Here is a 54,992-nt window from a genome sequence, read left to right on the forward strand (position 1 = left end):
CACTGCTCGATACCCGTCATGAAGGAGCCCATGTACAAGCCCTTCTTGAACCACGCCTTGAAGTTGCGCGACTGACCCAGCTCCTGCGCCAGCCAGCTGCTCGCATAGGCTTCGGGGTAGGCGCCCAGCTCGTCGTGCTGGCGGCCCGACGTGACGGCAGCATAGGCGGCCTCCGCGGCCAGCATGCCGCTCTTGATCGCTGCGTGGCTGCCCTTGATGCGCGCGGCATTGAGGTAACCCGCTTCACAGCCCACCAGTGCGCCGCCGGGGAACACCGTTTTGGGCAGGCTCAATGCGCCCCCGGCCGTGATGGCGCGTGCACCGTAGCTGATGCGCTTGCCGCCTTCCAGGTATTGCCTGATGCTGGGATGCGTTTTCCAGCGCTGCATTTCTTCAAAGGGGCTGAGGTAGGGGTTGGTGTAATCGAGGCCGGTGACCAGGCCCAGCGTGACCTTGTTGTCTTCCAGGTGGTACATGAAGCCGCCGCCATAGGTCCTGCTGTCCATGGGCCAGCCGGCGGTGTGAATGACGAGACCGGGTTTGTGTTTGGCCGGATCAATCTCCCACAGCTCCTTCACGCCCAGCGCATAGGCCTGCGGGTCCTTGCCTTCGTCCAGCTTGAAGCGGCTGATCAGCTGGCGGCCCAGGTGGCCGCGCGCGCCTTCGGCAAACACGGTGTACTTGCCATGCAACTCCATGCCCAGCTGGAAGTTGTCTGTCGGCTCGCCATCCTTGCCAATACCGAGGTTGCCGGTGGCGACCCCCTTCACCGAGCCGTCCTCGTTGTACAGCACCTCGGCGGCCGCGAAGCCAGGGAAAATTTCCACGCCGATGTTCTCGGCCTGCTGCGCCAGCCAGCGCACCACATTGCCCAGGCTGATGACGTAGTTGCCTTCGTTGTGCATGCAGTCGGGCACGAGAAAGGACGGCGTCCGGGTTGCGCCTGTTTCGCTGAGGAACAGGACTTCGTCACCCGTGACCGGCTGATTCAGCGGTGCGCCCAGCGCCTTCCATTCGGGAATCAGCTCGGTGATGGCCCTGGGATCCATCACGGCGCCCGAAAGAATGTGCGCGCCGGGCTCGGAACCTTTCTCGAGGACGACGACGGAAATGTCAGTTCCTTTTTCGGCCGCCAGCTGTTTCAGGCGGATCGCAGTCGCCAGCCCGCCCGGGCCGCCCCCTACAACAACAACGTCATATTCCATCGCTTCACGGGGACCAAACTGCGCCAGAATTTCTTGGGTATTCATCGGGGGACTCGCTGATAATGATTTGGATGATCGTTGCCTGTACCGCGGCAATTTTAAGTCGTGAATTCAGGCGCCCGGACGATCGTTCACTTTTAATCGAGAGGAGCCCCTAATGGCCTACAGCATCGATCTTTCAGGACGTGTCGCGCTGGTTACCGGCGCTTCTGGCGGTCTGGGTGCGCAGTTTGCCAAAACCCTGAGCCGCGCCGGCGCCGCCGTGGTGCTGGCAAGCCGCAGCCTGGACAGGCTCAAGGAGCTGCGCGCACAAATTGAGGCTGACGGCGGTGATGCGCACGTGGTGTCGCTCGATGTGATGGATCACGCCAGTATCAAGGCCGGCGTGGCCCATGCCGAGACCGAGGTGGGCCCCATCGACATCCTCGTCAACAACTCCGGCGTGAGCACCACGCAGCGCCTGCAGGATGTGGACGAGGAAGACTATGACTTCATCTTCAACACCAATGTCAAAGGTGCGTTCTTTGTTGCGCAGGAGGTTGGCAAGCGCATGCTCGCCCGGGCCAGGGGAGAGGCCCCGGGCACCTATGGCGGCGGGCGCATCATCAACATCGCGTCCATGGCCGGGCTGCGCGTGCTGCCGCAGATCGGCGTGTACTGCATGAGCAAGGCGGCCGTGGTGCAGATGACCAAGGCCATGGCGCTGGAGTGGGGCAAGTTCGGCATCAACGTCAATGCCATTTGCCCGGGCTACATCGACACCGAAATCAACCACCACCACTGGGAAACTGAGCAGGGCAAGAAGCTGGTGCAGATGCTGCCGCGCAAGCGCATCGGCAAGCCGGAAGACCTGGACGCGCTGCTGGTGATGCTGGCCAGCCGGGAAAGCCATTTTGTCAACGGTGCGGTGATCGCAGCAGATGACGGCTTTGCGACCTGAGCACTCGCGAATGACGGGCGGCATTTTGGCCGGTCTCCTTGCGGGCGCGCTGTGGGGGTTGGTGTTTGTAGTGCCGCGCATGTTGCCCGTGGGCCCCGGTGCCTACTCGTCGGTGGACCTGACGGCCGGGCGTTTTGCGGCGTATGGCGTGGTGGCCGCCGCGGTGATGCTGCTGGGCCGGCGCAGCCGGCGCCTGCCCACCGTGCGCCAGGCCTGGGCCGCCCTGGCCATGAGCGTGCTGGGGTTCAGTGCCTACTACCTGCTGCTGGTGCTGGCCATTCGCGATGCCGGCACCGAGGTGCCCACGCTGGTCATCGGCACCATTCCTTTATGGGTCATGCTGCTCGGCAAACCACACGGCCTGCGCTGGTCATCGCTGGTGCCCGGGCTGGCACTCACGCTGGCGGGCCTGCTGCTCATGATGGGTTCCACGCACGAGGCGGCGGATCAATCCACTATGCATTTTTGGCGCGGCGTTGTTCTGGTGACCGCCTCGCTGGTGTGCTGGACGGTGTTCGCCATTGTTAATTCCGCATGGCTCAAGCGGCATCCCGAGGTCAATGCCACCGATTGGGCCAACTGGCTGGGTGTGGCCACCGGCCTGGGCGCGGTGCTGATGTGGCTGGTGGCAGGCTCTGATGCGGCGGTGCTGATGGCGCGCGACGACCGCACCCTGTTTGTCCTCCTGTGCGTGGTGGCCGGGTTTGGCTCTACCTGGCTGGCCACCATTTTCTGGAACATCGCCAGCCAGCGGCTCAGCGCCAGCCTGTGCGGCCAGCTCATCGTCAGTGAAACCATTTTTGCCCTGCTGTATTCTTTTGCCTGGGATGGCCGTTGGCCCACAGCGGCACAGTTCATCGCCTGCGTGCTGTTCACGCTGGGCATTCTTGCCTCCATCCGGGCTCACCGCTGAATCACTTTTCCAAATTTTCCAAAATTCCCAACATGAAAATTGAAATTCCCGAGAAGAAAAAGCTGGTGCATGAAATGCGCATCCCGATCCGCTGGGGCGACATGGATGCGATGGGCCACCTCAATAACACCACTTATTTCCGCTACCTGGAAACCATACGCATCGACTGGATGTACGCCATTGGCTGTCAACCTGATCCGCAAGGCGAGGGCCCGGTGATCGTCAATGCTTTCTGCAATTTCTACAAGCAGCTCGAATACCCGGGCGATGTGCTGATCAAAATGTATGTGAGCGATCCGGGCCGGACCACCTTCGAAACCTGGGCCACCCTGGAACGTGTGGACGATCCGGGCGTGATTTGCGCCGCGGGCGGCGCCACCACGATCTGGGTGGACTTTCCCGCGCAGAAGGCTAAAACCCTGCCGGACTGGATGCGTCAGGCGGTTGAGGGCTGAATTTGCGTTAACTGCGGCGCGTTCAGGTTGGTTTGGCGGGTTTGGGAACGCGGCCCATCAGGTAGAACTCCGGGTTGGGTTGCATGCCGCTGAAATTTGCCATGCGGTTTGACAAGCCAAAAAATGCCGTGATGGCCGCGATGTCCCAGGCGTCCTCATCGTCGAAACCATGGGCATGCAGGGCTTTAAAGTCGCTGTCTTCCATCTCGTCGGAACTCAGGCACACCTTCATCGCAAAGTCGAGCATGGCGCGCTGGCGCGGCGTAATGTCGGCCTTGCGGTAGTTCACCGCCACCTGGTCGGCTACCAAAGGTTTCTTTTCATAAATGCGCAGGATGGCGCCGTGCGCCACCACGCAGTACAGGCAGTGGTTGGCCGCGCTGGTCGTCGTCACGATCATCTCGCGCTCGCCCTTGGTCAGCGAGCCCGTGGGGTGGGAGCCTTCCTCTTTCAGCATCAGCGCGTCGTGGTAGGCGAAGAAAGCGCGCCACTCGGCGGGCCGCCGGGCCAGCGCCAGAAACACGTTGGGCACAAAGCCGGCTTTTTCCTGCACCTCCAGCACCTTGGCCTTGATGTCTTCGGGCAGGTTTTTCAGTTCTGGCGCGGGGTAACGGGGCGTGGCAGTCGGGGTAGCGGGTTTTGTCATGAACTTGTCCTTGATCCGGGTTAATGATCCGGGTTGAAACGGCAACACCGCCATAACGTAACTGCAATGAATTTTAAACTTGCCCGCAGATTCCCCGGCCGAGGCTGCTTCACGTCAACCCAGGAGCCCCCGCACGAGCAACAACACCCATCCCGTACAGGTATGGACCATTGGCGTCAGGCATTCCTGTCGCGGACAGCCAGAACTCCATTGCTGCCGGCCCGCACGCCCCTATCCTGCGGTCCGAAGCCTGTCGCGGCGCGCCGCCGGCCCCGCTTGCCCGAGCTCTTGCTGCAAGTGATTGCCCTGCGTGGTGCAGGCCGGTCCGTGCCCGTGCATGGACACGCGCATGGACAGGCCGCAGCATTGCGCGTATGCTTCCAAAAAAATAATTGTCTTTCGGTACGGTGCGGTCTGGCGAGCACAGTGGCATTCAGGACCACGCGGCAGCTTGCGACGCATGCGTATGACGTAAGGAGGAGCGGAATGGCCCATGTGGTCCTCGCAGTCCAGTGAACGGCACATGTCAAGCGCCGCACTGTCGTTTTCCAGCCCGCAGGCACCATCCAGCGCCAGCGTTCTGCGCTGCCGAAATGTGCCTGCGCGTGGCCGCACGAACCGATGGTGTAGCGCCAGGTATTTTCATCGAGGCGCGATAGCGCCCGCGGTTCGTTTGCCAACCCCTGTCTGGAGGAGCCCTCTATGGATGTTCATGCCGGGTCAATGATGGCGCGCAATGATGCGCCAATAACGCCGCAAGGCGAGCAATCGGCCTTCCTGCAAAACATCCTCGAATCATCTACCGAGTACTCGATCATCGGCAAGGATCTCACCGGCAAGATCCAGCTCTGGAACGCCGGTGCACGCCGCTTGTATGGCTACGAGCCGGAAGAGGTCATTGATAAAGCCAACTCGTCCATGCTTCATACGCCGGAGGACATCGCCACCGGCAAGCCGGTCCAGATCATGGCCGCCGCCCTGCAAGCCGGTAAATGGGAGGGCACCATCACGCGGGTCCGCAAAAGCGGTGAGCAATTCACCGCGCGCGTCGTCATCACGCCACGCCGCGACGCAGCGGACAAGCCCGTCGGCTTCCTGCTCATCTCGAAAGACATCTCGGATGAAATCCGCCTGACGGAAGAACTCCAGGCCACGCAGTTCTATGCGCGCAGCCTGATCGAGGCCAGCCTGGACCCACTGGTCACCATCAGCCCGGAAGGCAAGATCACCGACGTCAATGAAGGCTCCATCAAGGTCACCGGCGTGCCGCGCGAGAAGCTGATCGGGACCGATTTCTCGGACTACTTCACCGAGCCGGACAAGGCGCGCCAGGGGTACCGGGAGGCGTTTTCCAAGGGAGCGGTCACCGACTATCCGCTCACCATCCGGCACACGGACGGACGGCTCACGGACGTCCTCTACAACGCTGCGGTCTACAAGGATGTCCGGGGGAGCGTTCTCGGCGTGTTCGCGGCCGCACGCGACGTGACGCAAAGCCGCAAGGCGGAGCAGAGATTCCGGACCCTCATCGAGTCGGCTCCGGATGCAATGGTGCTGGCCAACCAGGAGGGCATCATCCTCCTGGTGAACAACCAGACCGAAAGCTTGTTCGGTTATGAGCGTGACGAGATACTCGGGCAATCCGTTGAGATCTTCGTCCCGAACCGTTATCGAAAGGGCCACCCAGGACACCGGGGGAAATTCTTCGCCGAACCGCGCCTGCGTCCCATGGGGGCGGGCGTCGAACTGTGGGGTGTTCGCAAGGACGGAAGTGAGTTCCCGATCGAGATCAGTCTCAGCCCGATCGAAAGCCCACAGGGTTTGACCGTCGCGGCAACCATTCGGGACGTAACCGTACAGAAAACAGCCTCCCAATATGCCCGGAGCCTGATCGAGTCAAGCCTGGACCCGCTGGTCACCATCAGCGCAGAAGGCAAGATCACCGACGTCAATGCGGCTTCTGCCGAGATCACCGGCTTGCCGCGCGAGAAGCTGATCGGGACCGACTTTTCCGACTACTTCACCGAGCCGGAAAAGGCGCGCGAAGGTTACAAGCAGGTCTTCGAAAAAGAATCGGTCTCCGACTATCCGCTGACCATTCGCCATTGCAACGGCAAGCTCACCGACGTGCTGTACAACGCCTCGGTATACAAGGACACGCGCGGCAATGTGCTGGGCGTGTTCGCCGCCGCGCGCGACGTGACGGCACAGAAGAAGGCCGAGGCCGAGGTCGCCGAGCAGCGAACCAAGGAGCTGGAGCGGCTGGCGGAACTGGAGCGCTTCCAGAGGCTCACCGTCGGGCGTGAACTCAAGATGATCGAGCTCAAAAAGGAGATCGAAGAGCGCAAGCGGGAGATCGAGGAGCTCAAGAAAACCGGGGGCGGGTGACAGACCATGCCAACGAAGACGGCGCAAAGCATGGATGCTGAACAGCAGTTCAGCCAGGCCGACTACGCGAAGGCGGTGGTCAACATCCTGGAGGACGCCGCAGGCGAAAGAGCCCTGCTGGAGCGGACGCAGAAGGCTGTTCTCAACATACTGGAAGATTCCGGTGCCGAAAAGCTGCGCCTCGAGGAGATGCAAAAGGCGGTGCTCAATATCCTTGACGATCTCGCGGGGGAGGTGAGCGAGCGTACGCGCCTGGAGGATCGGTTTCGTGCGCTGCTGGAAACCGCGCCAGACGCGATCGTCATCGTCAACGAGGCGGGATGCATGGTTCTGGTGAACGCGCAAACGGAGAAGCTGTTCGGCTATGCCCGCAGCGAACTGCTGGGCCAGATGGTCGAGATGCTGCTGCCCGAGCGGTTCCGGGGGCTCCATCCCCAGCACCGGATGCGCTTCGGTTCGGAGCCGCGGGTCCGGCCGATGGGCGCCGAACTGGAGCTGCAGGGGCTGCGCAAGGACGGGAGCGAGTTTCCGACTGAAATTCTCCTGAGCCCGGTGAACACGGACGAGGGCATCCTCGTCTCGGCGGCCATCCGCGACGTTTCGCGGACCAAGGACATCGAGCACCAGATCCGGACTTCGCTGAAGGAAAAGGAGGCGCTGCTGCAGGAGATTCACCACCGGGTAAAGAACAATCTGCAGATCATCGCCAGCTTGCTGTCGCTGCAATCGGGCTACATCCGCGATCCGCAGACGCTCATGCAGTTCCAGGAAAGCCAGGGTCGCATCCGCTCCATGGCCCTCATCCACGAAAAGCTTTACCAGTCGGAGACGCTGGCAACGGTGGACCTGGCGGACTACGTGCAGACCCTCGTGAGTATTCTCATGCGCACCTACACCTCCAATGCCAAGGTGAAACTGGAGTTCCGGCTTGAACCGGCGGCGGTTAGCATCGATACCGCGGTGCCTGTGGGCCTGATGCTCAACGAACTCGTGACCAACGCGCTCAAGTATGCGTTCCCCAATGGCCGTCCGGGGCTCCTGCTCGTGATGCTGAATACTGAAGCGGACGGGAAATTCGCCCTGCGCGTGCACGACGACGGCGTCGGGCTGGCGCCGGACTTTCAGCTGGAGCAGGCCAATACACTGGGCCTGCGGCTGGTCAGGATGTTCACCAGGCAATTGCGCGCCGACGTGACGCTGCGCTCAAGGCCCGGCCACACAGCGTTCGACATTCGATTCAAGGAGGCGGCGGTCAAGTCGCCGTGAAGACCATGGAACAGTTGCTGGGCAAAACCCGTGTGCTCGTGGTCGAAGATGAGATCGTCGTCTCGGAAGACCTGCAGCAACGGCTGGTGGGGCTCGGCTTCGAAGTCGCCGGAGCGGCGGACACCGCGGCCGATGCCATCCGGATCGCCACCACCATGCGGCCCGACGTCGCCCTGATGGACATCATGTTGCACGGCCGGCCCGAAGGCATCGACGCCGCCGAACACCTGCGTGGCGAGCTGGACATCCCGGTCATCTACCTCACGGCGCACAGCGATTCGGCTACCTTGCAACGAGCCCGGCTCACCGACCCGGCGGGCTATATCGTCAAGCCGTTTGATGATCTGCAGCTGCGTGTGGCCATCGAGCTGGCGCCGATGCGGCATGAGATGGAGCGCAAGGCGCGCCGGGTCGCGCGGTGGTTGACCGCCACGTTCACGAGCATTGGCGACGCCGTCATCGCCACCAACACCCGTGCCGAGATCCTGCTGCTCAATCCCGCCGCGGAAAAGCTGACCGGCTGGACGCAGGATGAGGCCGCCGGTAAACCATGCGGCGAAGTCGTGCGTCTGATGAAACAGGGCGCCGCCCAGCCCCTGGAAGACCCGGCCGCGCGCGCCCTGCGCCACGGCGTGGTCGTCCGCTTGGACCCAGACACCGTGCTGATCACGCGCACGGGGGAGGAGCGCTACGTGGATGACAGCGCTTCGCCCATTACCGACGAGACCGGCAAGATCATCGGTGCTGTCGTGGTGATGGTCGAAACCACGGACCGGGGCACCGCGAAGAGCCGCGAACAGGCCTTGACGCGCCAGGTGGTGCAGCTGCTAGCCGAGAAGGAGCAGCAGGAGGTGCTCGGTGCCCAGCTGGAAACCTTCGCCGCTGCCGTGAGCCACGACTTGCGCGCGCCGCTGCTGGCAATTTCCGGCTTCTCCGAGCTGCTCGCCAATAAGCATCGTGACCAGCTCGACTCGTCAGGACAATTGTTCCTCGATCGCGTTCAGGCAGGCGCGCTCCAGATGAAACGCATGATGGAGGACTATCTGCTTTTTCTGAAGTCGAACCGCGCGCCATCGCTTCGTCTGGCGGCGGTGGACCTGAAGCGCATGGCGCAGGAAGTTTTCGACGACCTTGCCTCCGTGCCTGGCCAGAAACCGGTGCAGTTCGTGTGCGAAACGCTACCGCAGGCCTGGGCTGACGAGACCATACTCCGGCATGCGCTGGTCAACCTGCTCGGCAACGCGCTCAAGTATTCGTCGCAATGCGAACAACCGGTGGTGGAAGTCGGCGCCACAGCAGACGGTGAAGCAGGCGAAAACTTTCATACCTACTTTGTCCGTGACAACGGTGCGGGCCTGGATCTGGCGAGCGCAGCGAAGCTCTTTGAGCCGTTCCAACGCTTCCATAGCGCGGCCGAATTCCCCGGTACCGGGGTGGGGCTGGCCATTGTCAAGCGCATCGTTGAGAGCCATGGCGGAGGGATCCGGGCAGAGAGCCGGCCAGGCGCCGGCGCTACATTTTTTTTCACCCTGCCGGCGAGAGCTCCCAGCGAGCCGAAGCCAGCGTGATGCGAGCCCTGCGATGAATTCAGCCACGCTTCTCCTCGCCGAAGATCAGGCGGCGGTCACCACCGATCTTGGGGCCCGGCTCGCGCACAATGGCTACAAGGTCTGCGGCATCGCAGCCTCGGGCGAGGAGGCACTCGCCCTGGCGCGCCTGCATCGGCCAAGACTCGCGTTGATGGACATTGGAATCCGGGGCGAGATGAACAGCATCCAGACCGCCGAGATCCTGCGCCACGAACTGGACGTGCCGGTGATCTTCCTCTCCGCGCACTCCGACGAGGCAACGCTGCAGCTTGCCAAGCTCACTTTCCCCTACGGCTTCCTCGTGAAACCTTTCGGCGAGCGCGAACTGCAACTCAGCATCGAAGCGGCCCTCCACAAGCACGAGTGTGAACGCCAGCTCGCCGCCGCGCATCTGGAAATCCGTCGCCTCAACGCCAGCATCGAACAAGGTGTGAGCGAGCGAACGGCGGAACTGGAAGCGGCGCTGACGGAGATCGAGGGCTTCGTGCATGCCGTCGCACATCACCTGCGTTCACCGCTGCGTGCCATGGAAGGCTATTCGCATCTGCTGCTGACCCGGTACGCCGCCAACCTTCCGGATCCGGCCTTGCGATTTCCAGGGGTGATTGCCAGCAGTGCCAAGCACATGGCGCGCCTGGTGGATGACCTGCTTTCGTTCGTCAACCTGCGGCAACAGACCTTGTCTCCCACACGTGTGGATGTCGCAGCCGCCGCGCGCGAAGTCATGGGCGAGTTGATGGCTGCGGAACCCGGCCGCCTCGTGGATGCCCACATCGAGGAACTACCCGACTGTCAGGCCGACCCCGCACTACTGCGGCGGCTCCTGGTCGCGCTGCTCTCCAACGCGCTCAAGTTCAGCCGCGACCGCCAGCCGGCGGTCATCACGGTGGGTGCCCAGCTGAACCAGCATGTCTATTTCGTTCGCGACAACGGCATCGGCTTCGACCCTCGCTACGCCGACAAGCTGTTCAAACTGTTCAGCCAGCTGAATCTGCCCGAGGCTTACGAAGGCACCGGCGCAGGCCTGGCGATGGCCCTGCGCATCGCCGAACGCATGGGCGGCCGTATCTGGGTGGAGTCATCCCCCGGGTGTGGCGCCACATTTTTCTTCAACCTACCGGTCCCATCATGAAAATTTTCGCACCAGACATCTTGTTGGTTGAAGACAGTCAAAGTGACGTCGATCTGTTCATGCTCGCTCATCAGATGAATGAGTCGGCCACGACCATCAGGGTCGCGCGTGATGGCTTCGAGGCGGTGGAAGTCCTCCTCGGTGGCGAACAACGACCCTGGAACGCCCAGGACGCCTTGCCCCGACTGGTGTTGCTTGACCTGAACATGCCAAGGCTCAACGGGTTTGAAGTGCTGGAGCGGCTGCGTGCCGATGAGCGCACACGGCAGCTTCCCGTGGTGATCTTCAGTGCGTCCGATCAAAGGTCGGACAGACTTGAAGCCGAGCGCCTTGGCGCCAATGGCTACGTCCGCAAACCTGTGGAGTTCGAACATTTGTGCGAAACCCTGGCGCAGTTCGAACGCGACTGGCTGAGCGCAGACCTTGCGCCACAGCATCCGCCGGAATGATTGTGAAAGGGGTCACTCACCATGAACATCTCCGCGCCTGACATACTGCTGGTTGAAGACAGCCCCACTTCAGCCGAACTATTCGTGTTTGCCCTCGAGGCCAACCAGTCCAGCGCCACCATCCAGGTCGTGCGCGACGGCGTGGAAGCCCTGGACTTCCTGCTCGATGGTGATGGGGCGGCCCGGCCCGGGAGCACCAGCAACGCCCTGCCTCGTCTGGTGTTGCTCGATCTTCACATGCCGAGGCTCGACGGGTTCCAGGTGCTGGAGCGTCTGCGTGCCGATGAACGGACGCGGTTGCTTCCGGTGGTGATCCTGAGTTCCTCCGACCAGGAGTCGGATAAGCGCGAGGCCTACCGGCTTGGCGCCAACGGCTACATCTCCACGCCCGTGGGGTTCAAGAATTCTTGTGAAATCATCGCCCAACTCGAACGCGAGTGGCTGGGGGCAGCCGGAGAAAATTGACACATGCAAAAGGAGCGGGCAGATGCAGGTTCAAGTCACCTTCAAGTCAACGTCAAGTCAACTGCAACCACCCATCCATACCGGGGAATTGTTCGGGCGCTGCGCCACCAGGGGGCTGAAGGCATCGCTCAGCCGTTCAGGCCATGTACGGCGCCCGTGCAGAGCCGGGCTGCTGCGTCCAGGTCTGAACCTGCGTAAGGCCGGTTGCCCAATCAGAACGGGCGCGCTATGCCCCGGTTTGAAATTCACCAGATAGCCCATCTTGCCCAGCGGCTATCCTCGGGATTTTTTGGAGCACAGCATGACGCCTCCCGCAGACAAGGATTTCGACAAAGGCCTCGCCACCCGCAAGCAGGTGATGGGTGAGGATTTCGTTGCCAACGCCTTTGGCAAGGCCACGGATTTTTCCATGCCCATCCAGCGCTACATCACCCGCAATGCCTGGGGCGACGTATGGCAGCGGCCGGGACTGGACCTGAAGACGCGCAGCCTGATCACGGTGGCAATGCTGACCGCCCTGGGAAAGCAGCATGAGCTCAAGGGGCATGTGCGCGGCGCGCTTAACAATGGGGTGACGCCGGAGCAGTTGCAGGAGGTGTTGCTGCACGCCAGCATTTATTGCGGTCTGCCTGCCGCGGTAGAGGCTTTTCGCACGGCGGCTGAGGTGGTGGATGCACCTAAAGCCGGTTGAAGTATTGAACTTTGCGGCTATTTGGCGTAAACCAGTGAAAACGGGTTCGAGAAGCCATAAATCCAGGAGCAAGTATTGCAACGCGACAGTGCACGATAGGGCTCAATGGGGCTCAATAGGGCCGGGATGCCCTTACTTTCACCAAGGACGGGACATGCACACTCCGGCGCGGGTGGCGCGCACAATGGGCTTACCAGTCGCCTGCGCGTGCGGCTCCATCACAGCGCCGCCCCTGCTGCCAGCAGGCCCGCGCCGCAATTTCCTGAAGGGGAAATACACATGCAAATTCAGGTCAATTCCAACCACACCATCCACACTGGCGAAGCATTTGAACGCTGGGCCACCACAGAGTTGAACGAATCGCTGAGCCGTTTCAAGGGTGACATTACCCGCGTGGAAGTGCATATGAGTGACGACACCGGCGACGGGGCCGGCGCGGATTCCAGGCGCTGCGTGATGGAAGCGCGTCTGGCGCACCACGACCCCTTGACCGTCAACCACCATGCACCCAGTCAGGACGAGGCCTTCCGTGGCGCCAGCGACAAACTCAAGCGTTTGATCGAACACGCACTCGGCAAACTGCGCGACCAGCACCGTGGGCGCAAGTCGATTCGCCGTGAGGTGGACTCCGGCGAGGCGTGAGCAGATGCAGGCCCGGCGAGCGCGCTACCGGCTATAGGCTATCGGGTTGGTGGCGTCGGTTGAAGTCAGTTAAAACTTCCGAGGAAGTCCATCTTGCCCAGCGGCACACCCTGGTTGCGCAAGATGGCATAGGCCGTGGTGGCGTGGAAGTAAAAGTTGGGCATCACAAAATTGAGCAGGTAGGGCTCACTGGGGAAACTCATTTCCTTGCCGCGTATCTTGAGGGTGATGGTGCCGCCTTCGCTGGCATTGATTTGCGCCTCGCTCACCGTCCCCATGAACGCGATGGTGTTGGCGATACGGGCCTGTAGTTCCTCAAACGTGGTTTCGGTGTCGGCCATGCTTGGCGGCGTGACACCGCCAAGCCGTGCAATGCCAAACTTGGCTGCGTCGCTGGCACCCTGAATCTGGCCCGTCAGCGGGTACATGTCGGGGGCGAGGCGGGCATTGACGTAAGTGGCCAGGTCGATGTTGTTGGCCTCGGCGTGGGCTCTGGCTTTTTCCAGCACGGCGGCCAGGTTGTTGAAGCCGCGGGTGAAGACTGGCACGGAGGCCTGGTAGAGGGTGAGTGGCATAAAGGGCTCTTGGCTAGGGTGGGTGAATCGGACGGGGAGAAAATGCTGGAGTCGATTCTGTTCCCATCCGCAAAATCGTGCTGGCCGTCAACGAAAGCAACCCATTTTGCGGCGGGCCTTGCAGGCGCGGCCGCTTATGCGCCCGCCATAAGCTTGTGCACCAGGTCGGCCGTGGTGGAGGCTTTGTACTTGCGCATCAGGCGGGCCCGGTAAATCTCCACGGTGCGGTGGCTGATGACCAGCGCGCGGCCGATTTCCTTGGAGGTCAGGCCGTCCATCAGGTGGGCGGCAACCTCGCGTTCACGTGCCGTGAGTACCGCCGTCACCGGGCGGCGCGAACTCAGGTCTTCAAAGGTCCAGATGCCGGCTTCATGCGGTGCGCTGCGGTTCAGGGCGCGCCCGGTCACATGGCACCAGAAGGTTTCGCCCTTGTTGCGGCCATCCACCCGCTTCATGATGCGGTCGTCGGCATACAGGCCCCTGGTATTGAGTATGGGAATCATGCGGGCGCCAATGCGCTCGTACTCGTCCACGCTCGGGTAAAGCACCAGAAAGGACTGGCCGACCAGTTGCTCTCGCGAGGCGCCAAACATCTCGCACAAATGCTGGTTGCAGTCCACAATGGAGCGGTTTCGGGACAACACGAGCCCGACGGGCGCCAGATCGAAAGCGAGTTGGTAATCGACTTCCATGGGGGCTAACCTTTACGAAAAACTACGTATCTGAATACGTAGTATCGTAGCGGATTGTTCCCCGTTGAACCACCGCTGAATTACATCAGGAGACTATTTGTGAACAAACTCTTTCCCTCCGCGGCCGAGGCCCTTCAGGGCGTGGTCAAGGACGGCCAGTTGATGGCCGTTGGCGGCTTTGGCCTATGCGGCATTCCCGAAGCCCTGATTGACGCGCTGAAGGGCAGCGGCGTGAAGAACCTCTCGGTTATTTCCAACAATGCCGGCGTGGACGGCTTCGGCCTGGGCAAGCTGCTGGAAACGCGGCAGATCAAAAAAATGATTTCCAGCTACGTCGGCGAGAACAAGGAGTTCGAGCGCCAGTATCTGGCAGGCGAGCTGGAGCTCGAGTTCACGCCCCAGGGCACGCTGGCCGAAAAGCTGCGCGCCGGTGGCGCCGGCATCCCGGCCTTTTTCACCAAGACCGGCGTCGGCACGCAGGTGGCCGAGGGGAAGGAATTGCGCGAATTCGACGGCGAGACCTATGTGATGGAGCGCTCGCTGGTGCCCGACGTGGCCCTGGTCAAGGCGCATGTGGCCGATAAGTCCGGGAACCTGCGCTTCAACCTCACGGCCCGTAATTTCAACCCGGCCGCCGCGATGGCCGGCAAGGTCTGCATCGTCGAGGTGGAGAAGGTCGTCGAAGTCGGCGAGCTGGCGCCCGACGACATCCACCTGCCGGGCATTTACGTGCACCGCATCGTGCTCAATGCGAACCCCGAGAAGCGCATTGAAAAGCGGACCATTACCGAGAAAGCAGGAGTTTGACCATGCCTTGGACCCAAGACCAGATGGCGGCACGCGCCGCCCAGGAACTCGAAGACGGTTTTTACGTGAACCTCGGCATCGGCATCCCGACCCTGGTGGCCAATTTCACCGGCGACAAGGAGGTGTGGCTGCAGTCCGAAAACGGCATGCTGGGCATTGGCCCGTTCCCGACAGAAGATCAGGTTGACGCGGACCTGATCAATGCCGGCAAGCAGACGGTCACCACCATCAAAGGTTCGTCCATCTTCGGCAGCCATGACAGCTTCGCGATGATTCGTGGCGGCAAGATCAACCTGTCCATCCTGGGCGCCATGCAGGTCAGTGAAAAGGGCGACCTGGCCAACTGGATGATTCCGGGCAAGATGGTCAAGGGCATGGGCGGCGCCATGGACCTAGTCGCCGGCGTGAAGCGCGTGATCGTCCTGATGGAGCATGTCGCCAGGAAGAAAGACGGCACCGAGGACATGAAGATCCTGCCCCAATGCACACTGCCACTGACGGGTGTGGGCGTGGTCGACCGCATCATCACCGATCTGGCGGTGATGGACGTGACGCCGCAGGGCCTCAAGGTGATGGAACTTGCGCCTGGCGTGACGAAAGAATCGCTGCAAGCCAAAACCGGCGTCAAGCTGATCTGATCTGATCTGACTTGATCAGCCCCAGGCTGAAAAAGTAAAAACCGCCGGCCTGCGATTCACCGTCAGGCGGCGGCTTTTTTGCCTTTTACCGGCGCCGGGCTTTTGCGCGGCTTTCCCGATGAGTCTGCAGGTTTGGCTGCCGCAGCCTTGCGCCTGGCGGGCGGGGCTTGCAGTAGTTCATCGGCGGCCAGATTCTCGATCATGGCGAGCAATACCTTGCGGGTGATCCTGATCTCGTCGGCAGCAATGCCCTCAATGCTCACGTTGTTGGTTTCCTCCGCCAGGGGCACGAGCTTTTTCTTCAGTGCGCGGCCTTCGCTGCTCAGATAGACATACACATTCTTCTTGTTGGTAGGTAGCTGCTTGCGAATGATGTAGCCCAGAGCTTCCATGGCCTTCATCGCGGAAAAGGTGGTGGGCTCCATCACGCCGGCGCGCTCGCTGAGCTCTTTTTGCGTGAGACCGTCGGACTCCCAGAGGATGCGCAGAAAAGTCCAGTGGCCAAACGGCACCCCATGCTGCGCCAGGCGGACCTGCAGGGCCCTGTGAAAGGCGCGCGAAGCGTCGCGGATCAGGTGCGCGAGGCGGTCATTGGGAACGGCTTCGCGCCAGTGGCGGATGATGCTCTGGGTGTCATTGCTCATGAATTGATATTGTGACCGACTTGATGCCCGGGATGGCACTCTTTGCCCGACCTTGCCGATTCCAGAATGGACAGACAGACAGCCGTGGTAGCCCGTGCCCATTCGCCGCTGTGAACAGCCCGGCGGCCATCGACCAGGGTTTCATGGAGTTCGTCAATCACTTCCTGGCGGGGAATGGCGGGGCAGGGAAGGGGTTCGAAAATTTTCTCACGGTCGGTGTAGACGGCAATGCCCAAAGGACCCGGGCGCAGGTCTGCTTTTTCGCAGCTGACGATGACTTGCCCGAAATGCTGATGCGCCGCTGCCTGGGGTTGGGGCAAGGTCATGGACGGAACGTAGAGGCTGCCACCGTAGTTGCGTGCCGCTTTCAGCGCGGCTTCCTCGGTGGAGGTGGCAGCGCCCTGCAGCCGCTTGCGCGCAGCGCCGTAGTCGCTCTGGCTTTTGGCCTGGCCCATCTCGCCGATGTTGTCCATCAGCTCGTCCGAATCGTAGTGTCCGTAGCCGCTGTAGGTGGTGGACGCAAAGGCGCCACCTTCAAATCCCAGCAGGGCGCTGTAAGCACCCTCGGTGGGGCGGGCAGGGTCCCACGCACCGGTGTGGGCGCGCACGCTGTTGACCAGCCCGCCACCGAGCAAGCGGACGATGTCCATCTGGTGTGTTGCCTGGCTGTGAATCACGCCACCGCCGGCCCGTGTGTCCAGCTCTTCCGGGCGGCGCGGCCGGTAGAGGAAGTCGGTGAAGTTCAGCGCTGAAATCATCCGGACGTTGCCGTAGAGCCCGCTGTCAATGATTTCCCGGGCGCGCCGGATGGGCGCATTGAAGCTGTGGCTGTGACCGACGATGAGATGGACGCCCGCGCTGCGGGTCGCTTCAATCATGCGCGTGCATTCATCCAGTGTGAGCGCCATCGGTTTTTCCACCAGCACGTGCTTGCCGAAGGAGGCCGCCAGGCACACGTGGGCCGCATGAAACTGATGCGGAGAGGCGATGTAGATCACCTGAACCGCAGGGTCGGCGCACAGGGCTTCCATCGAGTCGTACGTTGGGGCGCCAAAATCCCTTTCAAACTGCGCCCTGGCGGCAGGCAAGGGGTCAGTCGCCGCCACCAGTTTGACGCGGCTGTCGTGCACAAACGTGGGCAGCATGAGCGTAAAGGCCCGGCCCAACCCGACGATGCCGATTTGCAGGGTGCGCTTTTTCATAAGTCCAGTACGAGTTCGGAAGATTTTGCACGCGACACGCAGACCATGATCTGGTGCGTCTTGTCGTCGTCGCTCAAGACCATGTCCCGGTGTTCGGCTTCGCCCGCCAGCAGCGTGGTGCGGCAAGACCCGCAGGTGCCGCTTTCACACGAACTGGTCACATGATGGCCGCAGGCCCGCAGCGCCTGCAGAATGCTTTGCCCCGCGTCCACCGGCACATTGACGCCGGTCTTGTGCAGGCGCACGGTGAATGCGGTGTCGGCCGCGTAGACGCTGGCATCAACGCCAAAACTCTCAAAGTGGATCGAGCCGGATGGCCAGTGGCCCGACATGTCGGCCACCGCGTCCATCAGGCCGCGCGGGCCGCAGCAATACACATGCGCGCTGCCCGGGGTTTCGAACACCGGCCACAAGTCCAGGGCTTTGCTGGCGTCGCCGTGGTTATGGTGCAACTGCACGTGCTCCGCGAATTCTGGCCCGGTCAACTCCTGCAGAAATGCCGTGCCGTCGGCGTCCCGGGTGCAGTAGATCAGCTTGAACGGATTGCGCCCCTGCCTTTTGAGATGCCGCATCATGGACAAAACCGGCGTGATGCCGATGCCCCCGGCAATGAACAGAAAGCTCGAGGCCCGTGGGTGCAATTCGAAGTTGTTGCGCGGCGCGCTGACCGCCAGCAACTGGCCCACCTGCACATCGTCGGCCATGCTGATGGAGCCGCCGCGGCCCGCGGCGTCGCGCTTGACGGCAATCTGGTAGCAACTGGTGTCAGCCGGGTCGCTGCACAGGGAGTAGTTGCGCCGGGCGCCATTGGGCACCTGAACCGTGAGATGCGACCCCGCCGTGAAGGCCGGCAAATCCAGACCCTCCGGATGGCGCAATTCGAACAGGTAAATGCCTTGCGCAACAGCTTCCTTGCGCACGACCTTGAGATTGAAAAAATCCGGCTCGGCCGGTGTGCCGCCCGCGCTCGCGCCGACGTCAGGGTTAACGCTCATCGTGGCCTTTCGTAAACAGTCTTGACAAATCTGGAAATCGCGAATAATCTTAGTCATCTAAGAATAATCTTCCTGGCCGGGATTTGCAAGCGGTTTTTTTGTTTTGGTTTTTAGTTGACGTCAGTCAATCGATTTGAGGAATTTAGAGATGTTGACCTTTGAAGAAAATGAGTTGTTGTGCCGCGTTGAAGGCAACGCGCCCATGGGCCAGTTGATGCGCCGCCACTGGACGCCGGTCTGCCTGATTGAAGAAGTCAGTGAGCCCGACGGCACACCCATCAAGGCCCGGATGTTTGGTGAGGACCTGGTGGTGTTTCGCGATACCAATGGCCGCGTGGGCGTGATGGACGAATACTGCCCGCATCGGCGCGTATCACTGGTGTTCGGCCGCAACGAGGACTGCGGCCTGCGCTGCCTGTACCACGGCTGGAAGATGGACGTCGAGGGCAATGTGCTTGAAATGGTGTCGGAGCCTGCGGCCAGCGGCATGGCGCAAAAGGTCAAGCACCTGGCCTATCCCACCAGGGAGTGGGGCGGCTTTGTCTGGGCCTACATGGGGCCGCCCGACACGCTCCCCGAATTTCAGCCGCCGGCCTGGGCTCCTACTGCAGACACGCAGGTGACGGTCGCGAAAGCCATCATTCCCTGCAACTGGGCGCAGATCCTGGAAGGTGCCATTGATTCGGCGCACAGCTCCAGCCTGCATTCGTCGGACATGGTGCCCGCCCGCGTTGACACCGCCAAGGCGACCGACACCAACTGGCTGCGGCCGTCCACCGACAAGGCGCCCCGCATGCAGGTGGAGCGCGGCGCCTATGGTTTCCGGTATGCGGCCATACGCCGGCCCATCAGCAATGCGGCCGCGAACGATTACGTTCGTTCAACCGTCTTCGTGGCCCCGGCTACTGCGCTGATTCCGCCCAACAACCTGTACAACGTGGCCAATATCAACGTGCCAATGGACGACACCCATACGGCGTTTTATTTCATCGCCTGGGGTCATCCCTCTCAAACCCCGGAAACCGCCACCTGGCGGAAGTTCCTGGGCCAGCAGGTGGGGGTTGATCTCGATGAAAAATACATGCCGCTGCGCAACCGCGGCAACCACTTCTGGCAGGACCGCGCCGCGATGAAGGCGGGCAACTTCACGGGCATCACCGGTTTTCCCAACCAGGATATTGCGATGTGGGTGACCATGGGGCCCATTGCCGACCGCACCCACGAGCGGCTGGGCGCCAGTGACCTGGCTGTGGTGGAGTTTCGCCAACAGATGCTGGAGGCTGTGCGTGCATTTCAGGCCGGCGGGACCGCCATCGGTACGGGTGAGGCCCGCATACCGTCCAGTGTGTGCGCGTTTCAGGCCATCGTTCCCAAAACCACCGATTGGCGCGTTTTCCCCGCGTCTCACGTCTGGGACTCAGGCGCGCCTGCGCTCGAGCCTTCTTATTCCACGTCTGCCCAGTAGGGCTGACGTATCTATCCTGACCCTGACCCTGACCCTTGCCCTTGCCCTTGCCATGAAACCAAACGGAGACATTCCATGAAACCACGGCGTATTTTTTTGCTCGCCACCGCGTTGCTGACGGCTTCCACAATACTGTTGTCCATCGGCGCGCGCGCCCAGGGCGCATACCCCAACAAACCCATCAAGTTCGTGGTGCCCTATTCGGCAGGTGGACTGCCTGACACCGTGGCGCGCATTTTTGCGCAGCGCCTGGGTGACAAGCTAGGTCAGTCGGTGGTGGTGGACAACAAGCCTGGCGCCAATGGCGTGGTGGCCGCGCAGGTGCTGGCCACATCGCCCAAAGACGGTTACACCTTCCTGGTCACCGACGGTTCGATGTTCTCCATCAACCCAACGATCTACAAGAATCTGGGCTACGACTATAAAAGGGACTTCATGCCGGTGTCCCTGGCGGCGCGGGCTCCGCTGTACCTGGCGGTGCATCCCAAGGTGCCCGCCAACACCCTGCAGGAGTTCATTGCCCTGGCCAGGGCCAAACCGGGTACGCTGAACTACGGCTCTTCCGGCATCGGCAGCACGCACCACCTGACGATGGAAGCAATGAAAGGCTCGCTTGGCCTGGACCTGACGCACGTTCCTTTCAAGGGTTCCGGGCAGTCGGTCCCCGCGCTGATTGGCGGCCAGGTGGAGGTGCTGTTTTCGGCGCTGCCTTCGCTGTCTGGTTTTGTGAAAGCGGGGCAGGTCAAACTGCTGGCCACCAATGCGGCGCAGCGCTCCAGCCAGGCAGCCGGTGTGCCCGCCATTGCCGAGATCATTCCAGGGTTTGACTTTGCACCCATCGTGGGTGTACTGGCCGCCACCGGCACGCCGGCCAGCATCGTTGAGCGCATCAGCGCGGAAATGGCGCAGATTGCCAAAATGCCCGAGGTGATACAGATACTCAACAATGCCGGCATCGACCCGATCGGCAGCGGACCTGCTGACTACAACAAGGCCATCCTGGGCGAAAACGAGCGCCTGGCCAAAGCCATCATCGCCGCAGGCATCAAATCGGAGTAACCATCTACATGTCAAAACTTAAACTGAGCTTCGGCTGCTGGAACTATGACCGCACCCGTGCCTTGATGGACGGGAGCGTGCAGCCTGACGGCATTGACCTGAATTACCTCAACATGCCGGTCGAGGAAACCTTTTTTCGCATGCTCAGGCACAAGGAGTTCGAGGTGGCCGAGATGTCGCTGTCTTCCTACACGGTGTCGCTGTTCAGCGGGGCGCGGCCGTTTGTGGCGATTCCTGTCTTCCCCTCGCGCTTTTTTCGGCACTCCTGCATTTATGTGAATGCCAAATCGGGCATCCGTGAAGCCCGGGATTTGATTGGCAAGCGCGTCGGCAACCCCGAATACCAGATGACCGCCCCGGTCTGGATTCGCGGCATTTTGTCCGACCACTACGGCGTGCCGGTGGACAGCGTCACCTACTTCACTGGCGGCGAAGAAGAACCGGGGCGGCCCGAAAAGATCAAGCTTGATTTGCCGCCGAATATCAGGGTGGAACGCATTGGCCCTGAACAGACACTGGCGCAGATGCTGCTTGACGGCGAGATTGATGCGCTCTATACCGCGCGCATGCCGTCGAGTTTTCTGAAGGGCGGTGGCCGGGTCCTGCGCCTGTTTGAAGACTACGAGCAGGTGGAGCGCAACTACTTCAGGGAAACCGGAATATTTCCCATCATGCACACGGTGGCGATTCGTCGCGACGTGTACGAGGCCAACCGCTGGGTCGCGCGCTCCATGATGAAAGCGCTGGAGGAGTCCCAGCGCCGCACTTACGAAGACCTGTACGAAACCGCTGCGCTCAAGGCCATGCTCCCCTGGCTGACCTCGCACGTGGAACAGGTCAGGCGGGAGATGGGCGAAGACTTCTGGCCCTATGGTTTTGAGAAGAATGAGGAAACCCTGCGAACCTTCCTGCGCTACTCGTTTGAGCAAGGCCTCTCCAGGCGACTGCTCGAGCCGCGTGAACTGTTTGCCCCCGAATCGCTTGAAGCATTCAAGATCTGACGCGTGATGGCGCCCACGTGCCGGGTCCGGCGGCCGATGTCTGATGCCCTCATCGGCTACCTGCTGGCGGCGGGGGCCTTGTTGCTCTTCGCCACATCCACTCTGATCACCAAGGTCGCCTCCAGCCGCATTCCGCTTGACCTGGGGTTTTTGATTGCGACGGTCGTGAATGTTGTTTTTTCCGCGCTGGGTTTTGCGGTTCAACTCGCTGTGCGGGGCGGCGGCGTGCAATGGAATGCGCAGGCCTTCTGGCTGTTTGTGCTGGCGGGCGCATTTTCCACCTACCTGGGGCGATGGTTTTTTTACGAGTCGGTGGTCCGTTTCGGCCCGGCCAGAGCCAGCCTGTTCCAGGTGAGCAGCCCGCTATTTGCGGCCGTGATGGCATGGCTGTTGCTTGGCGAACATCTGACGCTGCTGGTCGCCGGAGGCATGGCGATGACCATTGGCGGCTTGATTCTGGCAAGTTACAAGCCGGGATTCTTCGTTCGCCGGCAATCCGTCCCTGATATGGCGTCCCGCTCGGACGCGGCCCCCATCACGGCCAGGGCGACCGTGCATGAGCGTCTGCTGGAGTCGGCCCTGTTGCTTGGTTTGGGCAGCTCATTGGCGTATGCGATTGGCAATGTGCTGCGCGGCGCCGCCGTGCGCAACTGGAACGAACCCATCCTGGGCGCGCTGGCGGGTGCGGTGTGCGGGCTGGTGTTGCACCTGGCCTTCAGCGCCGGCAAACGTGAGCTTGCCGCCCGCTTTCGCTCTGCCAGCCGCAGCGGTGCATGGCTGTACGCACTGATCGGCGTGTGCACGATTTCCGCGCAGATCTGCGTGATCAGCTCCATGCGCTACATCCCGCTGGCGGTTGCCACCCTGGTGACGCTGTGCACTCCGCTTCTGGTCTTTCCGCTCAGCCATCTGTTGTTCAAAGACCAGGAGGACATCACGGCCACCACCGTGCTGGGCAGTGCCTTGACCTTGCTGGGTATAGTCATCATCGTGATGCGCTGAGCTGATGGGTTGTGGCTGCGGCAAGCTGTCATCATTTCGCCAGGAGACCTTAAGGCACACCCATGGACCACCCGGACAAAGCGCTGCGCCGCGATTACGCCTCGGCGGCCGAGGCCATGAAAATCCTCAACGTCAGGCAGCAGACGCTGTACGCCTATGTGAGCCGGGGCTGGATACGCAGCGTGGCCCAGCAGGGCCAGAAAGACAAGCTCTACCTGCGTGACGACATCACACGCGTGGGCATGCGCTCGCTGGCGCGCTCCGGCCATGGCGCGGTGGCGGCCTCGGCCATGAACTGGGGCGAGCCGATATTCCCGACCTCCATCACCGAGATCACTGAGCAGGGGCCGCGCTACCGCGGCCACCTGGCCGCTGACCTGGTCCGTTCGGGCGCTTCCTTCGAAGCGGTCGCCGAGCTGCTCTGGACCGGCGAGCTCGACACCCAAGCACAGGCGCAGGCGCCGGCCTGGCCGGTGTGCAGGCCGTCCGCCGAACTCGTCAAGCTGACGCAGACGCTGACCTCGCTGCAGGCGCAGGGCAACGTGCTGGAGTCCTTCGCGCTGGTGATCCTGCTGCTGGGCATGCGGCGCGGCCCGGTGGCCGAGCGACTGTCGCAGGGCAAAACCCTGCCGGCCGCGCGCGAGATCATGCAGACCGTGGTGGCTTGCTGCGGCTTTGTCGGTGCGGCGCAAAGGTACCGCCCCATGCAAAGAGGCGAATCCGTGGTCACGGGCCTGCTCCATGCGCTGGCCATGCCGCCCACCGCCGAGAACAGCGAAGCCCTGCGCGCCATGCTGATCCTGATGGCCGACCACGAACTGCCACCCGGCACGCTGAGCGCCCGCGTGGTGGCCTCCGCCGGCGGCACACTGCACAGCTGCCTGGCGTCGGCGCTGTGCGCCACCTCCGGCGTGGACGTGGGCCGCATGTACGAACGGGTGGAAGACTTCCTGGGCCAGGCCCAGACCAAGGCGGCGCTCGTCAAGCGCGCCCACAAGCTGCACGCGCAGGGCCAGAGCGTTCCCGGCTTTAACCACCCGCTCTACCCCAAGGGCGACCCGCGCGCCGCGCAGCTGCTCGAGATGGTGTTCGCCCGCCGGAACCCCAGCCGCGAACTGCGCGCGATATCGCGTTTCATCGACGAGATGCGCAGCAGCGCGGGCCTGCTGCCCCGGCAGGAACTGGCCCTGGTCGTGATGGCCCGCGCCATGGGCCTGCCGCGTCAGGCGACGGCTGCGCTGTTTGTGCTGGGCCGGATTGCAGGCTGGGTCGCTCACGTTCAAGAGCAGCGCGCCAGCGGCACGTTGCTGCGGCCCCGGGCGAAGTTTGTGGCCCCTACGGCCGCCTGATCGATCCGGTCTTCACCAGCAGGGGCCGCGGGACTGGCTTTGCCACACCGCAGGCGCAGCGGCCCCCTCGGGGGGCAGGGAGCTACACGCAGTGAGCGACCGTGGGGGCCTTGTTCACATTGATTCAAAGTTCAAGATTGAATCATTGTTGAGTCTTTACTAGGATGACTGGCGCATGCAAATTCGCGCCATAAATACTGGAGACACGACATGAGATTCAACCGCCGCACAGGGATGTTTGCCCTCTGCCTTTCCACCGTCCTGGCAAGCCCGCTGGGCTGGGCCCAGGACTACCCGACCAGGCCCATCCACATCGTCGTGCCGCTGCCGCCCGGCGGTTCCAACGACGTGCTGGCCCGCATCCTGGGGCAGAAGATGTCCGAGTCCTTCGGCCAGCCCGTCATCGTCGACAACAAGCCCGGCGCGGCCGGCAACATCGCCACCGACTTCATGGCCAAGGTGGAGGCCGACGGCTACAACATCGCGGTCGCGCCCAACCAGACCGTGGCGGTCAACCCGGTGCTGTATCCCAAGCTGCCCTTCGACGTGAATCGCGACCTGACCGGCATCACCATGATGGGCCGCGTGCCCATGGTGCTGGTGGTCTCGCCCGCCAGAGTGCAGGCCACCACGGTGGCTGAACTCGTCGCGCTGGCCAAGGCCAATCCTGAAAAGCTCTCTTACGCCTCCGCTGGCTCAGGCAGTCCGCAGCACATGGCGGCCGAAGTCTTCAAGTACATGACGGGCACCCGCATCACGCAGATTCCGTACAAGGGCTCGGCGCCGGCGCTGGTCGACGTGCTGGGCGGAATCGTGGACGTGATGTTCTGCCCCATGAATTCGGCGCTGCCGCATATCCGCAGCGGCAAGCTGCGCGCGCTGGGCACCACCGGCACCAGGCGCGTCGAGCTGCTGCCCAATGTGCCGACCATCGCCGAGACCATTCCCAATTATGAAAGCGACATCTGGATCGGCATGGTGGCCCCGGCCAAAACACCGCGGGCCATCATCAATAGGCTCAATGCTGAGTTGCGCCGCTCGCTGGCGCTGCCCGACGTGCAAAGCAAGCTGGCCGAGCAGGGCATTTACGCCGAGACCAGCACGCCCGCCGAGTTCACCCGGCTCATTGTCAGTGACCAGAAACGCTGGGCGGAAGTGATCAAGGCCGCCAACATCAAGCCCGAGTAAGTCAAACCCGAACAAGCCCCGCCTTTTTTTTATCAGGAGATTTCATGACTGTTCCTTCCGGCTCCGCCGTGCGCCGCGACATTCCCCAGCCTTCCGAACCGGAAGAGACCGTTTGGGCCAGCGATGCCATCGCTGACATGCTGCGCGCGATGGATATTCCTTATGTGCTGCTCAACCCGGGCGCGAGCTTTCGCGGCCTGCACGACAGCATCGTCAACCACCTGGGCAATGAAAAGCCGCAGATGATGGTGGTGCTGCATGAAGAGCATGCAGTGGCCATCGCCCACGGTTACACCAAGGTCACCGGCAAGCCGCTGATCGCCATCCTGCACAGCAACGTCGGCCTGATGCACGGCTCCATGGCGATTTTCGACGCCTGGGTGGATCGCGTGCCGGTCATCGTGCTGGGCGCCACCGGCCCGGTGGATGCCAACAAGCGCCGCCCCTGGATCGACTGGATACACACCGCGCAGGACCAGGCCGCACTGGTGCGTCATTTCATCAAGTGGGACTGCCAGCCGGCGTCGATTCCCTCGGCGCAAGAGGCCCTGCTGCGCGCGCGGCAGATCGCCACCACCGCGCCCCAGGGCCCGGTCTACGTCTGCTTTGATGCGGCCCTGCAGGAGTCCAAGCTCAGCGAGCGGCCGGCGATTCCCAACCCGGCGCGCTACCTTGCACCGCCGCAGGCCCGGCCTTCGGATGACATCGTCGCGCAGGCGGCCGCGCTGCTGTCCAAAGCCAGTCGGCCGGTGATTTTGATGGGCCGCGTCACCCGCAGCGAAGCCGCGTGGGCAGAGCGTATCCAGCTGGCTGAAACCCTGAATGCCGAAGTGCTGACCGACCTGCGCGTGGGCGCGGCCTTCCCGACCGCCCACCCGCTGCATGCGGCCCCTAGCGGCGCCTTCCTCACGCCCAACGCGCAGCAGGTTTTACGCGAAGCCGACGTGGTGCTGAGCCTGGACTGGCTGGACCTCTCGGGCACGCTCAAGCAGGCCTGGGGCGACAAACCCGTGGGCAGCCAGATCATCCAGGTCTCGGTGGACCACTACAGCCACAACGGCTGGAGCATGGACCACCAGGGCCTGCCGCCGGTTGACGTCTTCATGCTCTGCGAGCCCGAGCCGGCCGTGACCCTGCTGAACCAGCACGTCAAGGCGCGCAAGACGCCTGCGCCGCCCAAGCGGCCGCTGCCCGTGTTCGCGCCGGTGCAGCCCGTGCCGGGCGCTTCAGGCGCCAGCAACATGATGGTGTCCACGCTCGCGGCCACCCTGAAGCGCGCGGTCGGCGACCAGAAGGTCTGCCTGATGCGCCTGCCGCTGAGCTGGAGCGGCGAGATGTGGGACTTCAAACACCCGCTGGATTTCCTCGGTTACGACGGCGGCGGCGGCATAGGGTCCGGCCCCGGCATGTCGATTGGCTCCGCACTGGGCCTCAAGGGCAGCGACCGCCTGCCTGTCGCGGTGATCGGCGACGGCGACTACATGATGGGCGTCAACGCGCTCTGGACGGCGGCCAACGCCCGCATCCCCATGCTGGTGGTGGTGTGCAACAACCGCTCCTTCTTTAATGACGAAGTCCACCAGGAGCGCGTGGCGCGCCAGCGCAAGCGGCCGATCGAGAACCGCTGGATAGGCCAGCGCATCAGCGACCCGTCGCCCGACCTCGCCATGATGGCGCGCGGCCAGGGCCTGACCGGCATAGGGCCGGTGGAGGACGCCTGTGAACTGGAGAAGATCCTGGTCGACGCGATCGCCGCCGTGAAACGGGGCGAAACCGTGGTGGTCGATGTAGTGGTGCAGACCGGTTACAGCGCGGCCATGACGGCGGGCTTGATGCGCTCGAAAGACTGAGCGCGTCCCCGCTTCTTTCCCTCTTCCTCTGGGAGAGGGTCGGGCGAGGGCCGTGCGGCTTTCAAGTCGTCACGGCGCACCCAATGCGGGGAGCCCTCACCCCCGCCCTCTCCCAGGGGGAGAGGGAGTAAGCCCAGTCGCAAACCAAAGAATTGAACAACCAAGCATCAAAGGACCTACAACATGCGCGCACACGAAATCCCCGCCGGCATTTTGCCAACCCAACGCGGCCTCTACTACGGCGGCGCCTGGCATGCACCCAAGGCAGGCGGCTATGCCGAAACCATCAATCCGGCCTACAACGAGGTCATCACGACAGCCCCTGTCGCCGATGCGGCCGATGTGGATGCCGCGGTTCAGGCGGCCCACGCCGCTTTTCCGGCCTGGGCCGCCACGCCACCCGTGGAACGGGGGCGCTACCTGCGCAAGGCTGCCGCCGTGTTGCGCGAGCATGCCATGCCGCTGGCCCAGCTCGATGCACTCAACAACGGCAACCCGGTATCTGCCCTGGCCATGGATGCAGGTTTTGCTGCCGACTGCCTTGACTATTTCGCGGGCCTGGCCACCGAAGTCAAGGGCGAGACCATCCCCATGGGCGACGGCAACCTGAACTACACCGTACAGGAGCCGCTGGGCGTGATTGCCCGCATCGTGGCCTATAACCACCCCTTCATGTTTGCCGCAGCCCGGCTTGCCGCGCCCTTGGCGGCCGGCAACACGGTGGTGGTGAAATCCCCTGACCAGGCGCCGCTGTCCATCCTGCGGCTCGCCGAGCTGGTCGGCCATATCTTTCCACCCGGTGTGGCCAATTTCCTCTGCGGTGGTCGTGAATGCGGCGACGCCATGGGCAAGCATCCGCTGGTGCGCAAGATCACGCTGATAGGCGGCGTGCCCACCGGCAAGGCCGTCATGAAGACGGCGTCTGACAACCTCAAGCCCGTGCTGCTGGAACTCGGCGGCAAGAACGCGCTCATCGCCTACCCCGACGCCGACCTCGACAAACTCGTCAACGGCATCATCGCCGGGATGAACTTCACCTGGTCGGGTCAGAGCTGCGGCTCCACCAGCCGTGTCTTCCTGCACGAATCCATTCACGACCAGGTGCTTGAGAAGGTGGTGAAATTGCTGCCGGAGCGCCACAAGCCCGGCATCCCCACGGACCCGAAAACGACCATGGGCTCACTCGTCAGCCGTGCGCAGCTGGAGAAGGTCAAGGGCTATGTCGCTGCCGGCCTGGAGGACGGCGGCCGCCTGGTGTGCGGCGGCAGGCAGCCGGACAACCCGGCGCTGAAGGACGGCTTCTTTTACGAGGCAACCGTGTTTGCAGACATGCAGCCGCACATGCGCCTGGCGCGTGAAGAAGTGTTCGGCCCCATCGTGTCTGTTTTCAAATGGAGTGACGAAGACACGCTGTGGGAGCAGGTCAATGGTGTGGATTTTGGCCTGACGGGTTCCATATGGACGCAGAATCTGAATACCGCACACCGCGCGGCCAGGCGGATTCACACGGGCTATGTGTGGATCAACAACGCCAGCCAGCATTTCATGGGTGCGCCGTTTGGCGGTGTGAAGCAGTCCGGAATTGGCCGCGAGGAGTGCTTTGCCGAGTTGCTGGAGTTCACGTATACGAAGAATGTGAATTTGAAGCTGAATTGAAGTGCTTGGTGCCCGTGCCGTCAGGCACTCGAAAGCGACCCGCTGATCAGGATGCCGGCTTGCGCCACACGCTGGCCAGCCAGGGCTGCTGTTCCAGCGGCAGGCCGGCAGGACGGTAGTAGTGGGTCAGCTCGATAAATCCTGCTGCCGACATGTAGTTCTGCCAGGCCTGCAGATCATGAAAGGCGCCGTAACGGTCGCCGCTCCAGCCCTCCCGCCCGTCGCCGCGCGGGTTCGAACTGAAGAGTACGCCGCCAGGTTTCAGCGTGGCATGCAGTTCCCGCAGCACGCGCGGCAAGGCCCGGCCGGGAACGTGGAACAGTACCGCATTGGCGAACACGCCGTCGAAATGCCCATCCGGCAGGTTCAGCTCGAGAAAATTCTGCTGCAGCACTTCGCACCCGCTATAGGCGCGCGCCATCTCGGCGAGCTGCGCCGCGCCCTCCAGGCCGGTGGGGTGATGCCCGAGTGCCTTGAAGGTCTTGAGATCACGTCCTGGCCCGCAGCCGAAGTCGAGCAGCTCAAAGGGCGGTGACGCCTCAATGTATTGCAGCAGGGCGGCAATGTTCTGGTTGACGTCATGGTCGCGCGTGCCCTCCCAGAAGGCTTGCGCGTGATCTTCATAGTGCGCCAGCGTCAGTGCGGCGATGCGCTTGAGATCGTCATCAGGGGTGGTATTCATGCCAGGCCGCGTCAGTGCTCACCCATAGCTCACCCATGACTCATCATGTCGCTGTATGTGCGGGTTTTGGCCGATTGGGCGGATTTGGTAGAGGATAAAGAATGCCGATTTCCCGGGGGAATCGCGCACTTGCAGAAACTTGCAGAAATATGGAGCGGGTGAAGGGAATCGAACCCTCGTATGAAGCTTGGGAAGCTGCCGTTCTGCCATTGAACTACACCCGCTTGAAGAAGCATTATAGGGAGCCCGCTTTCTGGCGCCAATAAGCGTCGGGAAGTGACGGCAGGCGGAGGTGGGGAAGAGGCTGCTCGCGCAGCGCCGCCAGGAGCGTGTGATGGACCTTGCCGGATTTGAGTTCCACACTGGCACACAGGGCCTCGATCTGTGTTTTTGCCGCCACCCGGTCATTGCGCCCACCAAAGATGGTCTGCGCATTTTTCAGCCATTCCAGCCAGTCGTCGACGGCCTGGGGGTCATGGCGGCTGCCGATGAACTCGGTCAGATAGCGCAGCTTCTTGGCCACGATGCGCAAGCGGTGCAGGCGCGCCGGGCTCAGGCGTGCAAGCCCGGGCAACGCCCGCCGCAGCGTGTGGTCGAGCTGGTCCAGCCGGGCCGTGAGGTCGTTCGGTGAATGGGTGGCAGCATCGTCCGGTTGTGCCAGGCATCGGCCCAGTTGCAGCAGCAGGCGTTGGCTCTCGCGCCCCTGCAGTGCGGCCCGTGCCTGAAGGCGTGCGGTGTCACGCAGCAGTCCTGCGGCTTCCTGTAGTGTCTGGCGCAGCTCGGCATCGTGCAGGTGGCTGGCCAGCGGCGGCCAGATCTCCTCAATGAATACATCCCAGTCACGCGCCGCACCCAGCCGCTGGCCCAGCGCGCGCAGGCTGCTTCTTAAAGGGGTCAACGCTTCATTGCGCCAGTGGGCCGCACGGGCCAGCGGACCGCAGGCCACACGCAGCCGCCGCACCGCGACGCGCACCTGGTGCAGGTATTCGCTGTTGTCGGACTCGCCCAGAAAGCCTGCCTCGTTGGCCTGCCAGTGGGCGAGGCATTCTTCGATGGCCAGGCGCGCTACGGCCCGCGCATCGGCATCGGGGGGCAACCGCGGCATGTTTGCCTTGACGGGCGGTGCCAGCGGCGTGCCTTGGGCCAGCCGGCTGCCGCGCTCGGCCTTGCTGCGGTTATCCAGCACCAGCGGGTGGCGCCCGGCCAGCTGCAGGGCCAGTGCGAACAGGTCGTCCACTGGGCCGTCGAGCAGTTCCAGCTCCACTTCGCACAGGGGCTCACGGTGGTCACCGGCAAGAATTTCACCGTGGTCGATGGCCAGCTCGATTTCCGCGCCCATGGCCCCGCGCAGCCGCCGGATTTCGCGCTTGAAGCGGGTTCGAAATTGCGGACCCAGTTCATTTTTGAGCGGTTTGAGTACGCGCTCAAAAGCCGTGCCTGCCAGCGGTGGCCATTCCAGGGCCGGGCCAGTCACTGCAAATTCGATTTCTTCGCGCTGGTGCAAGCCGGCCTGGCTCTTGTTGCCCCCCTTGACGGTCTGCAGCCAGCGCCTGCCGTCGCGGCGCAGGCGCAGGGCGATACCGGCGCGCGCCAGGGTGCGCTGCGGCGTGTCGAAGTAGATGTTGTCGAGCTGCTTGCGGGTTGCGCGGACGGTCGCCAATAGCGGGTCGGCGCGCAGCGCGTCGAGCGCAGACGGGGGCAGGCGAAGCTTGAGTTCGATTTCCATGGCGATTTCCGTGGCGTCAGGCGGGGCGACGGATGAATCCATGGTACTGCGCTATCTTGAGGATGACGAGGCCTCAAAGAAAAAGGCCCTTGCAAGGGCCTTGGCTGGAGGCGTAATCCGGGGATCAAGGCCGCAGGTAGGCCCAGCCTTCGCTTTGCTTTTTCATGATCTCGGTCACGCCGGCAGGCACGTAGCTGATGCCGCCCAGCATGTCGTCTTTCGTAAGCTTCTGGCCGCGCATGGTGTTTTCGCAGGCCAGCACTTTGACATTGCCTTTCATCGCTTCGGTAATGCGTGCGCCTGTGGGAGATTCGAGCTTGAGCATGCCAATGCCGGGGCCGTAGGCAACGATTTCGATGTCGACATTGGCTGCGCCCACGTCGTCCTGCAGGTTTTTGGCGTTGTTGAGCGCCAGGTTCCATTTGGCCGGGTCGTTGTCGCTGACCTGGATCACGATTTTGTGGTGTTTTGTGCCTGCAGGCCCCGCAGTTTGTGCGTGAGAAGCTATTAAGGACGGAGCAAAAGCTACCGTGGCGCCAGCTTGTACGAAGAGTCTGCGGTTCATTTTTGAATGTCTCCTGAAGGAAGACTTATTTCAACACAATTACCGTCTTTGTAGCTGCCGGCGCGCATCGCCCTTGCCTGCGCGCATCAAACAACCCAAGGTGGCCGCTGATCAGCCCGATCAGGGCTGGAGCGATTCAAACGAGTTATCCGACTTGCCACGCGTTAGGGGGCGGCAGAAGATCAGGGATACGACGCAGGACTGGCTGCAACGCTACAACGACCACCGGCCCCATGAATCATGGGGCCGAATGCTGCCGGTTGAGTGCCGCGTGAAGCAATTCCCTGAACTGAACTCAGCTGATGAGTGGTTCAGGAAATTGGGGTGGCCTCACCAAAGTGGGATTATTCAATTTGAACCACAGCTGCGGCTGTGGCTGCGGCCGCAGGTGTATGTGTACGTCCATGAATAATATGATCAGGTGACTTTATCAACTTCCGGGCAAATGCCACCACCTGCCACACGACCAGGGCTCCGATCACGGTGAGCAAGGTGCCGCTGATGGGGCGGTTGACGAATACGTTGAAGCTACCCCGGCTCAGAAGCATGGCGCGGCGGAAATTTTCCTCCAGCATGGGGCCCAAAATGAAGCCCAGCAGGAGTGGCGCGGCCTCCATATCCAGGCGCAAAAACAGGTAGCCAACCAGACCAAAAACGGCTGTGATGAAGATGTCATCCAGGCTGTTGTTGATGCTGTAAGTACCGATGCAGCAGAAAAAGAGAATCGCCGGAAACAGTACGGTGTAGGGAATCTTGAATATCGAAAGCCAGTAGCGCACCAGGGGCACGTTGAGAACGACCAGGAAGCAATTGCCCACCCACATACTGGCCACCAGACCCCAGAACAAATCGGGGTGGCTGGCGATCATGTTGGGGCCGGGCTGGATGCCCTTGACAACGAAGGCGGCCATCATCAGGGCCATGACTGCGTTTTCGGGAATGCCAATGGCCATGAGCGGGATGAAGCTGGTACGTGCCGCCGCCTCGTCGGCAGCCGCTTGTCCGGCCACGCCCTCGATGCATCCGGTGCCGATCTCGTGCTTATATTTGCTGAATTTTTTGTCAGCTGCATAAGCTGCGAACTGGGCGATCGTGGGGCCGCCGCCGGGCAGGATGCCGAGGATCGAGCCAATCACACTGCCGCGCAAGGCACTGGGAATGATGCGCTTGAACTCGGGCCAGGTCGGCATGAGCTTGATCTTGCCGTTGAACGGCGTGAGCACGTTTTTGTTGTCGAGATTTTTTACGACCTCGGCAATGCCGAAGCACCCCAAGGCGATACTGATCAGGCCAATCCCGTCCATCAGAAACGGCAGGTTCATCGTATAGCGTGCCACGCCGCTGTTCACGTCGGTACCGACCATCCCAAGCAGGACGCCAATCATGGCCATGGCCAGGCCATTGAGCAAGCTGCCACTGCTGACAAAGCTCACGCAGAAAAAACCCAGCAGCATGAGGGCACAGTAGTCGGCCGGTCCAAACAGGAAGCCCACCTCCCCCAGTGCCGGCGCCATCGTCGACAGGACCACAATCGCGACGGTGCCACCGATGAAGCTGGAAATGCCCGCGGTAAAGAGAGCCAGGCCTGTTTTACCCTTGAGGGTCATCTGATAGCCATCGATGCAGGCGACGATGCTGCTCGCGTGCGGAATCTTCATGGTGATGGCGCTCACGCTATCGCCGTATTGCGCCCCGTAGTAAATCCCGGCCAGCATGATGAGCGCGCCACCGGTGGGAATGGAATAGGTCAAGGGCAGCAACAAGCTGATGGTGGACAAAGGGCCCAGTCCAGGCAGCAGTCCGATGAGCGTGCCCACCGTGCAGCCAAGAGCGCAATAAAGGAGGTTCTGCAGCGTCAGTGCCTGATCGAAACCAAGCGATAGGTTGTGAAGGAGTTCCATATCAGTAAAGTGGCAGGCTAAGGCCGAGCAGGTATTTAAAGGCGAAGGCCACGGCGATCAGGCCAGCGGAGATCTTGATGTTGCGGACCACGGAATACGAGGTACCGGCCAACGTGGAGCAAAACACCAAAAATACGATTGCCAGGATCATGTTGATGTGCAGGGAGATCACCGCAAACCCGACAAGGCTCAGCAGAATGAGGGCGATGTTTTTGACGCTGTAGTCCAGGGGGACGGGATCGACGAAGTGCGAACGCACCACCGAGAGCAGGCCGATCACAAAAAGACAGGAGCTCACCATCAGGGGAAACAGCCCGGGCCCGGACCTGCTTAATTCACCTATCGTGTAATTCAGCGATACCAGGCCAAAGAGCAGGGCAATCGCCATGAGGCACAGGCCCCTGACGAAATTTCGGTTATTGATGTTCATGTGAAGTGACTCCGGGGCTGCGCCGGTGGGGCGTTGTCATTAACTGGGGATGGGTCATCCAGGTCTCCTTGTGGTTTGTCCCGTCCCTTCCGGTCATGCAACTACGCAGCCGGCGAGGCGTTCGGGTTGGAGGGGGATGTTAGGGATCGAGGCTTCCAATCGGCTTTCGTTTTGCGCGCTTAGCCTCAAAATACGTGTTATCACTAACGGGACGCGACGGTGCTGCAAGCCGCCATCCTGCAGCCCGCCATGGCTTTGCGGGCAGGTTTGCGGTTGCTGCGTGCAGGTGCTGTGTGGTACCGGGCGGCACCCGTGAGGCGGGCCTCAGTGGTCCAGCCGCGTGCGCTCAGCTCTGGCGGTTGGATGCCAGCGGCAGGCGCAGAATGGCACGCAAGCCGGTGGTGCTTGAGGCTGTGCCCGCGCCATTGCTATCAACAGGGAGGGCAGGGACGGCAGGGAGGTCTGCAAGCTCGATATCGCCGCCGTTACGCTTGGCGTAAGCGCGTGCGATGGCCAGGCCCAGGCCGGCCCCGCGCGGGCCTTTGTCAGGGCCCGGGCTGGCCTGGTGGAAGCGTTCGAAGACCTCTACCCGTCGCGTCCTGGCAATGCCAGGGCCGTCGTCGCGAACTTCGGCCAGAGCCATGTCATCCTGGGTGCTCACCATCACGGTGATGTGTCCGCCTGGTGGCGTGTACACAATGGCGTTGTGCACCAGGTTGGCAAGCGCCTCGTGCAACTCGGGGCTCCTGGCCAGCACCGGAACCACGGGCGCCGCCGCAGGCAGCCCGGCTGGAGAAAATGCATCATCCAGGACGTCCTCGGCCGGTATTGGCGTGGCCGGCAGTTCTTCCCGGGCGTCCACCCAGCCCAGATCCTGATTTTTCTCGTGGGCCAGTGTCAGGTACTGCAGCACGACGTCTCTTGCAATGGTGTTGAGGTCCACGATACCCGGCGCGTCGGTGGGCGGTGTGTAGTCACTCGCGTGGGCCAGCGACAGCAGCTGCTCACACAGGCGCCTGCTGCGCGAGATTTGGGAGACGATGGCTCGCAAGGTCTCGTGAAGCTGTGCGGGATCTTTTTCGCGCAGCGCGACGCCTGCCTGGGTCAGCATGATGGCCAGCGGCGTGCGTAACTGGTGCGATGCATCGGCCAGAAACTGCGACTGCTGGTCCAGCAAGTCCCGATAGCTGGCAATGTGCTGGTTGACGGCATCGACCAGCGGCGCCACTTCGTGCGGAACACTGCTGGTGTCCAGCGGCTTGAGATCATTGCCCTTGCTCTGCAGCACAGACTTGCGGAGCCGCTCCAGTGGCTGCAGAGACCAGGTCACTCCCAGCCAGACCAGCAGAACCACCACCAGCACCATTCGCGCATCGCGTATCAGCTCCTGCCGCAGAGAGGCCGCTTGCGCCTGATCCCGCGGCCCGGTGCTTTCCGCCGCCTGAATCAGCAGGTCAAAGGGGTGGCCACGACCGTCAACGACCTGGCTTTGGAGCGCCACCACGCGGACCGGGTAGTCACGGTAGTAACTGTCGTACCAGACTGTGGATGAGGACCCGGCAGGGGAGGCCGAGTCAGGCGGTGCAGGCAGGTCTGCTTCGCCCAGCAAGGTCAGTTTGCGCAGGGGCGCTGCCGTGTCGACCTGTGCAGTCCCGCGGGGTGTCAGGCCGACATGCAGGTGCTTGTGCAGTGGACTGGTGGCGTCGAACATCGTTTGCACCACAGACGGTGCATTCAACCGGAGCGAGCCGTCCTGCGCAAGTGACAGGCTGCTTCGCAAGGCGGTCACTGCCTCGAACATGGGCTGGTCGTAGGCGTCCTGCACCAGGTTTCTCAATGCCCGGTAGTCGTTCCAGCTGTCAAGGGCCAGCAGGCCCAGAATTCCCGGGAGCAGCAGCGTCAGCAGGCGCGCGCGAATACCGAATCGGTCGGGATCAGTCCGCAGCGTCTTCATGCACGGTGCTTTCCAGCATATAGCCGAGGCCGCGCACGGTGACAATGCGCACGTCGCCACCGGCCAGCTTGCGGCGCAGCCGGTGAAGTACCAGTTCGATGGCATCCGGACCGGCGTTGCTGTCGGCCGGAAAGACCTTGCCGGAAAGCTGCGACTTTTCCACCGGCGTGCCGCTGCGCGCCAGCAGGACAGCCAGGGCCGCGCTTTCGCGCGGCGTGAGCTGCAGCAGCGAGCCGGCCAGCGTGAAGGCGCGGCTGTCATGGGGGCATGACAGGGAGCCGCACTGCAGCGGCGCGTGGGAGCGCCCCCGGCTGCGCCGAACCAGCGCAGCGAGGCGGGCTTCCAGTTCTTCGATCGCGAAGGGCTTGGTCAGAAAGTCGTCTGCCCCGACGTTCAGGCCTTTCACCCGGTCTTGCAGCGAGCCCTGTGCGGTCAGCACGAGTACGGGTGTGCGATTGCCGGCTTTGCGCATGTCTGACAGCAGGGCCAGCCCGTGTTTGTCGGGCAGTCGCAGGTCGAGCACCACAGCGTCATAGTCGTTACCGGCCAACAGCGATTCGGCTGTGGCGGCATCCGGCGCATGATCCGGCACGAAGCCGGTCTGCTTGAATGCACGCACCAGCCAGGACGCCATCTCGGCTTCGTCTTCAACAAGCAGCAGACGCATGTCAGTGCAGGTTTGCGGGGTAACTCAGCGCAGAATATCCCCAAGGCACAGATACTTCATCTCCACATACTCTTCCATGCCGTGGCTGGAGCCCTCGCGGCCCAGACCCGACTGCTTCACGCCGCCGAACGGCACATGTTCGCTGGCAATCACGCCCACGTTGATGCCGACCATGCCGTACTCCAGCGCTTCGGCCACACGGTAGATGCGGCCGATGTCGCGGCTGTAGAAATAGCTGGCCAGGCCAAATTCGGTGTTGTTGGCCGCGTCAATGGCTTCCTGTTCGGCCTTGAAGCGGAACACCGGCGCAAACGGGCCGAAGGTTTCTTCCCGGGCACACAGCATGTCGGCGGTGGCTTCCGAAATCACCGTCGGTTCGAAAAACTGGCCTTCCAGCTTGTGGCCGCCCACCTGCAGCTTGCCGCCCTTGGCTATTGCGTCGGCCACATGGCGTTGCACCTTGTCTACGGCAGAGTTCTCAATCAGCGGGCCTTGTGCCACACCGTCTTCAAAGCCGTTGCCGACTTTGAGGGTTCTGACCTTGGCGGAGAATTTTTCAACGAACTGGTCATACACGCCATCCTGCACGTAGATGCGGTTGGCGCAGACGCAGGTCTGGCCGGCGTTGCGGTACTTGCTGGCAATGGCGCCTTCCACGGCAGACTCCACGTCGGCATCGTCAAACACGATGAAGGGCGCGTTGCCGCCCAGTTCCAGGGAGAGCTTTTTGACGGACGGTGCACTCTGGGCCATCAGGATGCGGCCGACTTCGGTGGAGCCAGTGAAGCTGATGTGACGCACCACGTCGATGGCGCAGAACACCTTGCCAACGGCAATCGAATTGGCGCTGTCGGCAGTGAGCACGCTGAGCACGCCGGCCGGGATGCCGGCGCGCACGGCCAGCTCGGCAGCCGCCAGCGCGGTCAGCGGCGTGAGCTCTGCGGGCTTGATGACCACCGGGCAGCCTGCGGCCAGGGCCGGGGCGACTTTGCGGGTGATCATGGCCAGCGGGAAGTTCCAGGGTGTGATGGCGGCGCACACACCGATGGGCTGCTTGATGACCATCAGGCGGCGGTTGTTGTCAAACTGGGGCAGGGTTTCGCCGTTGACGCGCTTGGCTTCCTCGGCAAACCACTCGACAAAGCTCGCGCCATAAGCCACTTCGCCCTTGGCCTCGGCAAAAGGCTTGCCCTGCTCGGCCGTCATGATGCGGCCCAGGTCTTCCTGGTTGGCCATCAGCAGCTGGTACCACTTCAGCAAAATGGCGTGGCGCTCCTTGCCGGTTTTGCTGCGCCAGGCGGGCCAGGCCGCATTGGCTGCGGCAATCGCGGCCTCGGCGTCTTTCGGCCCCAGGTTTGCCACGTCGGCGAGTTTTCGTCCGTTGGACGGGTCGTTGACGTCAAAACGCGAGGTGCCTGCCACCCATTGACCGTTGATCAGTGCGTCGGTCTTGAAGAGGCTCGGGTCTTTGAGAAGGGAGATGGGAGAGGTTTTCATGTCCATGGGTAAATTCCTGCAAAAAGGGGCGGGTGATGGGACGATTTTGACTGTTTTCAGGTCGGGTTGTTTTCAGGGTCTTTTCGACGGCCCAGGGAGGGTGTTTCCATTTCACAATCCGGGCGACCTTGCGATCGAGCGCCATGTTGCGCACCAGTGCCAGATCACCGGGGTACTCTACGCCACAGACCTGCGTTCGCTGTTGGCGGGGGAATGGTTTGAGACATGCCTCTTTCTGTGCCTTGCCATTTGCCCCGCCGCAGCGAGAAGCAAACCTGCATGAAGAGTCATCTCAGCTCCGGCGTCCGCGCAGCCATTCCAGCAGTACGAGCAAGGTGGTGGTGAACAAAATAAGCAGGGTGGCCACGGCTGCGATCGTGGGCGAGATGTTTTCCCGGATGCCGGTGAACATTTGCCTGGGCAGGGTTGCCTGTTCGGCGCCGGCCAGAAAAAGTGTGACGACCACTTCATCAAACGAAGTGGCAAACGCGAACAGCGCACCCGAGATGACACCGGGCGCAATGACCGGCAAGGTGATCCTGAAAAATGTATTGACCGGCGTCTCACCCAGGCTCAGTGAAGCGCGCACCAGGTTATGGTTGAAGCCCGACAGGGTCGCGAGTACCGTGGTCAAGACAAAAGGGGCTCCCAGCGCGGCGTGTACGGCGATCAGTCCGATGTAGCTGTCTGTGAGCCCGAGCGGTGCAAAGTACAGGTAGGTCGCGACGCCCACCACCACAATCGGAACCACCATGGGCGCGATGAGAATGGCCATGAGCAGGCTTTTAAAGCGAAAGTTGGTTCTGGACAGGCCCACAGCGGCCAGCGTGCCCAGCGCAGTGGCAATCACGGTTGCCGCGGGTGCCACGATGAAACTGTTTTTGGCGGCCCTTACCCACTCCGGTGACTCCAACAGGTTGCGATACCACTTCAATGACCAGCCCGGTATGGGGTAAGTCAAAAAAGAGCTGTCAGAAAATGACAGCGGCACCATGACCAGCACGGGTGCCAGCAGGAAGGCGAGTGTGGCAACGCAGGCGGCGCGCAGCAGCCACCAGCCGGCCTTGTCCGGCATGGTGGCGTAGCGCGGGAACACAGGCCCTTTGATTTTGAACATGATGTATTGACGCCTGTAAGAGGATATCAACCGAGGTTGAGTTCGGATTTGCCGATGCGCCGGTAAACGCCGTAAAGAATCATGGTGGCCGTCAACAGCAGCGCCCCCAGGGCGCAGGCCATGCCCCAGTTGACTTCCACGTTGGTGTAGCGGGCGATGTAGTAGCTCAGCATCTGGTCGTCGGCGCCGCCCAGCAGCGCGGGGGTGACGTAGTAGCCAATCGACAAGATGAAGACCAGCAAGGCCCCGGCGCTGATGCCGGGATAGGTTTGCGGCACATACACACGAAAGAACGCTGACAGGGGCGCGCTCCCCAATGAGACCGCCGCGCGAATGTAGGTCGCGGGCACGTTCTTCATCACGCTGTACAGCGGCAAAATCATGAAGGGGAGCAGGATGTGCACCATGGCAATCACCACGCCGGCGCGATTGAACAACAGGGGCAGCGGGCTGTCGATGAGGCCGATGCCCATCAGCCCGCGGTTCACCAGACCTTCGGATTGCAGCAGAACGATCCAGGCCGCGACACGAACCAGGATGGATGTCCAGAAGGGCACCAGCACCAGAATCATCAGAAGGTTCGCTTTGCGTGCCGGCAATGACGCCAGCCACCAGGCCAACGGGTAAGCCAGCACCAGGCAAAACAGCGTGACGACAAAGCTGATGTAAAAAGTGCGTAGCAAGATGGTGCCAAACGCGCGCTGGTCTTCGGGCATGCGTTCCACAGCACCCTGGCTGCCGCGTCGCAGGTCGACAGAAGCGAGCAAATAATCGGGCGTCCAACGCGAGCTGTTTTTGGCGATGGCCTGCCAGAAGGGTTGTTCTCCCCAGCGCTGATCGAGCTGGAGAAGCTTTGCCTGAATCTCTTCCGGAGAACCGGTGACGGGCAGCGCACGGTACGCCCCCATCACCAGGGAGCGCGCGCCCGCCACTTCGGAGTTGAGCCGCCGCGCCAGCGCACCGGCATCCGCGCTGTCTGAAAGGTGGCCCAGGTCTTCCACCAGCGCCGCGTAACTTGCGGGTGCCGGTGGAGTCTGAGGGTTCCAGCCCTTGAGGCTTTGCACCGTCCGCGGCAGTGCTGCCACGACCTCGGGGTTTTCAACGGCGCGCTGCAGCAGGGCTGCAATCGGAATCAGCAAGGTCAGCAGCAGAAACACCAGCAAAGGCATCGTAAGCGCAAAGGCGCGCCATTTCCGGCGGGCATCGGCGCGCGACAGTGCCCGGCGCAACGCCCAGGGGTCGCCAACCTGAAGGACGGTGCTGGTGATACTGCTCATGGGGTGTTGCTCCTGCGGCTTATTGAGTGGCCCAGGCGGCAAAGCGTTTTTCAAGCGCCTCACCCTGATCGGCCCAGAAGCCGACGTTCATCTGGATGGCCTCTTTCGCATTGGCCGGCGATGTTGGCAAGTCGTCCAGTACCTTTTTGTCGAGCTTGCTCAGGGCCTTGGTGTTGACCGGGCCATAGGCAATGTTCTGGGCATACACGGCCTGCGTGGCGGGCTGGCTGGCGAAGGCGATGAACTTCATCGACGCGTCCTTGTTGGGGGCGCCTTTGGGGATGACCCAGTAGTCCAGGTCGTAAATGCCGCCTGGCCAGTAGATTTTCAGGTTGCGGCCTTCCCGGTTGGCGGCGTCAATGCGGCCGTTGTACACGGTGCTGAGTGCCACGTCGCCAGCCACCAGAAACTGCGCGGGTTGGGCGCCGGCTTCCCACCACTGGATGTTGGGCTTGAGCTCGGTCAGCTTGCGAAATGCTCGGTCGGCGCCGTCCTTGGTAGCCAGGACCTTGTAGACGTCAGCGGGTTTGACGCCATCGGCCATCAGGGCGAACTCCAGGTTGTAGCGGGCTCCCTTGCGCATGCCGCGCTTGCCGGGAATCTTCTTGACATCCCAGAAATCAGCCCAGCTGGTGGGGGCGGTTTTGACTTTGTCGGCGTTCCAGGCCATCACGGTGGACCAGACAAAAACGCCCACACCGCAATCCGTCACGGCCGCTGGCAGAAAGTCCGATTTTGTGCCGATTTTGCTGAAGTCAATTTTTTCAAACAGTCCCTCGTCGCAACCGCGCTGGACATCGGGCGCTTCGACCTCGACAACGTCCCAGGTGACTTTCTTTGTCTCGACCATGGCCTTGATCTTGGCCTGCTCGCCGTTGTATTCGACAGCAACAACTTTGGTGCCCGCTTTTTCATAGGGCTCGTAGTAGGCTTTTTTCTGCGCATTGGCGTTGGCGCCGCCAAAGTTGACGACGGTAATTTGCTGCTGCGCCAATGCGGGCAGCGCCAGACACAAGGCCGCGCTGACGACAATGATGTGTTTCTTCATGGTGCTATTTCCTCGGTGGTTGATGAAAAGTGAAAGTGAAAGTGAAGGTGAACGAGAACGTGAACGTCGAAAACCAGTGAAGGGAGAAAGCGGTTACACCGCATAGATCCGCGTAAACGCAGCCGGAAATTCGAGATGAACGGCATCGCCGGGCTGCGGCGGCGCCAAGCCGTTCAGGAGAGTCAGGGGCAGCTTGACCGTGGCTTCTGCCTGGCCGGGGCCGACTTCGCACAGCAGGCGCAGGTGATCGCCAAAGTAAATCACGCGCGCCACGCGCGCAGGCAGCACATCCGCAGATGCGGCGGGCGTCTGGCGGTGCAGCACAATGCGCTCCGGCCGGATGTACGCTTCTACCTGCGCACCGGCGGTCGGGTGATTGACGTTGATGCCGTGGAGCACGCGGCCATCCGGCAATTCAATGCCGGCCCGGCTCTCGCGGCCGGGCTGCCCGCCAAAAAGTTTTCCTTTGAGCAGGGTGCTGTCGCCCACGAAACCGGCGACGAAACGGTTTGAGGGTGTTTCATACAGTTCTTCCACGGGGGCCAGTTGCTGGATCGCGCCGTCGTTGAAGACGGCCACCCGGTCGCTCATCGTCAGGGCCTCGCCCTGGTCGTGGGTGACATAGACAAAGGTCACGCCGAGCTGCCGGTGCAACTCTTTCAGCTCAATCTGCATGTGCTCGCGCAACTGCTTGTCAAGCGCGCCCAGCGGCTCATCCATCAGCACCAGCTGGGGTTCAAATACCAGTGCCCGTGCCAGGGCGACCCGCTGCTGCTGGCCGCCGGAAAGCTGTCCGGGCAGCCGCTCTGACATCCCGGCGAGGCGAACCATGTCCAGGGCGCGCAGCACACGACGATCCTGATCGGCCCGGGATACCTTGCGCACCGTGAGCGGATAGGCCACGTTCTGCCCCACCGTGAGATGCGGGAACAGCGCGTAGTTCTGGAACACCATGCCGAAATTGCGCTTGTGGGGTGGCGTGCCCGTGATCTGCGAGCCGTTCAGGAAAATCTCGCCCGCCGTCGGGGATTCAAAACCGGCCAGCATCATCAGCGTAGTGGTTTTTCCGGAGCCGGACGGCCCAAGCAGGCTCAGGAATTCCCCGCGATGAATGTCGAGGTCGAGCTGCTGCACAACAAGCTGCTCGCCGTCATAGGTTTTTTGCACGCTTGAAAAGCGTACAAGGAAATCGTTTTTAGTCATCGTCGTTCCCGGGCTGTTCATGCACGCTGGTCATGCGCATTAGCGCAATGCGGAAAAGCTGTCCGCCAGAATTTCCAGGCCTTCATCCAGCAAGGCGTCGGTTGCGGTGAGGGGAACCAGAATCCGGATCACATTGCCGTGTGTGCCGCACGACAGCAGGATCAGCCCGCGCCGCGCCGCCTCGGTCACCACGCGTTTGGTCAGTGCCGCGTCGGGACGGGTGGGGTCCCCGTTTTCGAAGAGCTCCATGGCCACCATGGCGCCCAGGCCGCGCACGTCGCCAATGGCCGCTTCTTTCTCCGCGATGGCGAGCAGGCCTCTGACCAGATGGGCACCAAGGGTCTTGCTGCGCTCCAGGAGTTTTTCATCCTTGAAAACCTTGAGCACGGCCAGGGCTGCCGCGCAGCCAATGGGGCTGCCTGCGTAGGTGCCGCCCAGGCCGCCGGGGCCGGGTGCATCCATGACTTCGGCGCGGCCGACCAGGCCCGAGATGGGAAAGCCACCCGCCATGGATTTGGCGATGGCAATCAGGTCGGGCGCCACGGGCCACTGTTCGCTGGCATACCAGGTGCCCGTGCGGCCTGCGCCGGTCTGGACCTCGTCGGCGATCAGCAGGATGCCGTGCCGGTCGGCCAGCGCCTTCAGGCGGCTGATGAACTCGGGCGGGGCGATGTAAAAGCCTCCTTCGCCCTGCACCGGTTCAATGATGAAGGCCGCCACGCGCTCGGGTTCGACGTCGTTTTTGAGGATTTGCTCGACCGAATGCAGCGCCTGGTCGATGCTCACGCCGTGCAGCGCGTTGGGATATTCCGCATGAAACACTTCGCCGGGGAAGGGACCGAACCCCAGCTTATAGGGCGCGACCTTGCCGGTCATGCCCAGCGTCATGTTGGTCCGGCCGTGGTAGCCACCCGTGAAGGCGATGATTCCGGGGCGCTTCGTGTAGGCCCGCGCCACCTTGACCGCGTTCTCGACCGCCTCGGCGCCGGTGGTCAGCAGCAGGGTCTTTTTGGCGAAATTTCCGGGTGCCAGGGCATTGAGCTTTTCCGCCAGTTCAACGTAGGGCTCATAGGCGACCACCTGAAAGCAGGTGTGCGTGTAGAGGTCGAGCTGGGCCTTGACCGCGGCAATGACTTCGGCATGCCGGTGGCCGGTGTTGAGTACGGCGATGCCGCCGGCGAAGTCGATGTAGCGGCGGCCTTCCACGTCCCACAGTTCGGCGTTCTGCGCCCGGCTGGCAAAAATTTCGTGTGCCTGACCCACGCCGCGTGTCACGGCTGCTTGGCGGCGCGCCATGAGGGCGGCGTTGCTGGTAGTTTGGTTTGACTGCATGGTGAAGGTGATTTCAGGTTTCTGGAGAGGAGATGGGCGAACTGTAGAAGTCCGCACCAAGCTCGTCCATGTACACCTTTGCGCTGTTTTCAACACACTGTGCGGGTCTAGAATGCTGTACATGGATTCCCCAACCCGGTGCATGGGGCACGCAATGCACAATTTGGCTTTTTTGGTTTTTTGATGCTCACACTTCGCCCGGAACTCCAGACTCCACTAGTGAGCCAGATCGTCGACGGTCTGCGTGGAATGATTGCCGGGCAAACCCTGAAACCGGGGGTCAAACTGCCGTCTATCCGCGGTTTCGCCGCCGCGCACGGGGTCAGTGTCTTCACGGTGGTGGAGGCCTACGACCGCCTCGTCGCCCAGGGCTGGCTCGTTTCACGTGCCAACGCCGGTTTTTTTGTCAAACGCAGGGGCGATGATGGTGCGTCGGGCGCGCCGTATGCACAGCCCGAACAGCCTAAATTTGATGCGCGCTGGTATCTCAAACAGATTTTCGAGAACCGCAACCTGCCCATGAAGCCTGGCTGCGGCTGGTTGCCGCACGATTTTCTGTTTGGCGATGCGCTTCGCCGCAGCATGCGGCACCTGTCGGCCGATGGGTCCTCGCTCGACGGTTACGGCCTGCCTTACGGGCACATGGCGTTGCGCATGATCATTGCCGAGGCCCTGGCTGAAAACCAGATCGCGGTAGAGGTGGACCAGGTGCTGCTGACGCAGGGGTCCAGCCAGGCGCTTGACCTGGTGGCTCGCCAACTGGTCAAGCCTGGCGATACGGTGCTGGTGGACAGCCCTGGGTACCCCAACCTGATGTTCATGCTGCGCTTTCTGGGCGCCAACCTGATAGGCGTGCCGCGCACCCCCACGGGTTATGACCTCGCCGCTCTTGAGTCCCTGCTGGCCACCCACAAGCCGAGGGCTTTCTTCACGCAACCCCGCCTGCAGAGCCCGACCTGCTCGATTGCGTCGGCGGCCCATCTGCACCGCCTGCTGCAACTGGCTGAAACCCACGGGTTCACTCTGGTGGAGAACGATATCTACGCCGATATGGACCCGATGCCCCGGTCCACGCTGGCGAGCCTGGACCAGTTGCAGCGCGTGGTGTATATCGGCAGCTATTCAAAAACAATTTCGCCCAACCTGCGCGTAGGCTACCTGCTGGCCGGGCGCGACCTGATTGAGGAGCTGGCCCAGCTCAAGATGATTTCGGGGCTCACATCTTCGGACATCGCCGAGCGGCTCACTTTTGGGGTGGTCACCGATGGCCGCTGGCGCAAGCACCTCAAGTCGCTTCGCGAGCGCCTGGCCCAGGCACACCGCAAGACAGAGAAAAGCCTGACCGGTCTTGGATTTGAGCTCTTTCATGAGCCGGGGGCCGGCATGTACCTGTGGGCCCGGCACCCTGATCTCCCCGATAGCGCCGTGCTTTCCCAGGAAGCGACGACCGAGGGCATCATGCTCGGGCCGGGGCAACTGTTTTTGCTTGAACCCCATCCCACGGGCTGGCTTCGCTTTAACGTGGCTTTCAGCGACGACGAGCGTTTATGGCGGTTTTTGTCCCGACGAATTGATCTGGGCCGGCAAGCTGCCCAGTAACTGCTGGGGCCGAGCCAAAGTGCGGCCAGCCAGATGGTCATCCACCATGCCAGTAGTTTCGCCGGTTTTCGAATAAGGCGTCACGGCGGGAACTGCCGCAACTGTGGTCTTCAGTTGTCAATCACGCGCCGGGCAAACCGTTCAAGGTAGTCCATCAGTTGGTCAGCGCCGCGCATGGCCGCTGTCTCGTCGCCCGTGGCGATACCTTGGGCCAGTTCCATGTGATAGCGGGCGCCTTCGGTAATTTCCCCTTCGTGCTGGTAGGCATACCAGAATCGCCGGCATTGCACGACCAGCGGCACCACGCATTTGACCGCCGAATGATTCTGGCTGGCATGGTGATTGACCTCGTCGAGTTCATGGTCGGCCCGCATGTAGTCTTCGAGGTGGCCGCGTGCCGCCGCCTTCACCATTTTTTCGGCGCAGCGCACGATGGCCAAGCGCTGCGGGGCCGTTGCGCGGCGCGCAGAACACGCGGCGATGAGGCGTTCGAGCGCGCGTCGCGTCTGGATCACATCCAGATGGTCCGCCAGATCGATGTGAGAGACCAGCAGTCCGCGTCGCGGCTGCTGGTCGATGAGTCCGATCGACACCATGCGCAGCAGCGCCTCGCGCACTGGCGTGCGGCCGAGTTGGGTCAGCTCTACCAGTTCCGCTTCGACCACCGGGCTGCCCGGCTCGAGCCGGAGCGTGGAGATCAGCGCCTCGATCGCATCGTAGGCGAGATCAGCGGCGCGACGCTTTGGCGGAGAAAGGAGTCTAGGCATCGAGGGCTATGACATGGTGGCGTTTGCGTTTGAATTGCCGGCGCTGCAGCAGAGCTTGCCACTCACCGACCAAGCCTCTTCGGAAGAACGAGACGCATACGATGAAGGTCAGGCCTATGATAATTGTAACGACACCACCGAGCTGGGCCAGGTGGTTTTGCAGGCTGACGACCAGCGTGGCGCCGACCACCGGCCCCCAGCCCGTGGCAAGGCCGCCGAGCAGCGTCATCAGCAGTACTTCGGTCGAGGTTGAGAGCATGACATCGTTGAGCGCCGAGAGCTGGAGTACCAGGGCCTTGAGCGAACCCGCCAGACCAGCGAGCGCGGCCGACAGCATGAAGGCGTAGAGCTTGCAGCGGTCGGTGTCGTAGCCTAGCGAGATGGCGCGCGGCGCGTTGTCGCGCAAGGCCTTCAGCACCTGGCCGAACGGGGAATGCACGATCCGGTGAATCAGCAGGAATGCCAGCACGAACACGCCGAGCGTGAAGTAGTACATGTGGTTGTCGGCTGACAGATCGACGAGCCCGAGCAGCTTGCCGCGCGGGATGCCCTGCATGCCGTCTTCGCCGCCGGTCCAGGGAATTTGCACGGCGAGAAAGTAGGCCACTTGCGAGAGCGCGAGCGTGATCATCGAGAAATAGATGCCGGTGCGCCGGATGGCCAGCTTGCCAATCACCCAGCCGATGCCGGTGGCGACCACCACCCCCGCAAGAATCGCGAGTTCGACCGGAAAGCCTTTATCCGCAAATCGGATCATGAGGATGCCGGTGGTGTAGCCCGCCCAGCCGAAAAAGGCGGCATGACCGAACGACACCAGGCCGGTGAAACCGATCAGCAGGTTGAAGGCCAGCGCGAACAGCGCATAGCACAGCACTTTCATGATGAAGACCGGGTAGGCGATCTCCGGGAAGGCCGGCACCAGCAAGGCCGGTACCAGCAGCACGAGCAGGAAGCGGATGGAGGTGGGAAACGTCCGGAGGCGGGCGGCGAAGAGTGTGGATGGGGTGGATGGGATGGATGGGGCGTTCATTTCAGATCTCCTTGCCGAACAGGCCGGCGGGGCGGCTGAGCAACACCAGCGCCATGATGACGAACACCACCACGGTGGCGGCTTCCGGGTAGAACACCTTGGTCAGTCCTTCCAGCAGGCCCAGGCCGAGGCCGGTGAAGATCGCACCGAAGATCGAGCCCAGCCCGCCGATGACCACCACGGCAAACACGATGTTGAGGAGGTTGGCGCCCATCAGCGGATTCACCTGCATGATGGGCGCTGCCATCACCCCTGCTATGCCCGCCAGCGCCACGCCGAATCCGTAGGTCAGCGTGATCATCAGGGGAATGTTCACGCCAAACGCCTGCAGCAGCTTGGGGTTTTCGGTGCCGGCGCGCAGCAGCGCGCCGAGCTTGGTTTTCTCGAACAGGTACCAGGTCACCGCGCAGATCACGAGTGAAGCCACGACCACGAAGCCGCGGTAGACCGGCAGATACATGAAACCGAGATCCACGCCGCCCTTGAGCAGGTCCGGCGGGTCATAACTGGCGCCTGAGATGCCGTAGAAATGGCGCAGCGCACCTTCGAGCACCAGCGCCACGCCAAAGGTCAACAGCAGTCCATAAAGATGGTCAAGGTGATACAGGCGTTTGAGCAGCGTCTTCTCCAGCAGCACGCCCAGCGCCCCGACGATCAGTGGCGCCAGGATCAACGCCGCCCAGAAGTTGATTTTGAACTCCGGACCGAGCAACAGGGGCAGTTGCGAGAACCCCATCCACGCCAGGAACGCAGCCACCATGAACTGCGCGCCATGCGCGAAGTTGATGATGTTGAGCAGGCCGAAGATGATGGCCAGCCCCATGCTGAGCAGTGCGTAAAAGCAGCCGTTGATGAGCCCGACCAGCAATTGGGCCAGAAGGGCTTGTGAGGAAATATCAAACATGGTGTGTGCGTTAGAGCTGGAGGTACGGCCGCCGCACTCTTGTTGGAGGGGCGGCCGCACGCAGTGCTTGCTTAGTGGCTGATAGCGCAGGCCGGATTGACGGGCGGAAATACATCAGGGCCTTTGAGCACAGCCTTGACCTTGTAGTAGTCCCAGGGTGCCCTGGATTCGGCCGGACTCTTCACCTGCAGCAGCAGCATGTCGTGCACCAGCGCGCCGTCTTCACGCAGTTTGCCGTTGCGAATCACGGCGTCGTTGATCGTCATCTTGCGCAGTTGCGTCATCACCGCCTTGGCTTCGTCGGTGCCGGCGGCCTGTACGGCCTTCAGGTAGTTGAGCGTGGCCGAGTAGACGCCAGCCTGGGCGGCCGTCGGCATGCGTTTGTGCTTTTCGAAGAACTTGCGCGACCAGGCGCGCGATTTGTCGTCCAGGTCCCAGTAAAAGGCTTCGCTCAGGTACATGCCCTGGGCCTTGTCGAGCCCGATGCTGTGCACATCTGAAATGTAGGTCAGCAGCGGCGCCACCACCTGCTTGCGGGTGATGCCGTATTCGTTGGCCTGCTTGATGGCGTTGACCGTATCGTTGCCGGCATTGGCCAAGGCAATCACATCTGCCCTGGAGGCTTGTGCCTTGAGCAGAAAGGATGAGAAGTCATTGCCTGGGAACGGATGGCGCGAGCTGCCGACGACGCTGCCGCCGTTGGCCTTGACAACCTCGGCGGCGTCTTTCTCGAGCGAATGCCCGAAGGTGTAGTCGGCGGTGATGAAATACCACGACTTCTTTCCTTCCTTGACCAGCGCACGCGCGGTGCCCGCCGCAAGCGCATAGGTGTTGGTGGTCCACTGTGCGTTGAGTGGCGAGCATTTCTCACCCAGAATCGCCGTGGCGAGCCCCGAGGAGGGCATGCTCACACGATTTTTCTGCTTGGCAATCTCCATGACCGCCAGCGCGGTCGAAGAGGTCGGGAAATCGGTCACCATGTCCACCTTGCCCTGGTCGAACCAGCTGCGCGCGAGGTTGGCCGCCACGTCGGGCTTGTTCTGGTGGTCGGCGAAGACGAGTTCGACGGGCTTGCCGAGCACCTTGCCGCCCATTTCCTCGATGGCCAGGCGAGCGGCAACGACCGAGCCCTGGCCCGAGAGGTCGGAGTAGACGCCGGACAGATCGTTGAGCACGCCGATCTTGACCACGTCGTCGCTGACCTGGGCGTGTGCCGCGAAGCCCATGCAGGCGACGAGGCAGGTGGTTAGTTTGTTGAGATTCATGAGGAACTCCATTGAGGATTGAAAGGAGAGGGGTGGGGGAGGGAACTGGGAAGGAAATGGGAGAAATGGGCCGGGTCAAATGCCCAGCAACTCATTGAGACGGTCCTGCTTGGCATCGACTTCGCTGCGCTCGATCATCTCGACAACCCGGCCGTGTTCGATCACGTAGTGGCGGTCGGCCAGATGTTTGGCGAAGCGGAAGTTCTGCTCGACCAGCACCACCGTGAAACCTTGCGCCTTGAGGTCGCGGATGACCTGGCCGAGCTTTTGCACGATCACGGGTGCGAGCCCTTCGGTGATCTCGTCCAGCAGCAAGAGCTTCGCGCCGGTACGCAGAATGCGGGCCATGGCGAGCATCTGCTGCTCGCCGCCCGACAGGCGTGTGCCGGGGCTGTGGGCGCGTTCCTTGAGGTTGGGAAACATGGCGTAGATCTGTTCCAGCGTCATGCCGTTGTCGCCGACCCTGGGCAGCAGCGTGAGGTTCTCCTCGGCAGTCAGTGATGCGTAGATGCCGCGCTCTTCCGGGCAGTAGCCGATCCCGAGGCGTGCGATGCGGTGCGGCGGCAGGGCGATGACTTCCTTGCCTGCCACATGGATAGACCCCGCGCGCTTGTCAATCAGGCCCAGGATCGCGCGCAGTGTCGAGGTGCGCCCGGCGCCGTTGCGGCCCAGCAGTGTCACGCATTCGCCGGCGCGGACTTCCAGGTTGATGCCTTGCAGCACATGCGACTCCCCGTACCACGCATGCAGGTCGCGGATGGACAGCATGGTTTGATTTGAATCAGACATTTTCTTCCGTCCCCATATAGGCTTCCCGAACCGCAGGATTGACCGACACAGCGGCATACGGTCCTTCTGCCAGGATTTCGCCGCGTTGCAGCACGGTGATCGTGTCGCTGATGTCGGCCACGACTTTCATGTTGTGTTCGACCATGAGGATGGTGCGGTGTGCCGACACTTGTCTGATCAGGTCCTTCACCCGGTCCACGTCCTCATGCCCCATGCCTTGCGTGGGTTCGTCTAGCAGCAGCAGCTCGGGGTCGAGTGCCAGCGTGGTGGCGATCTCCAGCGTGCGCTTGCGCCCATAGGGCAGGTCGCCGGCCAGAAATGAGGCGAAGGATGCGAGCCCCACCTGCTCCAGCAAGGCCATCGCGGGTGCATCGAGTCTATGCAGCGAGGCGCTGGACTGCCAGAAGCGGTAGTCAACCCCCAGCTTGCGCTGCAAGGCGATTTTCACGTTTTCCAGAGCAGTGAACTGCGGAAAAACGGCCGAGATCTGGAACGATCGCACGATGCCGCGGCGCGCGGTCTGTGCCGGCTTTTCCTGCGTGATGTTCGTGTCGTTGAACAGGATGTGTCCTTCGGTCGGGATGTGGAACTTGGTCAGCAAGTTAAAGACGGTCGTCTTGCCGGCGCCGTTCGGCCCGATCAGCGCATGGATAGTTCCGCGTCTGACGCGCAGGTTGACGTTGCGCACGGCGACGAAGCCGCGGAACTCCTTGGTCAGTCCTCTGGTTTCAAGAATGATGTCTTTGTTCATGTGGATGGTTGAAGTTCTGGCGCGTTAGTGAGGTTGCGTGGAGGCGTTATGCGTCAGCGTGGCAATGCGCGCAGGCGAGATCGGCATGCGTGGTGCGGGCTGTGGCCAGCCAAACAGGAATTGCGTGGCGCCGCCACAGACGCGGCCCTGGCAGGCGCCCATGCCGCAGCGGCTGTGCAGTTTCGCGGCGGTCCAGTTCTCGAAGCCGCACAGTTGCTCATGGCTCACGTCTTCGCAACGGCACACCAGCGTGTCGGGCTCGGCCAGTTGTTTCAAGCCGGGATGGAGCGCGAAGCGGGTGTGCAAAGCCGCAGCGAAGGCCTCCCAGCGCTGCCGCTGGGGCCACAGCCGCCGGGCCTGATCCAGTTGTCCCGTGGCCGCGTGGCCGGCAATGGCTCCTTGCACCAGTGCGCGCTCGCTGCCGCCAAAGCCGGTGCATTCACCGGCGGCGTAATGGTCGGGCAGGCTGGTGGCCTGCCAGGGGTCGACCGCAATGGCATGCTGCGCATTCAGGGCGCAGCCCAGGGCCTGGCCGAGTTGGGTGTTGGGAATCAGGCCGAAGCCGCAGGCCAGGCGGTCGCAGGCGATGTCCAGCGTGCGCCCATCTTGCTGAAGGCGCACCGATTCCACGCGGCCCTGGCCCGAAGCCGACACGACGTGGCTGGACAGGCGATAGCCGGGATGCAGGAGCGTCAAGGCCTGCATGGCCTTGCCGGGCCAGCGCGCCAGCGAAGCGGCAAAAGCGGCAACCGCGCTGATGGACGCCTGTTCGGCCACCCGCAGCACCTGCGCACCGGCGGCCTGGGCCGCGGCCGCGACTGCCAGCAGCAGCGGGCCGCTGCCCGCCACCACAATGCGCTCGCCGCGCACGGGCAAGCCACCCTTGATCAGGGCCTGCAGTCCGCCAGCGCCCGTGACACCGGGCAGGGTCCAGCCCGGAAACGGCAGCAGCAGTTCGCGTGCGCCGGTGCACACAATCAGCTTCTGATAGCTTAAGTGCCAGCCTCGATCAGCGTCTTCCAGCAGCAGCTGTTTGGACTGCGGCACGGCCACGATTCGGGTGCCGGACAGCAGCCGCACATTGGGGTGGCGGGCCAGGGCTTCACGTCGCTGCAAGGCGGCCCGGGGCAGATGGGCGCCAGGGCCATCGCGCCAGATCTGGCCGCCGGGGGCTGGGTTGTCGTCGATCAGCGTGATGGCAGCGCCCGCGGGGGCCGCCGCCAATGCTGCAGCCATGCCTGCAGGGCCGGCGCCTACGATCAACAGATCGCAATGTTCAGGGGATGTGGTGGCCATGGTTCAGGCTCCCGTCAAGGCTTCAGCTTCAGCTGCGGCTGCGGCTGCGGCTGCGGTCTGTACCGCCATGCCCTCAACGCACAATGTCTGGCAGGCCAGGCGGCGCTGGCCGTCAATCAGCACCCGGCATTCCTGGCAGATGCCCATGCCGCAGAACGCGGCGCGCCGCTCGCCGCTGACGGAGATGCGCGTGATGCCGTCGCCCGCCAGGTACAGCGCTGCGGCTACCGTGATACCGGCGGGCACCCGTTGCGGCCGGCCGTCAAGGCTGAATTCAATCGAGCTGTTGAGGCTGTTCATTGGGTAACCTTCGCGCGATGCGCTGCGGTGCTATGACCCTTGGGAGCGGCCCGGCGGCTCATGCTGCTCATGCGGCCATTCCAAAGCGCTGCGGCAGGTAGGGCGCGGGGTCGAGTTCGGCCCGGCGCCCGGTGATCTGTGCGGCCAACAGGCGGGCGCTGGCCGGGGCCGTCGTCACGCCCAGGCCTTCGTGACCCACGGCCAGCCAGAGCCCGGGGCGCTGCGGATGCGGGCCCAGCAACGGCAGGCTGTCGGGTGTGGCCGCGCGCAGGCCGGTCCAGCAGCGGATGGCGTTGAGATCGGCCAGGGCTGGCATGTAGGCCAGCGCCCGCTCCAGCATCTGCGCCAGCATGTCGGCATCCACTTCGGGGGAGCTGTCATCGAACTGGCGTGACGAGCCGATCAGCAGTTGCCCGGTGGGGCGTGGCTGCAGGTTGAACGCCACCGAGGGGCCGGTGCTGTGGTGTGCGCTGGTGACGTAGCCCAGTTCCACCAGTTGGTGACGAACGAGGCCCGGGTAGCGGTCGGTAATCAGCAGATGGCCCTTCTTCGGGCGGATCGGCAGCTCGGGGCACAGTTGCGTGGCATGGATGCCATTGGCCAGCAGCACGGCGTTGGCGCCAAGCCAGCTGTTGCCGGCCAGCCGCACGCGGGCGCCCTCAATTTCCAGCACTTCGGCGTGTTGCATGCGGATCTGCTTCGGGTATTGCGCCAGCAGCCAGCGCGCCGCGTTGGGCGCATAGACCACGCTGTCGCCTGGCACCTGCAGGGCGCCACACAGGCCGGGGCGCAATGCGGGCTCCAGGGCCTGCAGTGTTTGCGCATCGATCAGGTCGCAGGCCACCTCGTGCGCGCGCAGCCGCTCCTGCTTGTCGTGAGCGGCCGCCATTTCCTCGTCGTTCGCGGCCAGCCACAGCGTGCCGCAGGGGTGCCAGGCACAGTCCGCGGCCATCGCGTCGGTCCACTGCCGCCACACGCCAAGCGAATGGCGGCTGAGTGCGAGTTCGGCGGGGTTGTCGTCCATGACCACCAGATGACCCATGCCCGCCGCCGTGGCGCCGCCCCGGCGGTCGTCGAGCACCAGCACGTCCAGCCCGGCGCGCGCCAGCTCGTGCGCGCAGGCCGCGCCGACGATGCCGGCACCGATGACGATGACGTCTGCGTCCATGGTCACGGTTGAAGCCGGATGCCCCAGCCAAACGGATCGTCGGCCTCGATCAGCAGCGTGGCTTCTGCGCTCATATGGGCACGTCCGCGCAGCGTGGGGATGATGTGGTCGCCATCGCGCTCAAAGCTGGCTTCGAACTGGCTGCCGATCACGCTGGCCTGGTGCCAGATTTCACCCGGCGCGAGCTTGCCGTCGGCCGCCAGGCAGGCGATCTTGGCGCTGGTGCCGGTGCCGCAGGGTGAGCGGTCGTAGGCCTTGCCGGGACAGAGCACGAAGTTGCGACTGTCCGCTACCTCATCGTCGGCAAACAGTTCGATATGGTCGATCTCGGCACCCTCCGCACCGGTAATGCCTTGCGCCGCCAATGCTTCGCGCAGCGCCCAGCTGTAGGCGGTGAGGGCGTCGAGGTTGTCGCTGGCCACGCGCTGGCCATGTTCGCTGACCAGGAAGAACCAGTTGCCGCCCCAGGCCACGTCGCCGCGCACTGTTCCGTGGCCGGGCACGGTCACGGCGACCTGGTGCAGATGGCGCCACGCGGGCACGTTGCGCACGCTGACCGAGCGGTCCGCATGCAGCGTGGCTTCGACCGTGCCCACCGGCGTCTCGATGCGGTGCACGCCAGGCTGAATGCGGCCCATGTGGGCCAGCGTGGCCACCAGCCCGATGGTGCCGTGGCCGCACATGCCCAGGTAGCCGGTGTTGTTGAAAAAAATCACGCCGGCACTGGCATCGGCGGCGACCGGCGTACACAGCAAGGCACCCACGATGACATCGCTGCCGCGCGGCTCCAGCACCGTGGCGGCGCGCCAGGCATCATGCT

54 protein-coding genes and 1 tRNA gene (1 of these 55 running past the window's edge) are annotated in these 54,992 nt (G+C 62.6%); 24 read left to right on the forward strand and 31 right to left on the reverse strand.

Annotated features, from left to right (window positions below):
* Positions 1-1,250 (reverse strand): NAD(P)/FAD-dependent oxidoreductase (locus AC1DUB_RS21090; protein WP_477731139.1); only part of this gene is annotated, 1,250 nt, incomplete at its 3' end.
* Positions 1,251-1,362: 112 nt separating this feature from the next.
* Between AC1DUB_RS21090 and AC1DUB_RS21095 the strand changes: the two genes are divergently transcribed.
* The 3 genes from AC1DUB_RS21095 to AC1DUB_RS21105 are packed head-to-tail and all read left to right on the forward strand — an operon-like array spanning position 1,363 to position 3,513.
* Complete coding sequence (locus AC1DUB_RS21095; protein ID WP_477718837.1) at positions 1,363-2,145, forward strand: SDR family oxidoreductase; 783 nt, start codon at positions 1,363-1,365, stop codon at positions 2,143-2,145.
* 10 nt (positions 2,146-2,155) lie between these two features.
* Positions 2,156-3,058 carry a DMT family transporter gene (locus AC1DUB_RS21100; RefSeq protein ID WP_477731140.1) on the forward strand — a complete coding sequence of 301 codons (903 nt, stop codon included), beginning with the start codon at positions 2,156-2,158 and terminating at the stop codon, positions 3,056-3,058.
* A 32-nt stretch (positions 3,059-3,090) separates the two neighbouring features.
* Positions 3,091-3,513: an acyl-CoA thioesterase gene (locus AC1DUB_RS21105; RefSeq protein ID WP_477731141.1), complete on the forward strand. Its 423-nt coding sequence runs from the start codon at positions 3,091-3,093 to the stop codon at positions 3,511-3,513.
* A gap of 22 nt (positions 3,514-3,535) precedes the next feature.
* Here the strand turns inward: AC1DUB_RS21105 and AC1DUB_RS21110 are convergent, their stop codons facing one another.
* Entirely contained in the window at positions 3,536-4,159 is a 624-nt protein-coding gene (locus AC1DUB_RS21110) for a peroxidase-related enzyme (protein ID WP_477731142.1), read from the reverse strand.
* A gap of 702 nt (positions 4,160-4,861) precedes the next feature.
* Between AC1DUB_RS21110 and AC1DUB_RS21115 the strand changes: the two genes are divergently transcribed.
* The 8 genes from AC1DUB_RS21115 to AC1DUB_RS21150 all read left to right on the forward strand — a co-directional run bounded on the left by AC1DUB_RS21115 (position 4,862) and on the right by AC1DUB_RS21150 (position 12,781).
* On the forward strand, positions 4,862-6,547 hold the full coding sequence (locus AC1DUB_RS21115) for a PAS domain-containing protein (protein ID WP_477731143.1): 1,686 nt from the start codon (positions 4,862-4,864) through the stop codon (positions 6,545-6,547).
* 30 nt (positions 6,548-6,577) lie between these two features.
* A complete protein-coding gene (locus AC1DUB_RS21120) occupies positions 6,578-7,813 on the forward strand; it encodes a sensor histidine kinase (protein WP_477731144.1) in 1,236 nt (411 codons plus the stop codon).
* Between the two features lie 5 nt (positions 7,814-7,818).
* On the forward strand, positions 7,819-9,381 hold the full coding sequence (locus tag AC1DUB_RS21125) for a sensor histidine kinase (RefSeq protein WP_477731145.1): 1,563 nt from the start codon (positions 7,819-7,821) through the stop codon (positions 9,379-9,381).
* 13 nt (positions 9,382-9,394) lie between these two features.
* Positions 9,395-10,534: a sensor histidine kinase gene (locus tag AC1DUB_RS21130; protein ID WP_477731146.1), complete on the forward strand. Its 1,140-nt coding sequence runs from the start codon at positions 9,395-9,397 to the stop codon at positions 10,532-10,534.
* On the forward strand, positions 10,531-10,983 hold the full coding sequence (locus AC1DUB_RS21135; protein ID WP_477731147.1) for a response regulator: 453 nt from the start codon (positions 10,531-10,533) through the stop codon (positions 10,981-10,983). The genes AC1DUB_RS21130 and AC1DUB_RS21135 overlap by 4 nt, the downstream gene beginning before the upstream one ends.
* Positions 10,984-11,004: 21 nt before the next feature.
* Positions 11,005-11,448, forward strand: coding sequence for a response regulator (locus tag AC1DUB_RS21140; protein WP_477731148.1), 444 nt, complete (start codon positions 11,005-11,007; stop codon positions 11,446-11,448).
* 301 nt (positions 11,449-11,749) lie between these two features.
* Entirely contained in the window at positions 11,750-12,139 is a 390-nt protein-coding gene (locus AC1DUB_RS21145) for a carboxymuconolactone decarboxylase family protein (RefSeq protein WP_477731149.1), read from the forward strand.
* A 279-nt stretch (positions 12,140-12,418) separates the two neighbouring features.
* On the forward strand, positions 12,419-12,781 hold the full coding sequence (locus AC1DUB_RS21150; protein ID WP_477731150.1) for an HPF/RaiA family ribosome-associated protein: 363 nt from the start codon (positions 12,419-12,421) through the stop codon (positions 12,779-12,781).
* 65 nt (positions 12,782-12,846) lie between these two features.
* Here AC1DUB_RS21150 and AC1DUB_RS21155 read toward each other — a convergent pair whose 3' ends face one another.
* Positions 12,847-13,356 (reverse strand): DUF1993 domain-containing protein, encoded by a 510-nt coding sequence (locus tag AC1DUB_RS21155; protein ID WP_477731151.1) that lies wholly within the window; start codon positions 13,354-13,356, stop codon positions 12,847-12,849.
* Between the two features lie 134 nt (positions 13,357-13,490).
* Entirely contained in the window at positions 13,491-14,048 is a 558-nt protein-coding gene (locus AC1DUB_RS21160; protein ID WP_477717207.1) for a helix-turn-helix transcriptional regulator, read from the reverse strand.
* Positions 14,049-14,147: 99 nt separating this feature from the next.
* On the opposite strand from AC1DUB_RS21160, the gene AC1DUB_RS21165 reads away from it, so the two are divergent.
* Both AC1DUB_RS21165 and AC1DUB_RS21170 read left to right on the forward strand, forming a co-directional pair.
* The gene (locus AC1DUB_RS21165) at positions 14,148-14,855 is read left to right on the forward strand and encodes a CoA transferase subunit A (protein ID WP_477731152.1); all 708 of its coding nucleotides are present in this window, start codon (positions 14,148-14,150) and stop codon (positions 14,853-14,855) included.
* Between the two features lie 2 nt (positions 14,856-14,857).
* Positions 14,858-15,493 (forward strand): 3-oxoacid CoA-transferase subunit B, encoded by a 636-nt coding sequence (locus tag AC1DUB_RS21170; protein WP_477731153.1) that lies wholly within the window; start codon positions 14,858-14,860, stop codon positions 15,491-15,493.
* 62 nt (positions 15,494-15,555) lie between these two features.
* On the opposite strand, the gene AC1DUB_RS21175 is transcribed toward AC1DUB_RS21170, so the two are convergent.
* The 3 genes from AC1DUB_RS21175 to AC1DUB_RS21185 are packed head-to-tail and all read right to left on the reverse strand — an operon-like array spanning position 15,556 to position 18,334.
* Complete coding sequence (locus tag AC1DUB_RS21175; protein WP_477731154.1) at positions 15,556-16,137, reverse strand: MarR family winged helix-turn-helix transcriptional regulator; 582 nt, start codon at positions 16,135-16,137, stop codon at positions 15,556-15,558.
* Positions 16,134-17,339, reverse strand: a complete 1,206-nt coding sequence (locus AC1DUB_RS21180; RefSeq protein WP_477731155.1) for a Gfo/Idh/MocA family protein — start codon at positions 17,337-17,339, stop codon at positions 16,134-16,136. Before AC1DUB_RS21180 ends, AC1DUB_RS21175 begins: the two co-directional genes overlap by 4 nt.
* The gene (locus tag AC1DUB_RS21185) at positions 17,336-18,334 is read right to left on the reverse strand and encodes a PDR/VanB family oxidoreductase (RefSeq protein WP_477731156.1); all 999 of its coding nucleotides are present in this window, start codon (positions 18,332-18,334) and stop codon (positions 17,336-17,338) included. Before AC1DUB_RS21185 ends, AC1DUB_RS21180 begins: the two co-directional genes overlap by 4 nt.
* Positions 18,335-18,482: 148 nt before the next feature.
* Between AC1DUB_RS21185 and AC1DUB_RS21190 the strand changes: the two genes are divergently transcribed.
* The 8 genes from AC1DUB_RS21190 (at position 18,483) to AC1DUB_RS21225 (ending at position 28,904) form a co-directional block, all read left to right on the forward strand.
* Entirely contained in the window at positions 18,483-19,799 is a 1,317-nt protein-coding gene (locus AC1DUB_RS21190) for a Rieske 2Fe-2S domain-containing protein (protein WP_477731157.1), read from the forward strand.
* A gap of 75 nt (positions 19,800-19,874) precedes the next feature.
* Positions 19,875-20,858 carry a Bug family tripartite tricarboxylate transporter substrate binding protein gene (locus tag AC1DUB_RS21195; protein WP_477731158.1) on the forward strand — a complete coding sequence of 328 codons (984 nt, stop codon included), beginning with the start codon at positions 19,875-19,877 and terminating at the stop codon, positions 20,856-20,858.
* 8 nt (positions 20,859-20,866) lie between these two features.
* On the forward strand, positions 20,867-21,859 hold the full coding sequence (locus AC1DUB_RS21200) for a substrate-binding domain-containing protein (protein WP_477731159.1): 993 nt from the start codon (positions 20,867-20,869) through the stop codon (positions 21,857-21,859).
* A gap of 36 nt (positions 21,860-21,895) precedes the next feature.
* Positions 21,896-22,861, forward strand: coding sequence for an EamA family transporter (locus AC1DUB_RS21205; protein WP_477731160.1), 966 nt, complete (start codon positions 21,896-21,898; stop codon positions 22,859-22,861).
* A 62-nt stretch (positions 22,862-22,923) separates the two neighbouring features.
* The gene (locus tag AC1DUB_RS21210; RefSeq protein ID WP_477731161.1) at positions 22,924-24,210 is read left to right on the forward strand and encodes a citrate synthase; all 1,287 of its coding nucleotides are present in this window, start codon (positions 22,924-22,926) and stop codon (positions 24,208-24,210) included.
* Between the two features lie 210 nt (positions 24,211-24,420).
* A complete protein-coding gene (locus tag AC1DUB_RS21215; RefSeq protein WP_477731162.1) occupies positions 24,421-25,398 on the forward strand; it encodes a Bug family tripartite tricarboxylate transporter substrate binding protein in 978 nt (325 codons plus the stop codon).
* A 44-nt stretch (positions 25,399-25,442) separates the two neighbouring features.
* On the forward strand, positions 25,443-27,248 hold the full coding sequence (locus AC1DUB_RS21220) for a thiamine pyrophosphate-binding protein (protein WP_477731163.1): 1,806 nt from the start codon (positions 25,443-25,445) through the stop codon (positions 27,246-27,248).
* 183 nt (positions 27,249-27,431) lie between these two features.
* On the forward strand, positions 27,432-28,904 hold the full coding sequence (locus AC1DUB_RS21225) for an aldehyde dehydrogenase family protein (protein WP_477731164.1): 1,473 nt from the start codon (positions 27,432-27,434) through the stop codon (positions 28,902-28,904).
* Between the two features lie 46 nt (positions 28,905-28,950).
* Here the strand turns inward: AC1DUB_RS21225 and AC1DUB_RS21230 are convergent, their stop codons facing one another.
* The 4 genes from AC1DUB_RS21230 to AC1DUB_RS21245 all read right to left on the reverse strand — a co-directional run bounded on the left by AC1DUB_RS21230 (position 28,951) and on the right by AC1DUB_RS21245 (position 31,877).
* A complete protein-coding gene (locus tag AC1DUB_RS21230; RefSeq protein ID WP_477731165.1) occupies positions 28,951-29,586 on the reverse strand; it encodes a class I SAM-dependent methyltransferase in 636 nt (211 codons plus the stop codon).
* Between the two features lie 150 nt (positions 29,587-29,736).
* Positions 29,737-29,810: transfer RNA gene (locus AC1DUB_RS21235), tRNA-Gly, on the reverse strand.
* An 11-nt stretch (positions 29,811-29,821) separates the two neighbouring features.
* The gene (locus tag AC1DUB_RS21240) at positions 29,822-31,354 is read right to left on the reverse strand and encodes a CYTH and CHAD domain-containing protein (RefSeq protein WP_477731166.1); all 1,533 of its coding nucleotides are present in this window, start codon (positions 31,352-31,354) and stop codon (positions 29,822-29,824) included.
* A gap of 82 nt (positions 31,355-31,436) precedes the next feature.
* Complete coding sequence (locus AC1DUB_RS21245) at positions 31,437-31,877, reverse strand: DsrE family protein (RefSeq protein ID WP_477731167.1); 441 nt, start codon at positions 31,875-31,877, stop codon at positions 31,437-31,439.
* A 100-nt stretch (positions 31,878-31,977) separates the two neighbouring features.
* Here AC1DUB_RS21245 and AC1DUB_RS21250 point away from each other — a divergent pair, with 100 nt between their 5' ends.
* Positions 31,978-32,289 carry an integrase core domain-containing protein gene (locus AC1DUB_RS21250; protein WP_477731208.1) on the forward strand — a complete coding sequence of 104 codons (312 nt, stop codon included), beginning with the start codon at positions 31,978-31,980 and terminating at the stop codon, positions 32,287-32,289.
* Here the strand turns inward: AC1DUB_RS21250 and AC1DUB_RS21255 are convergent.
* The 5 genes from AC1DUB_RS21255 to AC1DUB_RS21275 all read right to left on the reverse strand — a co-directional run bounded on the left by AC1DUB_RS21255 (position 32,222) and on the right by AC1DUB_RS21275 (position 38,332).
* Positions 32,222-33,778 carry a tripartite tricarboxylate transporter permease gene (locus AC1DUB_RS21255; RefSeq protein WP_477731168.1) on the reverse strand — a complete coding sequence of 519 codons (1,557 nt, stop codon included), beginning with the start codon at positions 33,776-33,778 and terminating at the stop codon, positions 32,222-32,224. The genes AC1DUB_RS21250 and AC1DUB_RS21255 overlap by 68 nt on opposite strands.
* 1 nt (position 33,779) lies before the next feature.
* Positions 33,780-34,208, reverse strand: coding sequence for a tripartite tricarboxylate transporter TctB family protein (locus tag AC1DUB_RS21260; protein WP_477731169.1), 429 nt, complete (start codon positions 34,206-34,208; stop codon positions 33,780-33,782).
* A gap of 346 nt (positions 34,209-34,554) precedes the next feature.
* A complete protein-coding gene (locus tag AC1DUB_RS21265; RefSeq protein ID WP_477731170.1) occupies positions 34,555-36,162 on the reverse strand; it encodes a sensor histidine kinase in 1,608 nt (535 codons plus the stop codon).
* Entirely contained in the window at positions 36,143-36,829 is a 687-nt protein-coding gene (locus AC1DUB_RS21270) for a response regulator (RefSeq protein WP_477731171.1), read from the reverse strand. Before AC1DUB_RS21270 ends, AC1DUB_RS21265 begins: the two co-directional genes overlap by 20 nt.
* Before the next feature lie 24 nt (positions 36,830-36,853).
* A complete protein-coding gene (locus tag AC1DUB_RS21275) occupies positions 36,854-38,332 on the reverse strand; it encodes an NAD-dependent succinate-semialdehyde dehydrogenase (RefSeq protein WP_477731172.1) in 1,479 nt (492 codons plus the stop codon).
* Between AC1DUB_RS21275 and AC1DUB_RS21280 the strand changes: the two genes are divergently transcribed.
* The gene (locus AC1DUB_RS21280; RefSeq protein WP_477731173.1) at positions 38,325-38,609 is read left to right on the forward strand and encodes a hypothetical protein; all 285 of its coding nucleotides are present in this window, start codon (positions 38,325-38,327) and stop codon (positions 38,607-38,609) included. The genes AC1DUB_RS21275 and AC1DUB_RS21280 overlap by 8 nt on opposite strands.
* Before the next feature lie 9 nt (positions 38,610-38,618).
* Here the strand turns inward: AC1DUB_RS21280 and AC1DUB_RS21285 are convergent, their stop codons facing one another.
* The 5 genes from AC1DUB_RS21285 to gabT form a co-directional block, all read right to left on the reverse strand.
* Positions 38,619-39,443, reverse strand: coding sequence for an ABC transporter permease (locus AC1DUB_RS21285; protein ID WP_477731174.1), 825 nt, complete (start codon positions 39,441-39,443; stop codon positions 38,619-38,621).
* Between the two features lie 26 nt (positions 39,444-39,469).
* A complete protein-coding gene (locus tag AC1DUB_RS21290; RefSeq protein WP_477731175.1) occupies positions 39,470-40,720 on the reverse strand; it encodes an ABC transporter permease in 1,251 nt (416 codons plus the stop codon).
* Positions 40,721-40,739: 19 nt separating this feature from the next.
* Positions 40,740-41,768: an ABC transporter substrate-binding protein gene (locus AC1DUB_RS21295; RefSeq protein WP_477731176.1), complete on the reverse strand. Its 1,029-nt coding sequence runs from the start codon at positions 41,766-41,768 to the stop codon at positions 40,740-40,742.
* A gap of 93 nt (positions 41,769-41,861) precedes the next feature.
* Positions 41,862-42,971, reverse strand: coding sequence for an ABC transporter ATP-binding protein (locus AC1DUB_RS21300; RefSeq protein ID WP_477731177.1), 1,110 nt, complete (start codon positions 42,969-42,971; stop codon positions 41,862-41,864).
* 39 nt (positions 42,972-43,010) lie between these two features.
* A complete protein-coding gene (gabT, locus tag AC1DUB_RS21305) occupies positions 43,011-44,303 on the reverse strand; it encodes a 4-aminobutyrate--2-oxoglutarate transaminase (RefSeq protein WP_477731178.1) in 1,293 nt (430 codons plus the stop codon).
* Between the two features lie 183 nt (positions 44,304-44,486).
* Between gabT and AC1DUB_RS21310 the strand changes: the two genes are divergently transcribed.
* On the forward strand, positions 44,487-45,902 hold the full coding sequence (locus tag AC1DUB_RS21310; protein ID WP_477731179.1) for an aminotransferase-like domain-containing protein: 1,416 nt from the start codon (positions 44,487-44,489) through the stop codon (positions 45,900-45,902).
* A gap of 110 nt (positions 45,903-46,012) precedes the next feature.
* On the opposite strand, the gene AC1DUB_RS21315 is transcribed toward AC1DUB_RS21310, so the two are convergent.
* From AC1DUB_RS21315 to AC1DUB_RS21360, 10 genes are all read right to left on the reverse strand, one after another.
* A complete protein-coding gene (locus AC1DUB_RS21315) occupies positions 46,013-46,669 on the reverse strand; it encodes a GntR family transcriptional regulator (protein WP_477717173.1) in 657 nt (218 codons plus the stop codon).
* Positions 46,662-47,699 (reverse strand): branched-chain amino acid ABC transporter permease, encoded by a 1,038-nt coding sequence (locus AC1DUB_RS21320; protein ID WP_477731180.1) that lies wholly within the window; start codon positions 47,697-47,699, stop codon positions 46,662-46,664. Before AC1DUB_RS21320 ends, AC1DUB_RS21315 begins: the two co-directional genes overlap by 8 nt.
* A 1-nt stretch (position 47,700) precedes the next feature.
* Positions 47,701-48,603 carry a branched-chain amino acid ABC transporter permease gene (locus AC1DUB_RS21325; RefSeq protein ID WP_477731181.1) on the reverse strand — a complete coding sequence of 301 codons (903 nt, stop codon included), beginning with the start codon at positions 48,601-48,603 and terminating at the stop codon, positions 47,701-47,703.
* A 71-nt stretch (positions 48,604-48,674) separates the two neighbouring features.
* Positions 48,675-49,868, reverse strand: coding sequence for an ABC transporter substrate-binding protein (locus tag AC1DUB_RS21330; RefSeq protein WP_477731182.1), 1,194 nt, complete (start codon positions 49,866-49,868; stop codon positions 48,675-48,677).
* Positions 49,869-49,943: 75 nt separating this feature from the next.
* Positions 49,944-50,657 carry an ABC transporter ATP-binding protein gene (locus AC1DUB_RS21335; protein WP_477731183.1) on the reverse strand — a complete coding sequence of 238 codons (714 nt, stop codon included), beginning with the start codon at positions 50,655-50,657 and terminating at the stop codon, positions 49,944-49,946.
* Positions 50,650-51,408: an ABC transporter ATP-binding protein gene (locus tag AC1DUB_RS21340; protein ID WP_477731184.1), complete on the reverse strand. Its 759-nt coding sequence runs from the start codon at positions 51,406-51,408 to the stop codon at positions 50,650-50,652. The genes AC1DUB_RS21335 and AC1DUB_RS21340 overlap by 8 nt, the downstream gene beginning before the upstream one ends.
* Positions 51,409-51,432: 24 nt before the next feature.
* On the reverse strand, positions 51,433-52,704 hold the full coding sequence (locus AC1DUB_RS21345; RefSeq protein WP_477731185.1) for an FAD-dependent oxidoreductase: 1,272 nt from the start codon (positions 52,702-52,704) through the stop codon (positions 51,433-51,435).
* 3 nt (positions 52,705-52,707) lie between these two features.
* Positions 52,708-53,004: a (2Fe-2S)-binding protein gene (locus AC1DUB_RS21350; RefSeq protein ID WP_477731186.1), complete on the reverse strand. Its 297-nt coding sequence runs from the start codon at positions 53,002-53,004 to the stop codon at positions 52,708-52,710.
* 67 nt (positions 53,005-53,071) lie between these two features.
* On the reverse strand, positions 53,072-54,172 hold the full coding sequence (locus AC1DUB_RS21355; RefSeq protein ID WP_477731187.1) for an NAD(P)/FAD-dependent oxidoreductase: 1,101 nt from the start codon (positions 54,170-54,172) through the stop codon (positions 53,072-53,074).
* Positions 54,173-54,174: 2 nt separating this feature from the next.
* A protein-coding gene (locus tag AC1DUB_RS21360; RefSeq protein ID WP_477731188.1) for a 4-hydroxyproline epimerase crosses the window boundary here: on the reverse strand, positions 54,175-54,992 show its 3' portion. 121 nt of this gene lie beyond the right edge of the window; only the last 818 of its 939 coding nucleotides appear in the window; the start codon falls outside the window, past its right edge; the stop codon is at positions 54,175-54,177.

It is taken from the genome of Polaromonas sp. P4_F9 (genome assembly GCF_056401235.1).

Bases quoted from the DNA above. Each gene is read 5' to 3' on its own strand.
- AC1DUB_RS21095 (WP_477718837.1), top strand. From the start codon at position 1,363: ATGGCCTACAGCATCGATCTTTCAGGACGTGTCGCGCTGGTTACCGGC.
- AC1DUB_RS21100 (WP_477731140.1), top strand. From the start codon at position 2,156: ATGACGGGCGGCATTTTGGCCGGTCTCCTTGCGGGCGCGCTGTGGGGG.
- AC1DUB_RS21105 (WP_477731141.1), top strand. From the start codon at position 3,091: ATGAAAATTGAAATTCCCGAGAAGAAAAAGCTGGTGCATGAAATGCGC.
- AC1DUB_RS21110 (WP_477731142.1), bottom strand. From the start codon at position 4,159: ATGACAAAACCCGCTACCCCGACTGCCACGCCCCGTTACCCCGCGCCA.
- AC1DUB_RS21115 (WP_477731143.1), top strand. From the start codon at position 4,862: ATGGATGTTCATGCCGGGTCAATGATGGCGCGCAATGATGCGCCAATA.
- AC1DUB_RS21120 (WP_477731144.1), top strand. From the start codon at position 6,578: ATGGATGCTGAACAGCAGTTCAGCCAGGCCGACTACGCGAAGGCGGTG.
- AC1DUB_RS21125 (WP_477731145.1), top strand. From the start codon at position 7,819: ATGGAACAGTTGCTGGGCAAAACCCGTGTGCTCGTGGTCGAAGATGAG.
- AC1DUB_RS21130 (WP_477731146.1), top strand. From the start codon at position 9,395: ATGAATTCAGCCACGCTTCTCCTCGCCGAAGATCAGGCGGCGGTCACC.
- AC1DUB_RS21135 (WP_477731147.1), top strand. From the start codon at position 10,531: ATGAAAATTTTCGCACCAGACATCTTGTTGGTTGAAGACAGTCAAAGT.
- AC1DUB_RS21140 (WP_477731148.1), top strand. From the start codon at position 11,005: ATGAACATCTCCGCGCCTGACATACTGCTGGTTGAAGACAGCCCCACT.
- AC1DUB_RS21145 (WP_477731149.1), top strand. From the start codon at position 11,750: ATGACGCCTCCCGCAGACAAGGATTTCGACAAAGGCCTCGCCACCCGC.
- AC1DUB_RS21150 (WP_477731150.1), top strand. From the start codon at position 12,419: ATGCAAATTCAGGTCAATTCCAACCACACCATCCACACTGGCGAAGCA.
- AC1DUB_RS21155 (WP_477731151.1), bottom strand. From the start codon at position 13,356: ATGCCACTCACCCTCTACCAGGCCTCCGTGCCAGTCTTCACCCGCGGC.
- AC1DUB_RS21160 (WP_477717207.1), bottom strand. From the start codon at position 14,048: ATGGAAGTCGATTACCAACTCGCTTTCGATCTGGCGCCCGTCGGGCTC.
- AC1DUB_RS21170 (WP_477731153.1), top strand. From the start codon at position 14,858: ATGCCTTGGACCCAAGACCAGATGGCGGCACGCGCCGCCCAGGAACTC.
- AC1DUB_RS21175 (WP_477731154.1), bottom strand. From the start codon at position 16,137: ATGAGCAATGACACCCAGAGCATCATCCGCCACTGGCGCGAAGCCGTT.
- AC1DUB_RS21180 (WP_477731155.1), bottom strand. From the start codon at position 17,339: ATGAAAAAGCGCACCCTGCAAATCGGCATCGTCGGGTTGGGCCGGGCC.
- AC1DUB_RS21185 (WP_477731156.1), bottom strand. From the start codon at position 18,334: ATGAGCGTTAACCCTGACGTCGGCGCGAGCGCGGGCGGCACACCGGCC.
- AC1DUB_RS21190 (WP_477731157.1), top strand. From the start codon at position 18,483: ATGTTGACCTTTGAAGAAAATGAGTTGTTGTGCCGCGTTGAAGGCAAC.
- AC1DUB_RS21195 (WP_477731158.1), top strand. From the start codon at position 19,875: ATGAAACCACGGCGTATTTTTTTGCTCGCCACCGCGTTGCTGACGGCT.
- AC1DUB_RS21200 (WP_477731159.1), top strand. From the start codon at position 20,867: ATGTCAAAACTTAAACTGAGCTTCGGCTGCTGGAACTATGACCGCACC.
- AC1DUB_RS21205 (WP_477731160.1), top strand. From the start codon at position 21,896: ATGTCTGATGCCCTCATCGGCTACCTGCTGGCGGCGGGGGCCTTGTTG.
- AC1DUB_RS21210 (WP_477731161.1), top strand. From the start codon at position 22,924: ATGGACCACCCGGACAAAGCGCTGCGCCGCGATTACGCCTCGGCGGCC.
- AC1DUB_RS21215 (WP_477731162.1), top strand. From the start codon at position 24,421: ATGAGATTCAACCGCCGCACAGGGATGTTTGCCCTCTGCCTTTCCACC.
- AC1DUB_RS21220 (WP_477731163.1), top strand. From the start codon at position 25,443: ATGACTGTTCCTTCCGGCTCCGCCGTGCGCCGCGACATTCCCCAGCCT.
- AC1DUB_RS21225 (WP_477731164.1), top strand. From the start codon at position 27,432: ATGCGCGCACACGAAATCCCCGCCGGCATTTTGCCAACCCAACGCGGC.
- AC1DUB_RS21230 (WP_477731165.1), bottom strand. From the start codon at position 29,586: ATGAATACCACCCCTGATGACGATCTCAAGCGCATCGCCGCACTGACG.
- AC1DUB_RS21240 (WP_477731166.1), bottom strand. From the start codon at position 31,354: ATGGATTCATCCGTCGCCCCGCCTGACGCCACGGAAATCGCCATGGAA.
- AC1DUB_RS21245 (WP_477731167.1), bottom strand. From the start codon at position 31,877: ATGAACCGCAGACTCTTCGTACAAGCTGGCGCCACGGTAGCTTTTGCT.
- AC1DUB_RS21255 (WP_477731168.1), bottom strand. From the start codon at position 33,778: ATGGAACTCCTTCACAACCTATCGCTTGGTTTCGATCAGGCACTGACG.
- AC1DUB_RS21260 (WP_477731169.1), bottom strand. From the start codon at position 34,208: ATGAACATCAATAACCGAAATTTCGTCAGGGGCCTGTGCCTCATGGCG.
- AC1DUB_RS21265 (WP_477731170.1), bottom strand. From the start codon at position 36,162: ATGAAGACGCTGCGGACTGATCCCGACCGATTCGGTATTCGCGCGCGC.
- AC1DUB_RS21270 (WP_477731171.1), bottom strand. From the start codon at position 36,829: ATGCGTCTGCTGCTTGTTGAAGACGAAGCCGAGATGGCGTCCTGGCTG.
- AC1DUB_RS21280 (WP_477731173.1), top strand. From the start codon at position 38,325: ATGTCCATGGGTAAATTCCTGCAAAAAGGGGCGGGTGATGGGACGATT.
- AC1DUB_RS21275 (WP_477731172.1), bottom strand. From the start codon at position 38,332: ATGGACATGAAAACCTCTCCCATCTCCCTTCTCAAAGACCCGAGCCTC.
- AC1DUB_RS21285 (WP_477731174.1), bottom strand. From the start codon at position 39,443: ATGTTCAAAATCAAAGGGCCTGTGTTCCCGCGCTACGCCACCATGCCG.
- AC1DUB_RS21290 (WP_477731175.1), bottom strand. From the start codon at position 40,720: ATGAGCAGTATCACCAGCACCGTCCTTCAGGTTGGCGACCCCTGGGCG.
- AC1DUB_RS21295 (WP_477731176.1), bottom strand. From the start codon at position 41,768: ATGAAGAAACACATCATTGTCGTCAGCGCGGCCTTGTGTCTGGCGCTG.
- AC1DUB_RS21300 (WP_477731177.1), bottom strand. From the start codon at position 42,971: ATGACTAAAAACGATTTCCTTGTACGCTTTTCAAGCGTGCAAAAAACC.
- gabT (WP_477731178.1), bottom strand. From the start codon at position 44,303: ATGCAGTCAAACCAAACTACCAGCAACGCCGCCCTCATGGCGCGCCGC.
- AC1DUB_RS21310 (WP_477731179.1), top strand. From the start codon at position 44,487: ATGCTCACACTTCGCCCGGAACTCCAGACTCCACTAGTGAGCCAGATC.
- AC1DUB_RS21315 (WP_477717173.1), bottom strand. From the start codon at position 46,669: ATGCCTAGACTCCTTTCTCCGCCAAAGCGTCGCGCCGCTGATCTCGCC.
- AC1DUB_RS21320 (WP_477731180.1), bottom strand. From the start codon at position 47,699: ATGAACGCCCCATCCATCCCATCCACCCCATCCACACTCTTCGCCGCC.
- AC1DUB_RS21325 (WP_477731181.1), bottom strand. From the start codon at position 48,603: ATGTTTGATATTTCCTCACAAGCCCTTCTGGCCCAATTGCTGGTCGGG.
- AC1DUB_RS21330 (WP_477731182.1), bottom strand. From the start codon at position 49,868: ATGAATCTCAACAAACTAACCACCTGCCTCGTCGCCTGCATGGGCTTC.
- AC1DUB_RS21335 (WP_477731183.1), bottom strand. From the start codon at position 50,657: ATGTCTGATTCAAATCAAACCATGCTGTCCATCCGCGACCTGCATGCG.
- AC1DUB_RS21340 (WP_477731184.1), bottom strand. From the start codon at position 51,408: ATGAACAAAGACATCATTCTTGAAACCAGAGGACTGACCAAGGAGTTC.
- AC1DUB_RS21345 (WP_477731185.1), bottom strand. From the start codon at position 52,704: ATGGCCACCACATCCCCTGAACATTGCGATCTGTTGATCGTAGGCGCC.
- AC1DUB_RS21350 (WP_477731186.1), bottom strand. From the start codon at position 53,004: ATGAACAGCCTCAACAGCTCGATTGAATTCAGCCTTGACGGCCGGCCG.
- AC1DUB_RS21355 (WP_477731187.1), bottom strand. From the start codon at position 54,172: ATGGACGCAGACGTCATCGTCATCGGTGCCGGCATCGTCGGCGCGGCC.